Genomic DNA, 49,936 nt, shown 5'->3' with positions numbered 1-49,936 from the left:
CCGGAAGGTGTGGAAATGGTGATGCCGGGCGACAACGTGAAGATGGTTGTCACCCTGATCAACCCGGTCGCGATGGACGAAGGCCTGCGTTTCGCCATCCGTGAAGGCGGTCGTACCGTCGGCGCCGGCGTGGTCTCCAAGATCATCGCGTAATCTGCTAGAATCTGCGCCCCGATGTTGCCTGGGTAGGGCATCGGGGTGTAACCAAACGGGAAAAGAGGTGCAGGAAGCGCCTCGTGTTCCCCAGACCAGGAAGGGTCGCGCCATTCAGGCTTTGTCAACAGGACCCCTGTTGACTGCCAAGTTGTATGCGCGCTATACTTTTTGTCTGGGCAGATCGGGAGACCGGTCTGCCTCGATTTTTGAGGTCTATGGAAAGATCTTGTCGCCGCGCAGGAATGTGCGGCGTCCGCATTCAGGATATTCATGGGACAAGGCAACCCAGAGGCCTTGTCCGTCGCTCTTTTAACGAAGGAACCCACCGTCATGGCGGACCAAAAGATCCGGATTCGGCTGAAGGCGTTCGATCATCGTTTGATCGACCGTTCGGCCAGCGAGATCGTAGAAACGGCAAAGCGGACCGGCGCGCAAGTGCGTGGCCCGATCCCGCTGCCGACCAAGATCGAGCGTTACACCATTCTCGTTTCCCCGCACGTCGACAAGGACGCGCGTGACCAGTACGAGACCCGCACGCACAAGCGCGTGCTCGATATCGTCGACCCCAACGACAAGACCGTGGACGCGCTGATGAAGCTCGAACTGGCTGCCGGCGTCGACGTTCAGATCAAGCTGACCTGAGGACTACGACCATGACGAAGAAATATTCGTTGGGCTTCGTGGGCCGCAAGGCTGGCATGAGCCGCGTTTTCACTGAAGATGGCCAGGCCATCCCGGTGACCCTGATTGAAGCAACCCCGAACCGCATCGCGCAGATCAAGACCGTCGAAGCTGACGGCTACAGCGCCGTGCAGGTGACCGTCGGCGCGCGTCGCGCTGCCCTGGTCAACAAGCCGGAAGCCGGCCACTTCGCCAAGGCGAAGGTCGAAGCCGGTCGTGGCCTGTGGGAATTCCGCGTTGAAGACGCCCAGCTCGGCGATTTCGCCGTCGGTGGCGAAGTCAAGGCGGACATCTTTGAAGTCGGCCAGAAGGTCGACGTCCAGGGTGTCACCAAGGGTAAGGGCTTCCAGGGCACCATCAAGCGCTACAACTTCCGTATGGGCGATGCAACCCACGGTAACTCGCTGTCGCATCGCGCGCCGGGTTCCTTGGGCCAGCGCCAGACCCCGGGTCGCGTTTTCCCGGGCAAGAAGATGTCCGGCCACATGGGTTCGGTGCAGCAGAGCACCCAGGGCCTTGAAGTGGTGAAGGTCGATGTCGAGCGTGGTCTGATCGCTATTCGTGGTGCCGTTCCGGGCGCAGCGGGTGGTGACGTGATCGTTCGTCCGGCTAGCAAGGCATAAGGAGAGATGACGATGGAACTCGTTATCACGGGTAGCAACAACAAGGTCTCGGTTTCCGATGCCGTGTTCGGTCGCGATTTCAGCGAAGATCTGGTTCACCAGGTCGTCGTTGCTTACCGCAACGCCGGTCGCGCCGGCACCAAGGCACAGAAGACTCGCTCTGAAGTGGCTGGTACCACCAAGAAGTCGAAGAAGCAGAAGGGCGGCGGCGCGCGTCATGGCGCACTGACGGCTCCGATCTTCGTCGGCGGTGGTGTCACCTTCGCGGCCAAGCCGCGCAGCTTCGAGCAGAAGGTCAACCGCAAGCAGTACCGTGCAGCCATGTGCGCGATCCTGTCCGAGCTGAACCGTCAGGGCCGTTTGACGATCGTGGAGTCCTTCGATGTCGAAGCGACCAACACCAAGTCGTTGATCGCCAAGCTGGCCGGCCTGGAAGTGGGCAAGCGCCCGCTGATCGTCACCGAAGACGCTTCCGAGCACCTGTACCTGTCGGCGCGCAACATTCCCTACGTGGAAGTGCGTGACGTGCAGGGTCTGGACCCGGTGTCGCTGGTCGGTGCCGACACGGTCGTCATCACCGCTGACGCGGTCAAGAAGGTCGAGGAGTGGCTGGCATGAGCAGCAACGAAAAAGTCTTCAGCGTGCTGCGCGCTCCGCGAGTCTCCGAAAAGACCGCGCGCCTGCAGGAACATTCCAACCAGTATGTCTTCGAAGTTTCGAACGAAGCCACCAAGGCCGATGTAAAGGCCGCGGTTGAGCAGCTGTTCGACGTCAAGGTCGAATCGGTCAACGTGCTGAACGTGAAGGGCAAGAACAAGTCCTTCCGTAACCGCACCGGCCGCCGCGGCGATTGGCGCAAGGCGTACGTGCGTCTCGCCGATGGCCAGTCCATCGATGTAACGGCCAAGGCCTGAGGTACATCCCATGCCATTGATGAAATTCAAGCCCACTTCCCCCGGCCGCCGTTCGGCCGTGCGCGTGGTTACGCCCGATCTGCACAAGGGCGCACCGCACGCAGCGTTGCTGGAGCCGCAGAGCAAGTCCGGTGGTCGTAACCACCACGGCCGCATCACCACCCGTCACGTTGGTGGTGGCCACAAGCAGCACTACCGTGTCATCGACTTCAAGCGCAACAAGGAAGGCATTCCGGCGCGCGTGGAACGCATCGAATACGATCCGAACCGCACCGCCCATATCGCCCTGCTGTGCTACGTCGACGGCGAACGCCGCTACATCATCGCACCGAAGGGCCTCAAGGCCGGTGACCAGGTGATCGCGGGTTCGGATGCGCCGATCAAGACCGGCAACACGCTGCCGCTGCGCAACATCCCGGTCGGTACCACTGTCCACGGCATCGAACTGAAGCCGGGCAAGGGCGCCCAGATCGCGCGTGCCGCCGGCGCTGCCGTGCAGCTCGTCGCTCGTGAGGGCATCTACGCCACCCTGCGCCTGCGCTCGGGTGAAATGCGTAAGGTTCCGGTCGAGTGCCGTGCCACCATCGGTGAAGTCGGCAACGACGAACACAACCTGGAAAAGCTGGGCAAGGCTGGCGCCAAGCGCTGGCGTGGTGTCCGCCCGACCGTTCGTGGTGCTGCCATGAACCCGGTTGACCATCCGCACGGTGGTGGTGAGGCGAAGGCCGGCCAGGGTAATCCGCATCCGGTCACCCCGTGGGGTGTTCCGACCAAGGGTTACAAGACGCGCAAGAACAAGCGCACCCAGCAATTCATCGTCCGCGATCGTAGGGGCTAATCGACCATGGCACGTTCACTCAAGAAGGGCCCGTTCGTCGATCACCACCTCGTCAAGAAGGTGGAGGCCGCTGCGGGTAGCAAGAAGCCGATCAAGACCTGGTCGCGCCGTTCGATGATCCTGCCGGAAATGGTAGGCATCACCATCGCCGTTCATAACGGCAAGAACCACGTTCCGGTGCTCGTCAACGAGAACATGGTCGGCCACAAGCTCGGCGAATTTGCCATCACCCGGACCTTCAAGGGTCACGGTGGTGACAAGAAGTCGGGCAAGTAAGGAGAGATGACAATGGAAGCGAAAGCAATCCTGCGCTCCGCGCGCATCTCTGCGCAGAAAGCCCGCCTGGTCGCAGACCAGGTGCGCGGCCTGCCGGCCGAGCGTGCGGTCAACCTGTTGAAGTTTTCGGATAAGAAGGCTGCCCACCTGATCAAGAAGGTGGTGGAGTCGGCTATCGCAAATGCCGAAAACAACCAGGGCGCCGACGTCGACGAGCTGAAGGTTCAGACCATCATGGTAGATGAAGGTCCGACCCTGAAGCGTTTCATGGCGCGGGCGAAAGGCCGCGGCACCCGCATCCTCAAGCGCACCAGCCACATCACTGTGGTTGTGGGCGCCGGCAAGTAAGCGGAAAGGAAAACACCATGGGTCATAAAGTTCATCCGATTGGTATCCGCCTCGGCATTTCCAAGGACTGGAACTCCAAGTGGTACGCCAACAAGGCCGAGTTCGCTGGTTATCTGGCGGCCGACCTGAAGGTGCGGGAAATGCTGCGCAAGAAGCTCGCGCAGGCCGGCATCAGCAAGATCCTGATCGAGCGTCCGGCAAAGACCGCTCGCGTGACGATCCACACCGCCCGTCCGGGCGTGGTGATCGGCAAGCGTGGCGAGGACATCGAAAAGCTGCGTAAGGAAGTGAGCGAAATGATGGGCGTCCCGGCGCACATCAACGTCACCGAAGTGCGCAAGCCCGAGCTGGACGCCCAGCTGGTTGCCGAGTCCATCGCGCAGCAGCTTGAGCGTCGCATCATGTTCCGCCGCGCGATGAAGCGTTCGGTCGGCAACGCGATGCGCCTCGGTGCCCTGGGCATCAAGGTCAACGTCGGTGGCCGCTTGAACGGCGCAGAAATCGCCCGTTCGGAGTGGTACCGCGAAGGCCGCGTGCCGCTGCATACGCTGCGTGCCGACATCGACTATGGTTTCGCTGAAGCCAAGACGACCTACGGCATCATCGGCATCAAGGTCTGGATCTACAAGGGCGAAGTCTTCGATTTCTCCCAGGTTGGCCAGGAAAAGCAGGACGACTCCCCGCGCAACGATCGTCATGATCGCGGCGACCGCGGTGACCGCCCGTCGCGCCCGGCTCGTGAAGCGAGGTAACGACAATGTTGCAACCCAAGCGAACCAAATACCGCAAGGTACACAAGGGCCGTAACGATGGTCTGAGCTGGAGCGGCAACGCCGTCAGCTTTGGCGAATACGGCCTCAAGGCAACCGCTCATGGTCAGCTGACCGCGCGTCAGATCGAAGCGGCCCGCCGCTCGATCAGCCGCTACGTCAAGCGCGGCGGCAAGATGTGGATCCGAGTGTTCCCCGACAAGCCGATCACCAAGAAGCCCATCGAAGTGCGAATGGGCTCTGGTAAGGGCAACGTGGAATACTGGGTAGCCCAGATCCAGCCCGGCCGCATGATCTATGAAATCGAAGGCGTCGCAGAGGACGTGGCACGTGAGGCGTTCCGCCTGGCAGCCGCCAAGCTCTCCGTGACCACCACTTTCGTGACCCGGACGGTGCTCTGATGGATATCAAACAACTTCGCGAAAAGTCGGCTGACGACCTGAAGAGCCACCTGATCGACCTGCGTAAGGAGCAGTTCTCGCTCCGTATGCAGCAGGTCACTGGCCAGCTGCCGAAGACCCACGAAACCCGCCGGGTTCGCCGCGAGATTGCTCGCGTCAAGACCCTGCTCGGCAGCACCAAGTAAGGATGGCCGCGATGAGCGAAAATACTGAAAACAAAACGCTGCGTACGGTCGAAGGCCGTGTCGTCAGCAACAAGATGGACAAGACGGTCACCGTGTTGGTGGAGCGCCTGGTCAAGCACGCCCTGTACGGCAAGTACATCAAGCGTTCGACCAAGCTGCACGCACACGACGCCGACAACGCCTGCAACGAAGGCGATGTCGTCCGCGTGACCGAAATTGCTCCGATGTCCAAGACCAAGAACTGGCGCGTGGTGGAAGTCATCACGCGTGCGGCTGAATAAGGAGATCTGAATCATGATCCAGATGCAGAGCTACCTCGAGGTCGCGGACAATTCCGGTGCCAAGGAAGTGATGTGCATCAAGGTGCTGGGCGGCTCCAAGCGTCGCTACGCCCACATCGGTGACATCATCAAGGTCACCGTGAAGGATGCGATCCCGCGCGGCAAGGTAAAGAAGGGTGAAGTGTTCGACGCCGTCGTGGTGCGTACCCGCAAGGGTGTGCGTCGCGCCGACGGTTCGCTGATCCGTTTCGACGCCAACGCCGCCGTCCTGCTCAACAACAAGCAAGAGCCGATCGGCACCCGCATCTTCGGACCGGTGACGCGTGAACTTCGTACCGAGAAGTTCATGAAGATCGTCTCGCTCGCTCCCGAAGTGCTGTGAGCGACAGGAGATAATCATGGCTAACCGTATCAAGAAGGGCGACCAGGTTGTCGTCAACACCGGCAAGGACAAGGGCAAGCAGGGCGAAATCGTCCGCGTCGACGGCGATCGTGTGATCGTCGCCAACGTGAACATCGTCAAGCGCCACACCAAGCCGAATCCGCAGGCAGGCGTTGCCGGCGGCGTGGTCGAGCGTGAAGCTTCGATCCATATCTCCAACGTGAATGTGCTGAACCCGGCTTCGGGCAAGGGCGAGCGCGTTGGCTTCAAGGTGCTGGAGGATGGACGCAAACTGCGTGTGTTCCGCTCCAGCGGTGAGGCGCTGGACGCCTGAGGAATGCGCTGATGAATACCCGTCTCGAAAAGTTCTACAAGGAAGAAGTGGTGCCGGCGCTGATGAAGCAGTTCGGCTACACCAATCCGATGCAGGTTCCGAAGCTGGTCAAGGTCACCCTGAACATGGGTGTCGGCGAAGCGGCCACGAACAAGAAGATCCTGGAAAATGCCGTCGCCGACATGGCCAAGGTCTCCGGTCAGAAGCCGATCGTGACCAAGTCCCGCGTCTCGGTGGCATCGTTCAAGATCCGCGATGGTTGGCCGATCGGCTGCAAGACCACGCTGCGTCGTGAAAAGATGTATGAGTTCATGGATCGCCTGATCAACATCTCGCTGCCGCGCGTGCGCGACTTCCGTGGTGTCTCCGGTCGCTCCTTCGACGGTCGTGGCAACTTCAACATGGGTGTGAAGGAACAGATCATCTTCCCGGAAATCGACTTCGACGCTGTCGACGCGATTCGCGGCATGGATATCGCCATCACCACCACCGCCAAGACCGATGCGGAAGCGAAGGCGCTGCTTGCAGCGTTCAAGTTCCCGTTCCGTAACTGATACGTCGAGGAAACCGAAATGGCAAAGACCTCCATGGTCAACCGCGACCTGAAGCGGGCCAAGCTCGCTGTCAAGTACGCCGGCAAGCGTGACGCGCTGAAGAAGATCATCGCAAGCACCACCGCTTCGTACGACGAAAAGGCCGAGGCCGTCATCAAGTTGCAGAAGCTGCCGCGCGATTCGTCGCCGAGCCGCCACCGCAACCGCTGCGAACTGTCCGGCCGCCCGCGTGGCGTGTACAGCAAGTTCGGCCTGGGCCGCAACAAGCTGCGCGAAGCCACCATGCGCGGCGACGTGCCGGGCCTGCGCAAGGCCAGCTGGTAAGGGATCGCTCCCACAACCTGGCCCGCGCTTCACGGCGCGGGGCAGGGGGAAGGGGCCGGTTGTTCAGGTTTCTTCCCGATTAAGAGAGTCCGGCGCAAGTCGGGCTCTTTTTGCCGTATACTCCCGCGTCTTGCCTTTTCACAAGGGCGGGGTATGGCGCCGGCTGCTGGCCGGCCCACCATCGTTCCAGGGGCCCTGGCCCATCCCAGGAAGACACAAGATTTTCGCGAAAGCGGATATCGGTGCACTCAAAGGTATCGACTATGAGCATGACTGATCCCATCGCCGACCTGCTGGTACGCATCAAGAATGCGGCCGCGGTTGGCAAACAGACGGTGAAGGCACCGTCGTCCAAGATCAAGGTGGCAATCGCCCAGGTCCTGAAGGACGAGGGTTACATCACCGATCTGCGCGTGACCCCGCTCGAGAACAACAAGTCCGAGCTGGAAATCGTGCTGAAGTATTTCGAGGGCAAGCCGGTCATCGAGACCCTGAAGCGTTTCTCGCGTTCGGGCCTTCGCCAGTACCGTGGCAAGTCCGAGCTGCCGAAGGTCCTCAACGGCCTGGGCATCTCCATCATCTCCACCTCCAAGGGCATCATGACTGATGCGCAGGCGCGCCAGTTGGGCGTCGGCGGCGAAGTCCTGTGCTTCGTGGCCTAAGGCGAGAAGGAAACTACTATGTCCCGCGTAGCCAAGAAGCCAATCAACCTGCCCAAGGGCGTTGAACTGACCATCCAGCCGGAATCCGTGAGCGTGAAGGGCCCCAAGGGCACCCTGTCGCTTGCCAAGGTTGCCGGTGTCGAAATCACCGTTGACAACGGCGTTGCCAGCCTGGCCGCCAACGATGCTTCGCTGGTCGCCCTCACCGGCACCGTGCGCGCCATCCTGGCCAACATGGTCCACGGCGTGACCGAAGGCTTCGAGCGCAAGCTCGAGCTGGTCGGCGTGGGTTACCGTGCCGCCATGCAGGGCAAGGACCTGAACCTGTCGCTGGGCTTCTCGCACCCGGTCGTGTTCGTGGCGCCGGAAGGCATCACCATCTCGACCCCGACCCAGACCGAAGTTCTGGTCCAGGGCAACGACAAGCAGCGCGTCGGTGAAGTTGCCGCCAAGATTCGTGGCTTCCGTCCGCCGGAGCCCTACAAGGGCAAGGGTGTGAAGTACGCCGGCGAAGTCATCATTCGTAAGGAAGCCAAGAAGGCCTAATCAGGCGCGGGAACTTCCACGGAGGCCTGGCCGTCAGCGGCCGGGTTTCTCAAAGCAAAAGCCCGCTTTACTTCAGCTTTCAAGGAACTCAAATCATGAGCATCAACAAGAACATCGCCCGCCTGCGTCGCGCCAAGTCGACCCGTGCACACATCCGCGTTCTCGGCGTGCCGCGTCTGTCGGTGCTGCGCACCGGTCAGCACCTGTACGCCCAGGTCTTCACCGCCGATGGCTCCAAGGTGCTGGCTGCTGCCAACACCACCCAGGCCGACGTCAAGGAAGGCCTGAAGAACGGCAAGAACAGCGACGCCGCCGCCAAGGTCGGCAAGCTGGTCGCCGAGCGCGCCAAGGCTGCGGGCATCGAGAAGGTCGCTTTCGACCGCTCGGGCTACCGCTACCACGGCCGCATCAAGGCGCTGGCCGACGCAGCCCGCGAAGGCGGCCTGCAGTTCTAAGCGACAAGGAAACGGGGCATCGCCCCGTTTCCGCCTGCCTGCCGGCGTGGGTTACGCCGGACGACGTCCTTCTTCTGCAGGGGCGATCGGTCCACCGCACCATTCCACAGCTATAAGCGGCCTCGAGCCGTACATACTCAATCAATCAAGGAATCAACATGGCAGAAGAACGTCAGCAGCGGGGTCGCGATCGCGACCGTAACCGCGAAGAGAAAGTCGACGACGGCATGATCGAAAAGCTGGTCGCGGTCAACCGCGTCAGCAAGACCGTCAAGGGTGGCCGTCAGTTCACCTTCACCGCACTGACCGTGGTCGGTGACGGCGCAGGCAAGGTCGGTTTCGGTTACGGCAAGGCGCGTGAAGTGCCGGTCGCGATCCAGAAGTCGATGGAGCAGGCCCGCAAGAACCTGGCCGACGTCGATCTGAACAACGGCACCCTGTGGCACCCGGTGAAGTCCGGCCACGGCGCAGCCCGCGTGTTCATGATGCCGGCCTCCGAAGGTACCGGTGTGATCGCCGGTGGTGCCATGCGCGCCGTGCTGGAAGCGGTTGGCGTCAAGAACGTGCTGGCCAAGGCCGTCGGTTCGCGCAACCCGATCAACCTGGTTCGCGCCACGCTGAAGGGCCTGTCGGAAATGCAGTCGCCGGTCCGCATCGCGGCCAAGCGCGGCAAGAAGGTGGAGGATCTCAACCATGGCTAATGACACCGTCAAGACCGTCAAGGTCCGCCTCGTCGGTGGCCTGCGTGGCACCCAGTCGCGTCACCGCCTGTCGGTGCGTGCCCTGGGCCTGAACAAGCTCAACGATGTGCGTGAACTGAAGGACAGCCCGCAGGTTCGCGGCCTGATCAACAAGGTCCACTACCTCGTCAAGGTTGAGGAATAATCCAATGACCATGCATCTGAATGAATTGAGCCCGGCACCGGGCGCGCGCAAAGAGCGCACCCGCGTCGGCCGTGGTATCGGCTCGGGCCTGGGCAAGACCTGCGGCCGCGGCCACAAGGGTTCGTTCGCCCGTAAGGGTGGCGGCAAGATCAAGGCCGGCTTCGAAGGCGGCCAGACCCCCATGCAGCGTCGTCTGCCGAAGGTCGGTTTCCGTTCCAAGATCGCCAAGGACACCGCTGAAGTGCTGTCCTACCATCTGGATCGCCTGGAAGCTGGCGAGATCGACTTTGCCGCGCTGCGCGCTGCCAAGCTGGTCCCGAGCAGCGCCAAGCGCGCCAAGATCGTGCTGAAGGGTGAGCTGACCAAGGCTTTCGTCCTGAAGGGCATTGCTGCAACGGCCGGTGCTAAGGCTGTGATCGAAGCTGCCGGCGGCAGCGTACAGGAGTAAGACATGGCGCAAGCTGGCATTGGTAACCTCGGCGGCGGGCTCGGCAAGTTCACGGAACTTCGCCAGCGACTGCTGTTTGTTGTCGGGGCTTTGATCGTCTACCGCATTGGCTGTTATGTGCCGGTGCCGGGCGTCAATCCCGATGCCATGCTTGCGCTCATGCAGGCGCAGGGCGGCGGCATCGTGGACATGTTCAACATGTTCTCGGGCGGCGCCCTGCACCGTTTCAGCATTTTCGCGCTGAACGTGATGCCGTACATTTCGGCATCCATCGTGATGCAGCTGGCGGTGCACATCTTCCCGGCATTGAAGGCAATGCAGAAGGAAGGTGAATCCGGCCGCCGCAAGATCACCCAATATTCCCGCATCGGCGCCGTGTTGCTGGCGGTGGTGCAGGGCGGCAGCATCGCGCTGGCGCTGCAGAACCAGTTGTCCCCCAGTGGCGCGCCGGTGGTATATGCGCCGGGCATGGGCTTTGTGCTCACCGCCATCATCGCGCTGACCGCCGGTACCATCTTCCTGATGTGGGTCGGCGAGCAGGTCACCGAGCGCGGCATCGGCAACGGTGTTTCGCTGATCATCTTCGCCGGCATCGTCGCCGGCCTGCCGGGCGCGGTCATCCAGACCGTGGAGGCCTACCGCGACGGCAACATGAGCTTCATCGCGCTGCTGATGATCGTGCTGGTGGTGCTGGCCTTCACCTACTTCGTGGTGTTCGTCGAACGCGGCCAGCGCCGGATCACGGTCAACTACGCACGCCGCCAGGGCGGCCGCAACGCGTACATGAACCAGACCTCGTTCCTGCCGCTGAAGCTGAACATGGCGGGCGTGATCCCGGCCATCTTCGCCTCGTCGATCCTCGCGTTCCCGACCACCCTGGCCATGTGGTCCGGCCAGGCCAGCTCGGCTACCTGGCTGCAGAAGGTAGCCAATGCGCTGGGCCCGGGCGAACCGCTGCACATGATCGTGTTCGCGGCGTTGATCACCGGTTTCGCGTTCTTCTATACCGCGCTGGTGTTCAACTCGCAGGAAACCGCCGACAACCTGAAGAAGTCCGGCGCGCTGATTCCGGGCATCCGTCCGGGCAAGGCCACCGCCGACTACGTGGATGCCGTGCTGACCCGCCTGACCGCAGCCGGCTCGCTGTACCTGGTGATCGTGTGCCTGCTGCCTGAGATCATGCGTACCCAGCTGGGCGCGTCCTTCTACTTCGGCGGCACCTCGCTGCTGATCGTGGTGGTGGTGGTGATGGACTTCATCGCCCAGATCCAGGCGCACCTGATGTCGCACCAGTACGAGAGCCTGTTGAAGAAGGCCAACCTGAAGGGCGGCAACCGCGGCGGTTTTGCCCGCGGCTGATAAGCCTGTTACACTTTCGTCTTCCTGACGTGATGGTCCTCCGCTTCGCGGACCTGGCCACACAAACGAAGGGCGGCCCCCGCAGCGGTTCCGGGTGGGGGTGAGATCGGGTCGTCCCGCGCGGGAGTAGCGCGGGCGGTTCCGGGAAAGGGCACGAAAGCGCCTTTTCTCCGGGGTCAACCTGATCCGGCGCCGGAGCCTGGGCACACTCCCTGGGCCGGGTTCGTGAAACCTTGTGTTTCACGGGCTTCCAAGTAGACCGGAACCTTGTTAGTATCGCTAGTTCACTTTTTGATCCATCCTGCCGGATTGGCGCGCCGTTGGTGCGCTGTCGGCCATCACTCAGCTGGAGAACCGCGTCATGGCGCGTATTGCAGGCGTCAACCTGCCAGCCCAGAAGCACGTCTGGGTCGGGTTGCAAAGCATTTACGGCATCGGCCGTACCCGTTCGAAGAAGGTCTGCGACGCCGCAGGCGTGACCTCGACCACCAAGATCCGCGATCTGTCGGAGCCGGAAATCGAGCGTCTGCGTCTCGAAGTCGGCAAGTACATCGTGGAAGGCGATCTGCGCCGTGAAATCGGTATCGCGATCAAGCGCCTGATGGATCTGGGCTGCTACCGCGGTCTGCGTCACCGTCGCGGCCTGCCGCTTCGTGGCCAGCGCACCCGTACCAACGCCCGCACCCGCAAGGGCCCGCGCAAGGCGATCAGGAAGTAAGGGACCTAAGAAATGGCTAAGCCCGTCGCTAAGACCAAGAAGAAGATCAAGCGCGTCGTCACTGACGGCGTCGCCCACGTCCACGCTTCTTTCAACAACACCATCGTGACCATCACCGACCGCCAGGGCAATGCACTGTCGTGGGCGACGTCCGGTGGCGCTGGCTTCCGCGGTTCGCGTAAGTCCACCCCGTTCGCTGCCCAGGTGGCTGCCGAGAAGGCCGGCCGCGCCGCGCTCGACTACGGCGTCAAGTCCCTGGAAGTCCGCATCAAGGGCCCGGGTCCGGGTCGTGAGTCGGCCGTGCGCTCGCTGAACAACGTGGGCTACAAGATCACCAACATCATCGACGTGACGCCAATCCCGCACAACGGGTGCCGTCCGCCGAAGAAGCGTCGCGTCTAAAGGAGCGATAAGAAATGGCTCGTTATATCGGTCCTACCTGTAAGCTCGCCCGCCGCGAAGGCGCCGACCTTTCCCTCAAGAGCCCGGCGCGCGCGCTGGATTCCAAGTGCAAGCTGGAGCAGAAGCCCGGCCAGCACGGCGCCACCGCCCGCAAGGGCAAGCTGTCCGACTACGCTACCCAGCTGCGTGAAAAGCAGAAGGTCAAGCGTATCTACGGTCTGCTGGAGCGTCAGTTCCGCAACTACTACAAGAAGGCCTCGACCAAGAAGGGCAACACCGGCGAGAACCTGCTGCAGCTGTTGGAAACCCGTCTGGACAACGTCGTCTATCGCATGGGCTTCGCTGTGACCCGTCCGGCTGCTCGTCAGCTGGTCTCGCACCGCGGCGTCACCGTCAACGGCAAGTCCGTCAACCTGGCTTCGTACCAGGTCAAGGCTGGCGATGCCGTGGCGCTGTCCGAAAAGGCTGCCAAGCAGTTGCGCGTTCAGGAAGCCCTGACCGTATCTGCCACGCACGACCTGCGTCCGTCGTGGGTTGAAGTGGATTCCGGCAAGTTCGCCGGCATCTTCAAGGCCGTGCCGGATCGTTCGGACCTGCCTGCGGATATCAACGAAGCGCTGATCGTCGAGTTGTATTCGAAGTAATTCACATTGGAGAATCCCCGGCGACGGCCGGGGATTCACTAGGAGAACCCGCAACATGACGGTTACCGCCAACCAGGTTCTGCGTCCTCGTGGTCCGCAGATCGAACGCCTTACCGATACCCGCGCCAAGGTCGTTATCGAGCCCTTGGAGCGTGGTTACGGGCATACGCTGGGCAATGCCCTGCGTCGCGTGCTGCTGTCGTCCATCCCGGGCTTCGCCATCACGGAAGTGGAAATCGACGGCGTGCTGCACGAGTACACCACACTTGAAGGTCTGCAGGAGGACGTACTTGAAGTCCTGCTCAACCTGAAGGATGTGGCCATCCGCATGCATACCGGCGACAACGCAACCCTGTCGCTGTCCAAGCAGGGTCCGGGTGTCGTGACCGCTGCCGATATCAAGATCGACCATAACACCGAGATCCTCAATCCGGCTCATGTGATCTGCCATCTCACCAAGGATGTGGCGATCAACATGCGTCTGAAGGTCGAGCGCGGTTTCGGCTACCAGCCTGCTGCTGCCCGTCGTCGTCCTGATGAAGAAACCCGTGCCATCGGCCGTCTGGTCCTGGATGCGTCGTTCTCGCCGGTCCGTCGCGTCGCCTATTCGGTGGAAGCGGCCCGCGTTGAACAGCGTACCGATCTGGACAAGCTGGTGCTGGACATCGAAACCAACGCCACGATCGATGCCGAGGAAGCCGTGCGCACCGCCGCCGACATCCTCAGCGATCAGCTGTCGGTGTTCGGTGACTTCACCCACCGCGACCGCGGTGCGGCCAAGCCGGCCAACAACGGCGTGGATCCGGTGCTGCTGCGCCCGATCGACGACCTGGAACTGACCGTGCGTTCGGCCAACTGCCTCAAGGCAGAGAGCATCTATTACATCGGCGATCTGATCCAGAAGACCGAAGTGGAACTGCTCAAGACCCCGAACCTCGGCAAGAAGTCGCTGACCGAGATCAAGGAAGTCCTCGCGCAGCGCGGCCTTTCGCTTGGCATGAAGCTGGAGAACTGGCCGCCGGCCGGTGTCGCCCAGCACGGCATGCTCGGCTGATCCAGCGTTACGCAAGATGCTTGACCCCGCACCTTCGGGTGCGGGGGCTTCACCGGCAACATTTCGCATCGACAGGCCCATAGCCTGCGGTGACGGTCGGCCAGGAGGGCCGACGACGGACCATCCGCAGTCCAAGCAGCAACGCCAGGAAGGCGACAGCGATACCCAACCGATTCAATATTCAATCAAGGAACCATTCCCATGCGTCATATGAAGTCCGGCCGCAAGTTCAACCGCACCAGCGCCCACCGCGAGGCGATGTTCAAGAACATGGCGGCGTCGCTGTTCAAGCACGAACTGATCAAGACCACTCTGCCCAAGGCCAAGGAACTGCGCCGCGTCGCCGAGCCGCTGATCACCCTGGCCAAGGTTGATTCGGTTGCCAACCGTCGTCTGGCCTTCGCCCGCCTGCGCGACAACGAAGCCGTCGGCAACCTGTTCACCACCCTGGGCCCGCGTTACGCGACCCGTCCGGGCGGCTACCTGCGTCTGCTGAAGTGCGGTTTCCGCGCCGGCGACAATGCGCCGATGGCTTACGTGGAGCTGGTCGACCGTCCGGCTGCCGTGGCTGAAGCCGTCGAAGAGTAATCTTCGAGCACCACCCGTAATTCGGTGAAGAACCCGGCCTTGTGCCGGGTTTTTCCGTTTCTGGGCCTGAGAAAAGGCAAGGGCGGCAGTGCAGTACGTCGGTTCCTGCGATGGCCCTAGTGGGGGTGGGTTTACGGGACACGCTGCAAGTACGTCCATGTAAGCTCCGTCGCCGCATCCATGCGGCTCAGGGTCCCGTAAACCCACCCCCACCAGCGCCTGGACAGTTGGTCGTTGCGCATGGGAGGGGGCGAGCTGTGCAGCTCACTCCCGGCGCGCTTTTGCGCCAGCTGACGTGCAGCCAATCACGTCGCTCGATAGCTTGCTGTTCAATGCCACGGCACCAGCCAACTGTCCAGGCGGCGGTACGGGTGGGTTGGCGGGACCCTGAGCGCCATGGATGGCGCGACGGAGCCTCCAGGGATGGATTCACGGCGTGTCCCGCCAACCCGCCCTTACCGACGCCCTACTGGGAAGCTCGGCGTGGGTGTGGATCTTGGAACACGCTGTCTGGTCCAGCGGGCCGATAGCCGGTAGGTCGGCATGGGCCGGGGCCTGCGGCGTCCTGTTAATCTTGGCGCCTTGCACGTTCACGAGTGTTGGCAATGAACCCATTGCGCTGGACTTTCCGCGCCCAGTTCCTGCTGGGGTTTTTGATCTGCGCCGGGCTGCTCGGCTATGCGATCTTCCTGCAGCTGAAGATCGGCCTGGAACCGTGCCCGCTGTGCATCTTCCAGCGGCTGGCGTTCGCCGCGCTGGGCCTGCTGTTCCTGATCGGTGCGCTGCATGGCCCGCGCGAGCGCGCCGGGCGGGGCACCTATGGGGTGCTGGCGTTCATCGCGGCCGCCGTGGGTATCGGCATCGCCGGCCGCCATGTGTACGTGCAGCTGCTGCCCAAGGACATGGGCTCCAGCTGTGGCCCGCCGCTGGCCTTCCTCAGCGAGACCATGGGCCCGCTGGAGGTGTTCCGCACCGTGCTGACCGGTACCGGCGACTGCGGCAACATCGATTGGCAGTTCCTGGGCCTGACCATGCCGATGTGGAGCCTGGTCTGGTTCGCGCTGCTGGCCGGTTGGGCGTTGTTCGCCGCCCTGCGCAAGCGCAGTACCCGCCAGTAATGCCCGGCCCGCCGGCGGTTGCCGGCGGGCCGGCTGCTCAGAAGTCCTGCTGCAGGCTGAGGTAGGCGCCGCGGCGCGGGCCCCATTGCGGGGCGAACACGCCGATGCCGCCACCATCGCGCAGCTGGTAGCTGCGGTCCAGCGCGTTGATCACCGCCAGCTGTGCATGCAGCGGGTGGCCGCCGCCGGCATTGAAGTCATGCCCCGCGCTGAGGTTGACCTGCAGATAGGCGGGCAGCTCGCCGCCGTTGGGCACCCCGTCGGCGTCCGAGCGCAGGCCGCTGCCGAACACGTAGTTGGCCCCGATCCGGTTGTGCCCGGCAAAGGTGTAGTTGACGCCGCCCGAGGAGGTCAATTTCTGGTCGTGGTCCAGGTGGATCCAGTTGTCCTGCACGTAGGCCAGTGCCTGCGGATCCAGGTTGTACTGGCCGGTGAGTACCTGCTTGCCCATCGCCTTGTTGTAGGCGGCGTTGATGTACGCACTGAGCGGGCCGTGGCTGTAGTCGGCACTGAACTCCACGCCGTGGATGTGGCCTTGGCGGTAGTTGAAGGTGGAGTAGATGTAGGCCGCGCCGAACTGGCCTTCGTCCTGCAGGCGGTCGACCTTGCGGTCATAGGCGTCCAGGCCCAGGGTCAGGTGCTCGCCGACCTGCTGGGAGACGCCCACGTCGAAGTAGTCGCTGCGCTCTGACAGCGGCGTGGTGCTGCCCGTGCCGGGCTGCTGGTTGCTGGTGCCGTCGTACAGCGCGATGTCGCTGCCGGCGACCAGCTCGCTGGCCGGCGGCGTGAAGTAGCGCGAATAGCCGGCATGCACGGTGGTGCTGTCGCCGGCGTTCCAGACCACGCCCAGGCGCGGGCTGAGCTGCCCTTCGCTGCCACCGAACGCCTTGAAACGGTCGCCGCGCAGGCCGTAGTTGAGCGTCCAGTCCTCGGCGAGGCGCCACTGGTCCTGCACGTACAGCGCCGTGGTGCTGGCATGGAAGGCGCTGGCGTCGGGGATCACGATCGGGGTGGTGCCGGCTTGGTTGCCGTCGGCATCGACCGGGAACACCCAGGCCGTGCTGGCCGCGCGCGCCTGCTCGTTGTTGCTGTACAGGCCGTAGCGCAGAGTGTGGTTGTCGCCCAGCGGGGTGGAGAAATCGGCCTGCACGGTGTTGGCGCGGTTGCTGCGCTGCACCTGTGAGGCGACCCCGTTGAACACCAGGTCGCCGGCAACGTCAGGATTGAACCCCAGGTCGCTGTAGCGTTGCCCGGCCGAGACCTGGTAGGCGGTGGCGCCCAGCGTGCCCTGCAGGACCAGCATGCCGAAGCGGGTGTTCTCGCGTTGGGTCTCATCGAGCCGGGCCGAGTCGTAGCCGGCCGTGTCCAGGTAGCCGAACTGCGGTGGCTGGCCCGGATTGGTCGGAATCTGGAAGCGATTGTTGGCAAAGCCGGCGAACAGGCTCAGGCGGGTGCTGTCGTTGAGCAGGTAGGTCAGGTCGGCGAACGCCTTGCCCTGGTGGGTATCGTCATGGTCGGGCCGGCGCGCGGCGGTGGGGTTCTCCAGGCCGACTTGGTTCTGGTTGTAGTTGCCGGTGAAGAACCAGCTCCAGCGGCCCTGGCTGCCCCACCAGGAGGCGTTCGGGTTGAGCGTGCCGTAGGCGCCGGTGATGAGGCCGGCGCTGCCCCCGTTGCCCAGCTCGGCGCCGCTGCGGGTGGTGATGTCGACCACCGCGGCGGTGCGCTCGCCGAACTGGGCCGGCAGCGCGCCGTCCATCAGGCGGATGCTCTTGATGGTGCGCGCATCCAGGGTCTGGCCGAAGCCGGAGATCGACTCGGGCAGCAGCACGCCGTTGAGGCGGTACTGCAGGTTGGCGTGGTCGCCGCGTACGTGCACGCCGCCGTAGCTGTCCTGGACCACCCCGGGCGCCTGCAGCAGCACCTGGCTGAGCGGGGCCGAAGCGCCCAGCGGCTGCTTCTGGATGTCCTCGGCGGTGATCTGGTACTGGCTGCTGCCGATGTCCGGCGACAGGGCGTTGCGGGCCTGGTCGAGCCGGGCACTGACGGTGACCGCATCGAGATCGGTCACCGCCGGGGGCGGGGCATCGGGCGCGGCGGCCAGAACGGGCAGGCTGGCCAGGGCCAGGGCGAAAGCGATGCTGCTGGCAAGCAGGGACGGCTTCATGGGGATGGCCTCAAGGGCTGGACGGAGAGAGGGACGCCGGCCTGGCAAGTGTTACTCCGTAACAAATCATGCGCCTGGCCAGCGGCCGACGACCATGCCGTTCGTGGCCGATCGCACGCGCCGTTTTCCACCGTTCAGCCAGTGCCGGCCGGCCCCCGGCCCTTTGCGCGGCGGCCGCGCTCTGCGACCATGGCCGGTCCCCCATGCCCCCGGAAGTCCGTGATGAGCCCGTCCGCCCCGCCCGTAGCCGATCCCGCCGTGACCGCCGCCAACGCCGCCTGGTCGCCGGACAGCTGGCGCGGCAAGCCCGCGCTGCAGATGCCGGCCTACCCCGATCCGCTGGCACTGGATGCGGCCCTGCACGAGCTCAAGCGGCTGCCGCCGCTGGTGACCTCCTGGGAGATCCTGTCGCTCAAGCAGCAGCTGGCCGATGCCCAGGAGGGCAAGCGGTTCCTGCTGCAGGGCGGCGACTGCGCCGAGAACTTCAGCGACTGCGAATCGACCACGATCTCCAACCGGCTCAAGGTGCTGCTGCAGATGAGCCTGGTGATGGTGCATGGCATGCACAAGCCGGTGATCCGGGTGGGCCGCTTTGCCGGCCAGTACGCCAAGCCGCGCTCGGCCGACACCGAGACCCGCGACGGGGTGACCCTGCCCAGCTACCGCGGCGATGTGATCAATGCCCCGGAGTTCACCCAGGCCGCGCGCCAGCCCGATCCGCGCCGGATGCTGCAGGCCCATGCGCATTCGGCGATGACCATGAACTTCGTGCGCGCCCTGATCGACGGCGGCTTCGCCGACCTGCACCACCCCGAGTACTGGAACCTGGACTGGGTACAGCATTCGCCGATGGCCGCCGACTACCAGAAGATGGTGGCCTCGATCGGCGATGCGGTGCACTTCATGGAGACCCTGGCCGGGGTGCGCGTGCACAACCTCAACCGGATCGATTTCTACACCTCCCACGAAGCCCTGCTGCTGCCCTACGAGCAGGCGCTGACCCGCCAGGTGCCGCGCCAGCAGGGCTGGTTGAACCTGAGCACGCATTACCCGTGGATCGGCATGCGCACCGCCGCGCTGGAGGGCGCGCACGTGGAGTATCTGCGCGGGGTGCGCAACCCGATCGCGATCAAGGTCGGTCCGTCGGTGCAGCCGGACCAGCTGCTGCGCCTGATCGACGTGCTCAACCCCGACGACGAACCCGGCCGCCTGAGTTTCATCCATCGCATGGGCGCGGCACAGATCGCCGACAAGCTGCCGCCGCTGCTGGAGGCGGTCAAGCGCGACGGCCGCCGCGTGCTGTGGGTGTGCGATGCGATGCACGGCAACACCGAGAGCACCAGCAACGGCTACAAGACCCGTCGCTTCGACAACGTGCGCGGCGAGGTGGAGATGTCCTTCGACCTGCACGCCGCCGCCGGCACCCGCCTGGGCGGCGTGCACCTGGAGCTGACCGGCGAGGACGTGACCGAATGCACCGGCGGCGCCCGCGAACTGACCGAGCGCGACCTGGAGCGTGCCTACCGCTCCTCGGTGGACCCGCGCCTGAACTACGACCAGTCGCTGGAGATCGCCATGGCGATCGTGCGCAAACAGCAGCACTACGCGGCATAAGCCCGGCCGCCGCCGCGCCTGGCGTGGCGGCACCGCGTCCACGCGCGGCTTACATCCGGCTGACGTGCCGGTCATGGTAGCGCTGGCATGCTGCGGTCTTTGCGGATCAATGCAGGAGTGTGCAGTGACGGTGGATTGGCAGCAGGCGGCGCTGTATCTGTGGCCGATCGGCATTGCGCTGGCGGTGGGGCTCACCGGCTGGTGGTTGCTGATGGCGCTGACCCGGCGGCTCAAGGGCCGCGACTACCGGCGCGCGCGGATCGCGCGGGTGATCAGCCGGCCCTTGGCGTTCGCGCTGCCGTTGCTGCTGCTGATCCCTGCGCTGGAGGCCACGCCGCTGCAGGGGCGCTGGCTGGACCAGTCGCTGCGGCTGCTGCATATCGGCCTGACCGTCTGCGTGATCTGGCTGCTGGTCCGCGCGGTGGCTGCTGGCGAACGGGCGATCCTGCGCGAGCACCCGATGGAGGTGGCGGACAACCTCGCCGCCCGCCGCGTGCAAACCCAGACCCGGGTGCTCAGCCGGGTGCTGATGGGCGCGATCATCCTGGTCGGCGTCTCGCTGATCCTGCTGACCTTCCCGATGGTGCGTCAGATCGGGACCGCGCTGCTGGCCTCGGCCGGCATCATCGGGCTGGTGGCGGGCATCGCGGCCAAGCCGGTGTTCGGCAACCTGATCGCGGGCCTGCAGATCGCCTTGACCCAGCCGATCCGGCTGGACGATGTGGTGATCGTCGAGGGCGAGTGGGGCCGCGTGGAGGAAATCGGCAGCAGTTACGTGGTGGTGCGGATCTGGGACGAACGGCGCATGGTGGTGCCGTTGACCTGGTTCATCGAACACCCGTTCCAGAACTGGACCCGGCGCAGCGCCGACCTGCTGGGCACCGCCTTCCTGTGGCTGGACTACCGGGCCCCGATCGCGGCGATCCGGGCCGAACTGGAACGCATCTGCGCCGATCAAGCGTTGTGGGACGGCCGGGTCTGCGTGACCCAGGTCACCGAGACCACCGAACACACTCTGCAGGTGCGGCTGCTGGTGAGTGCGCGCAATTCCGGCGATGCCTTCGACCTGCGCTGCATCGTGCGCGAACGGATGCTGGATTTCCTGGCGCGCGAACATCCCCAGGCGCTGCCGCGGACCCGTGCCGAGCTGCTGCAGCAGCCCGATCCCGGCCTGCGGCGGCAGGGGCCGCAACCGGTTGAAGACGTGCGTTCGCCCGGTGCCGAGGACGGTGCGCCGGCGACCCCGCCGGAACCAGCCAACAGCTAATGCGGGTTGCGTCCGGTAGTGCCGGCCGCTGGCCGGCAACCTCATGATCTCGTCCAGGTACGCCTGGTTGCCGGCCAGCGGCCGGCACTACCGGGGTGGGCTGGGGTGCGGCAGCAGGCTGTCGGTCCTGAAACGCGGCGGGCGCCGCGCGCGGGTGCGCTGCTCGTAGGCGTAGCCCAGTTCGATCAGGCGCGGTTCGCTCCAGGCCGTACCCATGAACAGCAGGCCCAGCGGCAGCCCGTTCACATGCGCCATCGGCACGCTCAGGCTGGGGTAGCCGGCAACCGCGGCGGCGCTGTAACTGCCGCCGGGAAAGTCATCGCCGGCACCGGCCCGGATCGGCCAGGCCACCCCGGTGGTCGGGGCGATCAGCGCATCCAGGTGCTGGGCCCGCAGCACCGCATCGATGCCTTCCGGGCCGGCCAGCCGGCGTGCCCGGCTGCGCGCGGCGATGTACTCCGGCGTGCCCAGGCCCCCGACGGCGGCGGCGGTCTCCATCAGGTCCTGGCCGAACAGCGCCAGCTCCTTGCCGGCATGCGCGCGGTTCCAGGCAATCACCTGGTCCAGATCGCGCAGCGGGGCATTGTGGGTGCCCAGGTAGCGTTGCAGGCCGGCCTTGAACTCGTGCAGCAGCACGATCCGTTCGGCATCCTGCCATTGGCCCTGGGTCGGCAGTTCCACCGGCACCACCACCGCGCCGGCCTCGGTGAGGATGGCGATGGCGTGCCGCAGCGCCGGGGCGATGCCCGGCTGTTGCTCCAGCGGCCCGTGCAGGACGCCGATGCGGGCCCCGCGCAGGCCGTCCGGGTTCAGCCGGGAGGTGTAGTCGTAGACCGCGCGCCCGGGCATGGTGGCGGTGGCCGGGTCGGCGTCGTCGCGCCCGGCCATGGCGGTCAGCAGTGCCGCCGCATCGGCCACGCTGCGCGCCATCGGGCCGGCGGTGTCCTGGCTGAAGGAGATCGGGATGATGCCTTCGCGGCTGACCAGGCCGACCGTGGGTTTGAGCCCGACCACGCCATTGACCGCTGCCGGGCAGACGATGCTGCCGTCGGTTTCGGTGCCAACCGCCGCGGCGGCCAGATTGGCCGACACCGCCACCGCGCTGCCGCTGCTGGAACCGCAGGGGTTGTGGCTGAGGCGGTACGGATTGCGGGTCTGCCCGCCTCGCGCGCTCCAGCCGGAGATCGACTGGCTGGAGCGGAAGTTGGCCCATTCGCTGAGGTTGGTCTTGCCCAGGATCAGCGCCCCGGCCGCACGCAGGCGGGTGACCAGGAAGGCATCGTCCGGGCCGAACCCGGCCAGTGCCAGCGAGCCGGCGCTGTTGCGCATCGGGCGCGCGCCGATGTTGTCCTTGAGCAGCAGCGGGATGCCGTGCAGGGGCCCGCGCAGCTGGCCGCGGCGGCGCTCGGCATCCAGCGCGGCGGCCTCCTTGAGGGCATCGGGATTGAGTTCGATCACCGCGTTCAGGCGTGGCCCGGCGCGGTCCAGCCGCGCGATGCGGTCCAGGTAGGCGCCGGTCAGGGTGACGCTGTCCAGCGCGCCGGCGGCCATCTGCGCCTGCAGGTCGGCGATGTCGGTCTCGGCATAGGCGAACGGGATATCGATCGGCACGGCTGCCGGTGCTTCGCTGGCCTGTACCGGCGCAGGCGATGGCGCGCAGCCGCACAGCGCGACGGCGAGCAGCAGCGATGTCAACGACAGGCGCATGGGGGTGTTCCGGAAACCGGCGCTCAGGCTAACCAGCCGGTGCCACGCTTGGCAACTCAGCCGGCCGGGTGGGGCGGCGTGCCGTGGCGCTTGCGGATATCGCGGGCGAGCACGCCGACCACGATCAGGTTGATCACCAGCACCGACCACGCGGCCCAGCCGGGGTGACGGGTGATGGCATAGATATCGAAGGGCAGGTAGATGCCCGCGGTGACGCAGCCCAGCCAGGAGGCCCAGGCCTTGGCCCGCCAGAGGCCCCAGGCCTCGAACAGGTGCAGCACGCCGTAGGCGACCATTGCAGCAGCCGCCAGATGCACCGCATCGGGGCTGATCATGTTGAGCAGCGAGGGCAGGGTGCCGTGATCCGGGTCCAGACTGAACCGGCGGATCAGGGCATTGACCGCATCGCGCAGGGGCTGCGGGCCGAGCATTTCCAGCCCGGTCGCAGCCAACAGCGCCAGGACCGCCTTGCTGGCTTCCAGCAAGGCGATCAGGTGAAGCCCCGGATGCTTGTGAGGATCCGGGTTGTAGGGCTTGTCGATCACGACAATGGGTCCGATCAGCCGCCGCGCGATGCCTTCTTGCGGTCGCTCTCGGTCAGGCCCTTCTTGCGCAGGCGGATTTCCTTCGGGGTGATCTCGACCAGCTCGTCGTCTTCGATGAAGTCCAGGGCCTGTTCCAGCGAGTACTTGATCGCCGGGGTCAGCTGGATCGCATCGTCCTTGCCCGAGGCGCGCATGTTGGTCAGCGGCTTGGTCTTGATCGCGTTGACGGTCAGGTCGTTGTCCTTGGAGTGGATACCGACCAGCTGGCCTTCATACACGTTGTCGCCTTCGGCAGCGAACAGCTTGCCGCGTTCCTGCAGCGGGCCCAGCGAGTACGCGGGGGTGGCGCCGGGAGCATTGGCGATCATCACGCCGTTCTGGCGCTTGGCGATCGAACCCTGTTCCTTCGGGCCGTAATGGTCGAACACGTGGAACAGCAGGCCCGAACCCTGGGTCAGGGTCTTGAACTCGTTCTGGAAACCGATCAGGCCGCGGGCCGGGATCTGGTATTCCAGGCGCACGCGGCCCTTGCCGTCGGGTTCCATGTTCTTCAGCTGGCCCTTGCGGGTGCCCAGCTTTTCCATCACGCCGCCCTGGTGCTGTTCTTCGATGTCCACCACCAGCTGCTCGATCGGCTCCATGGCCTGGCCGTCGATCTGCTTGATGATCACTTCCGGGCGCGACACGGCCAGCTCGTAGCCTTCACGACGCATGTTCTCGATCAGCACCGACAGGTGCAGCTCGCCACGGCCGGAGACCAGGAACTTGTCGGCGTCTTCCAGCTGTTCCACCTTCAGGGCCACGTTGTGGACCTGCTCGCGGTCAAGGCGGTCCTTGATCTGGCGGCTGGTCAGGAACTTGCCACCGGACAGGTCCTTGTTGCCGGCGAACGGCGAGTTGTTGACCTGGAAGGTCATCGAGATGGTCGGCTCGTCGACGGTCAGCGGCGGCAGCGCTTCGGGGGTATCGGGGTGGCACAGGGTGTCGGAGATGGTCAGTTCCGGAATACCCGAGATGGCGACGATGTCGCCGGCCTCGGCGGTGTCCTGCTCGATCCGCTCCAGGCCCAGGAAGCCCAGCACCTGCGCGACCTTGCCGTTGCGCTTCTTGCCTTCACGGTCGATCACCGCGACCTGCATGTTCTTCTTCAGGGTGCCGCGCTGGACGCGGCCGATGCCGATCACGCCCACGAAGTTGTTGTAGTCCAGCTGGCTGATGCGCATCTGGAACGGGCCGTCCGGGTCCACTTCCGGCATCGGCGCGTGCTGCATGATCGCTTCGTAGAGCGGGGTCATGTCGCCATCGCGCACGCTGTCTTCCAGGCCGGCGTAGCCGTTCAGGGCCGAGGCGTAGACGATCGGGAAGTCGAGCTGCTCATTGGTGGCGCCGAGCTTGTCGAACAGGTCGAAGACCTGGTCGATCACCCAATCCGGACGCGAGCCGGGGCGGTCGACCTTGTTGACCACCACGATCGGCTTGAAGCCCATCGCGAAGGCCTTCTGGGTGACGAAGCGGGTCTGCGGCATCGGACCGTCCATCGCATCGACCAGGATCAGCACGGTGTCCACCATCGACAGCACGCGCTCGACCTCACCGCCGAAGTCGGCGTGTCCCGGGGTGTCGACGATGTTGATCCGGTTCTTGACACCGGTCTTCTTGTCTTCCCAGGTGATGGCCGTGTTCTTGGCCAGGATGGTGATGCCGCGTTCCTTTTCCTGGTCATTGCTGTCCATCACGCGCTCGGCGAGCACGGTGCGCTCGGAGAGGGTGCCGGACTGCTTGAGCAGCTGGTCGACGAGGGTGGTCTTACCGTGGTCGACGTGGGCGACGATGGCGATGTTGCGAAGATTTTCGATAGACATGCGAAAGGGGGCCAGTCGGCGCCGGATTTGGAAAAATGAGTCCAATATTATACGGCCTGCGCGGCCAATCGCGAAAACTGCGTTTCAGGTTCCCCCTGGTGCCCATTCAGGTAGTGCCGGATGGCGGGGAACGCCAACCGCGTGGCCCGGTAGCCGGCACCGGGCCCCACCGCGTCGCGACCGCCCCGGACCCCGGCGCCCGGGTGGGTGTTCGCCCATGGTCGAAGGCGCTCGGCACCCCCTCGGGTGTATCCTATGGGGCTAACGACAAACCCCCGTACCCCAAGGATTTGCATGTCCCTCATCGCCACTTTCGACACCACCCAGGGCCCGATCAAGGTCGAGCTGTTCGCCGACAAGGCCCCGCTGACGGTCGCCAACTTCGTCAACCTGGTCAAGCACGGCTTCTATGACGGCCTGGTCTTCCACCGCGTGATCCCCGACTTCATGATCCAGGGCGGCTGCCCCAAGGGCCAGGGTACCGGCGGCCCGGGCTACAAGTTCGAAGACGAGAAGAACGGCGTCAAGCACCAGATCGGCTCGCTGTCGATGGCCAATGCCGGCCCGAACACCAACGGCAGCCAGTTCTTCATCACCCACATCAAGACCGACTGGCTGGACGGCAAGCACACCGTGTTCGGCCAGGTGCTCGATGGCCAGGCCATCGTCGATTCGGTCAAGCAGGGCGACGTGATCCACTCGATCACCCTGGAAGGCGACACCGACGCCGTGCTGGCCGCCCAGGCCGAGCGCGTGGCGGAGTGGAACAAGCTCATCCCCAGCGCCTGATCCGATCCCGACGGCCCCCTGTGAAGGGGGCCGTTTCTGCGTTGCGGCCGCCCCGCCAGGCCAGTCCCCGCCCGCGCGGCCATCTCCCACACAGCTACCTAGCTTCTTAGCAGAGGAAATCCCCATGAAAGCACCTGTTCGTGTTGCCGTGACCGGCGCCGCCGGCCAGATCGGCTACGCCCTGCTGTTCCGCATCGCCTCCGGCGAAATGCTCGGCAAGGACCAGCCGGTCATCCTGCAGCTGCTCGAGCTGCCCATCGACAAGGCCCAGGCCGCGCTGCGCGGGGTGATGATGGAACTGGAAGACTGCGCCTTCCCGCTGCTGGCCGGCATGGTCGGTACCGACGACGCCGAAGTGGCCTTCAAGGATGCCGATATCGCCCTGCTGGTCGGCGCGCGTCCGCGCGGCCCGGGCATGGAGCGCAAGGACCTGCTGCTGGAAAACGCCAAGATCTTCACCGCCCAAGGCGCGGCGCTGAACAAGGTCGCCAGCCGCAACGTGAAGGTGCTGGTGGTCGGCAACCCGGCCAATACCAACGCCTACATCGCCATGAAGTCGGCGCCGGACCTGAACCCGCGCAACTTCACCGCCATGCTGCGCCTGGACCACAACCGTGCGCTGAGCCAGCTGTCGTCCAAGCTGGGCAAGTCGGTCGGTGGCATCGAGAAGCTGGTGGTGTGGGGCAACCACAGCCCGACCATGTACCCGGACTACCGTTTTGCCACCGCCGATGGCGCCTCCATCGCCGATGCGATCAACGACCAGGAATGGAATGCCGGCACCTTCATCCCGACCGTGGGCAAGCGCGGCGCGGCGATCATCGAAGCCCGTGGTTCGTCCTCGGCTGCCTCGGCCGCCAATGCCGCCATCGACCACGTGCGCGACTGGGTGCTGGGCAGCAATGGCAAGTGGGTGACCATGGGCGTGCCGTCCGACGGTTCCTACGGCATCCCGGAAGGGGTGATCTTCGGCTTCGCGGTGACCACCGAAAACGGTGAGTACACCCTGGTCAAGGATCTGCCGGTGGACGACTTCAGCCAGAAGTACATCGACAAGACCCTGGCCGAGCTGGAAGAAGAGCGCGCCGGCGTGGCCCACCTGCTGGGTTGATCGCGGCTGGCCGGCCTTTGGTTGGCACTCGATGAAAAAACGCCGGGCTTGCCCGGCGTTTTTTTTCTTCGATCACTTTCATCGCGGGCGTTGAGGGCCCCGCCGCAGCCGGCAGGCCCCTGTGCAAATGTCCCCCGGCCGACGCCTGGCGGCGACGGCCTCCTCCTTTACTTTGCCAGGAGCCTGTCGGCCGCGACGGGGCCAGGCTTGCGGTTCGCGATGGAAAAACGGAAGCCAGGGGCGACGCCGGTGGATCGAGTGCCGGGGCGCCATACCCTTGGAGGCGAAGTAAAGGAGGAGGTGTCGGCCGCAGGCCGACGCCGGGGGACATTCGCCGGAAAGGGTGTGGCGCCCCGGCGCTCGATTCACCGGCAGCCGCGTCCAATTCAGGCCGCGCGCACGCGCTCCGTACGACCAAGGTCGGACAGTTCAGTCGCCGCCATCGGGCTATGCTCGATCCCATGACTTTGTCTGGGAGGGCTGTCATGCGTTACGAAGATGTCTACCGGCGATCGGTGGAGGAACCTGAGGCGTTCTGGGCCGAGGAAGCCCACCGGATCTACTGGCATGTACCGCCGCAGCAGATCCTGGATTACAGCAATCCCCCGTTCCGCCGCTGGTACGTGGGCGGCCAGACCAACCTCTGCTACAACGCGGTGGACCGGCACCTGGCCGAACGCCCCGACCAGCTGGCGCTGGTGGCCATTTCCACCGAGACCAACGTCACCCGCGAAATCACCTACCGGCAGTTATACCGCGAGGTAAATGCCTTCGCCGCCGTGCTGCAGCGGCTGGATGTGCAGCGCGGCGACCGCGTGGTGATCTACATGCCCAACATGGCCGAAGCGGTGTTCGCCATGCTGGCCTGCGCGCGCATCGGCGCGATCCACTCGGTGGTGTTCGGCGGTTTCGCCGCGCACAACCTGGCATTGCGCATCGACGATGCGCAGCCCAAGCTGCTGATCGCCGCCGACGCCGGCAAGCGCGGCGGCAAGGTGATTCCGTACAAGGCGATGGTCGATGCCGCCTGCGCCGAAGCGGCATCGCCACCGCCGCATGTGCTGATCGTCTCGCGCGGGCTGGACCCGGCCGAACCGAAGCTGCCCGGCCGCGACGTCGACTACGCCACCCTGCGTGCCGAAGTCGGCGACCAGGACGTGCCGGTGGTGTGGCTGGAATCCAGCGAGCCCAGCTACCTGCTCTACACCTCCGGCACCACCGGCAAGCCCAAGGGCGTGCAGCGCGATGTCGGCGGCTATGCGGTGGCGATGGCGCAGTCGATGCAGACCGTGTTCGACTGCAAACCCGGCCAGGTGATGTTCTCCACCTCGGACGTGGGCTGGGCGGTGGGGCATTCCTACAACGTGTACGGCCCGCTGATCGGCGGCTGCACCTCGCTGCTGTACGAAGGGCTGCCGACCAATCCGGACCCGGGCATCTGGTGGGCGCTGTGCGAGCAGTACAACGTGCGCACGCTGTTCTCCTCGCCCACCGCGGTCCGCGTGCTGAAGAAGCACGATGTCGACTTCATCGCCCGCCACGACCTGGATGCGCTCAAGTACGTGTTCCTGGCCGGCGAACCGCTGGACGAACCCACCGCGCACTGGATCAACGACGCGCTCGGCAAGCCGATCATCGACAACTACTGGCAGACCGAAACCGGCTGGCCGGCGTTGACCCTGCTGCCCGGCGTGGACATGAAACCGGTCCGCTTCGGCTCGCCGGGCTTCCCCAATCTTGGCTACAGGATGAAGGTGATCGACGAGAACACCGGCGAGGAAGTCGCGGCCGGGCAGAAGGGCGTACTGGTGATGACCCCGCCGCTGCCGCCGGGCTGCATGAGCACGGTGTGGCGGGATGACGACCGCTTCATCCAGAGCTACTTCAGCCATTTCAAGGAGCTGCTGTACAGCTCGCTGGACTGGGCGATCCGCGACGAGGATGGGTACACCTTCATCCTCGGCCGCACCGACGATGTGATCAACGTCGCCGGCCACCGCCTGGGCACCCGCGAGATCGAAGAGTGCATCGCCGGCCATCCGCTGGTGGCCGAGGCGGCGGTGATCGGGGTCAAGGACGAGCTCAAGGGCCAGGTGCCGCTGGTGTTCGTCACCCTGCGCCAGGCAGTGCAGGGCGACCCGGGCACGGTGATCACCGAAATGATGCAGCGGGTGACCCAGTCGCTGGGCGCGCTGGCACGGCCGGCGCATATCCATATCGTCAATGCCCTGCCCAAGACCCGCTCGGGCAAGCTGTTGCGCCGCTCGCTGCAGGCCCTGGCCGAAGAGCGCGACCCGGGCGACCTGTCCACGCTGGACGACCCGGCGGCACTGGATGAAATCCGTCGCGCGCTGAGCCAGTAAAGGTAGGGGCTATCGGCCCGACTTCGCTTCCCAGGGCAGGGTCAGGGCCGCCCTGGGAGCACGAGTTGCCGAGCTTGGCCTGATTGTTCCTGGGTTTGGCCGCAGCAGTCAGCACGCCATACAGCGGTGAACCTGCGGGAGATTACCAGGGCCGCAGGGGAGGCTGCGCTCCGAGTCTCCCAATCAGGTCGAAAGTCCAGCGTTTATCGGTAGACGAGCCCTGCCGTGCCCCGACTGGCGTCCGGCATACGGATGAGTTTCTCGGGACCAAGTAAGTCAGGGCAAGATCAGTCAGGTGCGAACTTCAACTCTCGGCGATATTTCAGTGGATCTCCCACGCGGGAAGGATCGGGTGGGAACAAGGACATATTTCCTGCGGCAATTGCACGGCCCTTAATCCGCTCACCGATGCCCTCAGCTGCCTCCACCTCTACGTTAGTGACCTCTCCATTTTCATTAACGGTCATCACCCAGACCAAACGTCCACTCCACTCCTTCGGCGGAATGCTGGCGTCATAGTTTGGGCGGCCCAATACATATGGAATTCCTGATGGCTGATAGAAGGGAGCCTCCGCGAGTGTCTTGGCGACTTGTATCGTCTTGGTTGCACTGGGTTCGCCATTCAGGAATATCTCAAATTTCCACTTGCCCGGCATGCCATTCCTCCCCAAATGCGCGTCGTAGCAGCGCTTCGGGCCTTTGAAATAATCATAAGTATTGGACGAGACCATCTTGTCATCTGCGTCACGCACATCGATCCGCAGCGACTTGTTCTCTGCTGCTGTATTCATGGCTGCAAGACACACCTGATGGCGGATACCACCATCCATTACAAATCCCAATGTCTGCTGCCGTGCCAGGGCACCTGGGGTCCGTGGCTTCCAAAGAAATTCGACAAAGACATTGGGCTCAGCCGCATAGGCAATCCCAAATATGTCGGAACACAACATCGCCACCACCGCAGCTACAGTTATGGTTTTCATTGGAATGTACTCGGGCGAAATTCTCGGTCAGGTATTATCAATCAGTGAATCTGAGCATATGAAGGAGCTGTGCTCGGCCAAGCGCGATCCGGTCGAGCACAGCGAACTAAAAGTCCAATGCGACAGCGCATTGAACATCAGGCAGCACGAACTTAGCCGCCGCAGTTACCGGCAACGTCGTCCGATTGCAGGGTGCACGTACCGGTATCCACCCAAGAGTCGGTTTCCTGGCTGGGCGTGTTGACGCCACCGCTTACGCGCGACAGTTCCTCGCGCGAAAGCAGATGGCCCAGCACACGACCGTTGCCCTGGACGTTCTGGTTCTTCATAAACTACACTCCATGAGAGGTGCGGAGAATACCGCACTTTTTGCACAGATCATCTGCACAAAGCTTCAACCCGAGCAATTGACCAGGCCGAGGCTTGCGACCTGGGATGTAACAGGACGGATGTCCCTACGGAATTTCACGGAACAATCCCAGCCTTCTTGGCTGCCAGATACGCTTCTTTCAGAGTCAAGCGTCTGCGAGGTGGGCGATACACGAAATTCTCGTCCTTCGACTCGATGAATTGACAGAAGGCATCTACGACCGGCAGTTCTTGACACCATCCTTCTACAAAGAAAAACTGCCCCGCCTCGTTGACTTCCAGGAAGATCCATTCGTCTTTCTTGTTGATGATGAAGTCGAAACCACCACTGACGATGCCAAGGTCATTCATTAGCTGCCGGCATTTGGTGTAAACGTCAGGTGGTAGCGTCACTGGCTTGCATGCGCCAATCGCAGATTGACCGATACGCCAATCGAGGTGGCCTTCTTCCAGTTTGGACGAATCGATCCTGACCCCGGCATAGAAATTCCCGAAGAACTGGACGCGCGCCTCATATGCCTTGTCTACAAATTTCTGGAAGATGCCTGGAGCCGCACGCAGAAGATCATCCGCCGGCAGTTGCTTGTGGCTGATAAAGGACGTATAGGTCTTCCGAAGCCGTCCTGCTTCGTTCCACACGTGCCCGATTAATGGCTTGTAGATGCATTTCCGGGTCCTGCCAAGGAATTCCTTGATGTCATCAGGATCGTTGCTGATCAATGTTATTGGAATTGAGAGGCCGCGCTCCTGCGCTAGAAGGAACTGTCTTGGCTTCAAATCACAGAAATCAGCCGTCTCGAATCGATTTATCCAGAATGCATGATTGAAGAATGCGTTGTGGGCTTGTGTCGCGACACGCAACTCGTTGGTTACGAAAGCACGATCTCGCGCATCAATCGTCTGCGGCGCAACGGGTAGTTGTCTCCTCCTGAACCAGACGACGTCAATGTCACTCGGCGAGAACTTCAGCTCTCTGTTTCGGAATGTGGCGATGTAACTCCCGCCCTCGTAAGCGATACTGACGGCCGCATCTTCCGGGTACCTTCCGGTATGCCATTGAAAAACGCGATTTCCTCGTTGTTCGAGCGCATAAGCAATAGATGCTGCATGTACATCATTCTCGATCCTATGGATTAGGACGTTACGCCTGCCTTCTACCTGTCGCGGCGACGTTGGCCGCCTCTTGGAACTCTTGACTCCGCCCTTTTCCTCCCGAACTGTGCTCATCTGCATTGATCCCGTCAATTCCAGGACTCCTAATCCTGAATCTGCGAAAAATGGAGTTATTCTCCGAATTCTGCGGAGGCCTGACCAAGTACGCTTCCATTTTGCGTTGATCGACGACCGGATGGGCCCGGGATATATGGGCGTCAATGTCTATGATATTTTCTACGCCTGAAGTGCGTTTGGATCAAGGTCGGAAAACGACATTTAGCTTTATTACTTTTTATTGTTCCGTATTTGGTGATTGTGTGCACCTATAGATTGGATGGCCTTAATCTGGCGGTCAGCACGCCATACAGCAGTGAGCCCATCACGGCACCACCGAGGACGACTGGCAGTGAGCGCTCACTGCCCAACAGCATCCACGCGATGAAGATCAGCCCCCAGCTCAGCAGGAAGCTGAGCGTGTTGGCCAGCAGCTTCAGTGAGAAGGACGGCTGGCCATGCTTGGTTGAAAAGCGCCTGCCAAGCTGGTCAAGCAGCCAGTCTGCAAAGGTCGGGGCCAGTAGCTTCATTGGGTCTATCCTCCAGCGTTACGGTGTCTTGTGTCTGAGCAAGCGGGCTGTTCGAATGGCGCGCTGCGTATCAGGAACCGGACATAGGCGATGTCGCCACAAGCCCTGGAATCCGCGCATTGGGCCGACGCTGTCATCCCGGCACCTGCCACTTGATCAGGAAGTGGAGCACAACCAGCGCGCTGCCCATGCCGGCGGCGAGGCGTGAAGCAACGCCGAACGATCGTACGGCGCCTGTCATCGACCCGGAACGCTGCAGGTCGGCGGCCATTGCAAGCAACAGAAGCGCGAAGCCAACAGCAGCCAGAAGATCATTCCAGCGGCCGCCGTAGAAGAGGAAGTCGACCAGCTTCAGCAGGGCAACCAGCGCCATCACATTGATCTGCAGTTTTTTTCATGCTTGCGCTTGGTCGATCGCTGCTCGGCGCCGGTAAGGTGGTTGCCGCTGTAGCGGCCGGTTGGCACACGATGCCGGCCTGTTCCGGGTGGCCTACTTGAAAAGGCCCTTGATCAGAAGGAGCAGGCTCGCGATCTCGTTCCGTTGGCTCCATACGAACCAGAAGGCCAGTACGACGAGCGTTCGATTGAGTTCCTTTCTCGCCACTGTGAAGATGTAGAAATTGCCATCTGTCGACGTCCTGAAAAGACAAGAACGGGAGCGGCGGCCTTCCTTCTCTTTCATCTTTCGCTTCCTGAGCGCTTGAGACCGAACGGCCGCAGTCTTCTTTGGCACGTGCCCTGCGGTGTATCGCTGAGGTTGCCGGCCAGAATCACGCTCAGGCCGGCTCGTTCTGATCCGTGAATCTACTGGCGTCGAGTCCGGTAGACCTGTCGGCACGCACGCTCGAATCTACCTCCTCCTGAGGCGATTGAACACCGTCCCTCCCGCCAAGGCCCCCGCCGCAGCCAGAATGCCGAGCTTCAACGGGCTGTTTACGGCGAAAATCCCGGCGGCAGTGGCGGTTGCGGCGCAGATCAGGAATAGTGCGCCAAATGGGGCTAGTGACTTCACATCGGCACCTGGCAGTGTTGTGTGTAGGCGAGTCCGCGTCGACGATCAGGCGCTTGGAGGCTATTGCGCCAACGCATAGCCTGTCCCGATTGCTGTGCCCAGCATGAAGCCGGCAGCCGCGCCGACTACGGTTCCTGCGCCTGGAACGATACTTCCTACGGCTGCACCGGTAACTGCGCTGGCCCATGCGCCGGCGGCTACCATCGCGACGTCGCCTGCCTTGGTGCCGCCGGAGGCGGTGTCAATTTCGGCCTTGTTCAACTCGCGCATGTTGCTTCTCCCTTCTTGTCGCACAGTCAAACCGTGCTCTGGGGCCGGATGGTTATCAGCGTCAGGGCGCTCTCGAATGAGCAGCTGTCGCCAAGCTGACCGTGGAGTCGGCCTCGGCTCTGCACAGTTCGCTGGACGACGATGGTGAACGCCGTGCTAAAGCGGAGGACAGGTGGATGCCGCTGGCGATCAAGTGTGTGGCGTCCAGCTGTGTTCGGCCCGTTATAGTCTCGGGATACCGGCCAATCAATGGTCGAATGCGACATCTTGATCCTGCCATTGTTCATTGTGAGAAATGACGCAAGAGGTATGCACTGCCTAATTTTCGATATCTATCTGAATCGAGATTTCGGTTCGACAAATCTAGTACGAATCACCAATGGTTACTTCACCGTTGGCGTTGGATGACGCCCGCTCAAAAGTTGAGGGTGGCGCTTGTACGGCACGTTGTTGTTGCTTTATTTGAGGTCAAGGCTATCCGCAGAATCGTGTTGACCTTGGTGGTGTGCGCGTGCAGTTGACGTCTTGAATCCTGGGTGGATATGTACTGCATATTAGGATCGTAATAATTGATTTGAAATTTCCATCGGACGCGCATCGTATTTGTCGCAATCGCCACTTGTGCGTTAATTCTGATCGTGACTGAATTTTCGGTGCCCACTCCGGGGTTTGCGAGGAGATTCGGCATACGTCAATTGACCATCAATGAGATCGACCAAGTGAGCGGTTGGTTTTCTGCAGGCGGTATCGCCATGGGCCTGGCTGGCGGCTGGGCCGGTGCCGTAACGGGTGCCGGTGTTGGGCTTGTTGTTGAAGGCCCGTTGGTGGAGTCGTAGGAGGCGGAGTTGGTGTTGCGATCGGCGGCCTAATCACGGTCGGATACGCGCTGTCGCAGCGATGACTGACGCCGTGCCGCCTCCCCTTTGCCTTAACAGGGGCGGCCTATAGGCGGGTTGTGGATGAGGCACATTTTACCGCTGCTTGCGGCACTAACTGTCTGCGCGGTTACGGCTATCGTGGGCGGATTCTTCGTTGAGGGGATCTTTATGCGCGGGCTGGTCACCGGTATTGGTACGTTGATCGCGCTCTTCGTTTCCCGCCATGTGTCGAGAAGGATGAGCACCGGCGATCATTGATCTTTTCGAGTGCTTGTACAGGCATCTGGATTGAGCTTCCATCAGCCTTGTTGAACTGACCGCCATGTGGGTGGCGACGCAGATAGAGTGCATGAGCGGCTGCTGGTTCATACGGGAGAAGGCGCATGGAGGCGATCCTCCAGACGGAAGCCTCGGAATGTGGCCTGGCCTGCCTGGCCATGATCGCTACCCATCACGGCTGTGTTACCGACCTGCGCGCAATGCGGCGGCTCCATCCGCTTTCCCTGAAGGGCGCAACGCTTTCCCAGCTGCTGGATATCGCCGGCAAGATGGGCTTCATGTGCCGGCCGTTGCGGCTGGACCTGGAGGACCTTGGGAAGCTGCAGTTGCCGTGCATCCTGCATTGGGACCTCAATCACTTCGTGGTACTCACTGGAGTACGCAAACGCGGCGTCACCGTTGTTGATCCTGCAATCGGCAAACGTACGCTGCCGTTGAGCGAGTTCTCGCGGCATTTCACCGGTGTTGCGCTGGAACTCAGCCGCACTGCGGAGCTGCGTGTCTCCCCGGCGGTACCGGCGATCTCGGTTGCGCAGTTGACCGGCAAGGTAAGCGGCCTATGGCGTGCGCTTGGCATGATCTTGCTGTTGTCGCTGGCACTTCAGGTTTTCGTGCTGTTGGCGCCGTTCTTCATGCAATGGATTGTCGATCACGTACTGATTGCTGCCGATCGCGATCTTCTGACCGTACTGGGACTTGGGTTCGCGCTGGCACTGCTGCTGCAGGTGGGAATCGGGCTGGTGCGTGGTTGGGCCATCATCCACTTGTCCGGCCGATTGGGGTTGCAGTGGATGGGTAACGTCTTCAGCCATCTGGTTCGCCTGCCGCTGGACTTTTTCCAGAAGCGGCATCTGGGCGACATCACCTCGCGGATGGGCAGCGTGCAGGCCATCCAGCGCACGTTGACCACCAGTTTCGTTGAGGCGTTGATCGATGGGCTGATGGCGATCATTACCTTGGGCATGATGCTGCTTTACAGCTGGAAGCTGGCGCTGGTCACGCTGCTGGCGGTGGGGCTCTATCTGGCCGCTCGTGCCATCGCCTTTGGCTCGCTGCGCAATGGCACCGAGCGACAGCTCGTTGCTGCAGCCCACCAACAAAGCCATCTGCTGGAATCCATTCGCGGCATGCAGTCGGTCAAGGTGGCGGGGCGTGAGACCGTGCGGCGCTCGCGCTACTACAATCTGATGAGCGAGACGATCAATCGGGATGTATGGCTGGCGCGCTTCGGCCTGGCCTTTGGAAGCGCCAATCAGCTGATTTTCGGCGGCGAGCGCATCGCGGTGATCTGGATCGGCGCGGGCTTGGCGATGCAGAACGTGTTCTCTGTCGGCATGCTCATCGCCTATCTGGCCTACAAGGACCAGTTCGCGCTGCGCATTGGTGGCCTGATCGACAAATGGATCGAGTTCCGGATGCTGCGCCTGCACGGCGAACGCCTCGCCGACATCGTACTGGCAGATCCCGAGTTGACGGACGGCGACTCGATGAGCGAGGGCGTTCCGGCCAATCTTCGCATCGAAATGGACGGGGCCGGGTTTCGCTATGCGCCCGGCGAGCCGTGGGTGCTGCGCAACTGCAGTTTGACCATCGAACCGGGTGAAGCGGTCGCGATCGTGGGCGCCTCCGGCTGCGGGAAGACCACCTTGGTGAAGTGTTTGCTCGGACTGTTGCCGTTGACCGAGGGGCAGATACGGATAGGTGGCGTGCCGCTGTCCAGGATCGGTATCGAACACTACCGGCGTGTCGTTGGTGTGGTGATGCAGGATGACCAGCTTTTCGCCGGCAGCATCAGTGACAACATCGCCTTCGAAGACGAGGGTCTGGATGAGGCGCGCGTGCGGGAGGCAGCTGGACTGGCTGCGGTGCACGATGACATCGCCATGATGCCGATGGGGTACAACAGCTTGATTGGCGACATGGGCACAACCTTGTCCGGTGGCCAGAAGCAACGGGTTATCCTGGCGCGGGCGCTGTATCGGCAGCCACGGCTGCTGTTTCTGGACGAAGCGACCAGTCACCTGGATGTGGAACGCGAGCGTCTGGTCAATGATGCGGTGCGCCGCTTGGATCTGACGCGGGTGATCATTGCGCATCGGCCTGAGACGATCGCCAGCACCGATCGTGTGCTGGTGATGCATGCGGGCGCGATCGTGCAGGAGTTCCGTCCGTCAGCACCGTCGCAGGGCGGGGTTGGGCGATGAACGGACTGTTCCGTCGGGAGGTGCTCGAGGCAAGGCGTGGAAGCTGGTTGGGGAGTATTTCACTGGCACAACCGGTGCGGCTGTGGGTATTGACGATGGGCAGCGTGGTATCGGCGGCGGTGGTGTTGGGATTTCTGTTGTTTGGTGAGTACACCCGTCGCTCCCGGGTGGTGGGGGAGCTGGTGCCCGATCTGGGGCTGTCGACGGTGATGGCGCCTTCCGCCGGCGTTGTCGCCATGTTGCATGCGGACGAAGGCGACCAGGTGCAACGGCAGGCGGCCTTGCTGCTTATCGACGTGCCGCGTGTTACGGCAGCGGGCGACGATGCGCTGAACGTGCTGCGCGAGGGCCAGCAGGCACGGATCGCCAGCGTCAATGAACTGCAGGACGCACAGGCGATGCAGTTGCGGACCCAGGCGCAGGGCCTGCAACTGCAACGTGATGCATTGCGTCGGGAATTGACCCAGATTGAAGGCGAAATCCAGACGCGTAGCGAGCAGGTTCGGATCGGCCGCGAGACCGTCCAGCGTTATCGCCAGGTCGCTGATCAACGCTATGTCAGCCTGGTCCAGCTCAACCAGCAGGAGCAGTCGATGCTGGACGTGCTCAACGCCCAGCAAGCGCTGCAGCGGCAGGCGACTTCCCTGCGCCGCAACCTGGCACAGTTGGAGCAGGCGCTGGCTGAAGTGCCGCAGCAGTTGCGGGCCGCCCTGGCCACGTCCAGCCGCGACCTGGCTGCGCTCGGCCAGGAAGCCGTTCAGATGGAGGCCGATGGTGAACTGCTGCTGCGTGCCCCGGTCGGTGGCCTGGTTGCCAGCCGTCTGGTCGAAGCCGGGCAGATGGTGCAGGCCGGGCAGCCGATCCTCAGTCTGTTGCCGGACGGATCCACCCTGCGCGCACAACTGCTGGTACCCAGTGCCGCCATCGGTTTTGTGAAGGCCGGTGACCGCGTCCTGCTGCGCTACCACGCCTACCCCTACCAGAAGTTTGGCAGCCATCAGGGAACCGTGGTTCGGGTGTCGCGCAGCGCGGTACCGGTCAGCGGCACCCAGCCGGAGCCGGGGGAGCCGATGTACCGGGTGCTGGTTGCCCTGGACCGGCAAAGTGTCCTCGCCTATGGGCATCCCGAGCCGCTGCGGCCCGGCATGCGGCTGGAGGCCGACATCATGGGCGAGCGTCGCCGTTTGTACGAATGGCTGCTCGAACCGTTGTACTCGGTGACCGGCAAGGTGGGCGGCTGAGCATGGCACGCACGTGCTGCAGCGCATTATCGAGGGCCGGCCGTGTCGGGGTAAGCTGCCGAGGCGGTCGGGGGCGGGGATACGGGTGGTGCGCCGGGGGATACGGCGCGCGCCGGGGCGGGCACCCGCAGCGGCCGCAAGGGGGCGCGCATGCAACGGCCAAGCGCCGCTGCCGCGTGTGGCAAGGCACCGGGTGACAGGGGGAACACATGGCGTATATCCATGCCAAGACGGCCGCTGGCCGTCAGGAAATCGAAGACCGCGCGCGGCGGCTGCCGCCGGCATTGCGCTCCATTCTGCTGATGGTCGATGGTCAGCGCGATGACGATGCGTTGACCGCATTGTTGCCGGGCCTGCGCGCGCCCGACGACGCGTTGGCGCAGTTGGCGCAGATGGGCCTGATCGAGGTGATCGGCGGGGCGGTGGCGCCACCGGCGGCACGCGCGCTGACCGCCGGCCGCGAACAGGACCCGGAGCTGTACAAGCAGCTGTACGACTGGATGAGCGAATCGGTGCGCAGGCACCTGGGCCTGAAGGGCTATTTCCTGCAGTTGAAGATCGAACGCTGCACCGATGCCGGTGCGCTGGAGAAGCTGTGGCCGGACATGGCCACGGCGGTGTCCAAGGCGCGCAGCCCGGCATTGGCCAGCCGCTGGCTCAGCGATACCCATGCGCTGTTGGCGGTACAAGCGCCGCCGCAGCCTGTTGCCGTGCCCGGCTGAGCGGGTACGACGCCCCGGCTGGCCGGATCCGGCCGGCGGGGTTACCTTGCCCGCCTACGCAGGCCAGGAACCGCACCGATGGACAACACACCGAGCAGCAACACCGGCACGCCCGGCTGGGATGCCCTCAATGCGGCGCTGGGCGCGCTGTACCCGGGGCAGGCGCCCAAGCACTTCGGTACCGCCGTTCCGCACACGCTGGGCGGGCAGGATCCGCTGGACGGCATCAGCGTGTACTGGGCGCCGTCGCCGCGCCCGCACTGGCATTACGTCACCTACGGCTTTTCGGAGCTGTATGACAAGCAGAGCGATGACCCGGCCGACAGCGGCTATGGCTTCGAGCTGACCTTCCGCGCGGCCGCCACGCCGAGGCAGGGCGCCGACGATGCGCCGCCGGTGTGGCCGATGCACCTGCTGCAGAACCTGGCGCGCTATGTGTTCGGCACCGGCAACGTGCTGGAGGCTGGCCATCATCTCGACGCCAATGGCCCGATCGCGCTGGAGACCGACACCGTGCTGCGCCACCTGGCGCTGGTCGAAGACCCGCAGTTGCCCGCGCGCGATACCGCCAACGGCCGGGTGCGCTTTCTGCAGGTGGTCGGTCTGGGCGAGCAGGAGATGGCCGCGGTGCGGCGCTGGTCCACGCAGGGGGTGTTGGCGGTGCTGGAACCGGCCATGCCGCTGTGGGTCACCGACCTGGGGCGTGGCGACCTGCTGGACGATCCGGCACTGGCCGCGCAGGTGGAGGCCGGCAGTGCCCGCGAGGGTTCCACCACCGGCACCCTGTTCGTCGAGACCCTGGGCTGGGAGCAGGACGGGGACGTGGTCGAGCTGGTGCTGGGGGCCGGGCAGGTGCCCGGGCTGCTGGAGCTGCTGCCGCTGCGCCTGGGCCACGGGCGCACGCTGACCCTGATGGACCGGGAGCGCGCCTGGCGCTTCGAGACGGGCGCGGCCGATGCGGTGCAGGTCGGGCCGGAGCAGGCGCACTGCAGGTTGGCCCCGGCCAGCCTGCGCGCGCTGCTGGACCATCTACGCGCCCAGCGCGGTGTCTACCCGCTGCCCGGCGGCTGGCTGCGGGTGCGGGTCGAACCCACCGAGCTGCGCGATGCCCAGGGCCAGGTCATCCGCACCCTGGGCTGAAACGCACAACGCCCGGCACTGCCGGGCGTTGTCCTTATATAAGCCTGTGCAGCGCCAGCCGGCTCAGCTCAGCCCTTCGGCCTGCAGTGTTGCCTGTACGCCCGGGTCGGCGTCCAGGCGCTGCTTGTAGGCGGCCAGGTTGTCCAGGCCGCCCAGGTCGACCTTGGCCCCGGCCGCCCAGCGCAGGGTGATGTAGAAGTACGGGTCGGCGAAGCTGCGGAAACCGGCCAGCCACTGGCGACCGTCCAGCTGCGCGTTGGCGCGTTCGAACAGGCCGCGCAGGCGCTTGTGCGCGGCGGCGCGGACCGCATCGAACTGGCTCTGGTCACCGATGAACTTGCCCGGCCCGAACAGCGGCGAGAACGCCGGGTGCAGGTCCGAGTTGACGAAGGACAGCCAGCGGGTGGCTTCGGCACGCTGGCGGGCACTGCCGTCACCGGCCAGGCCCGCCTGCGGGTAGGTGTCGGCGATGTAGCCCATGATGGCCGCGTTCTGGGTCAGGGTGAAATCGCCGTCGACCACCGCCGGCACCGAGCCGGCCGGGTTGATCGCCAGGAACGCCGGCGCCTTCAGGGTGTCCTTGTCGAGCAGTTCCACCTCGAACGGCTGGCCGGTCCACTGCAGGGCGATGTGGTCGGCGGTGGAGCAGGCTCCGGGCTTGCTGTACAGCTTCATGGGAACTCCGTTGCGGATCGGTGGAAGGTCAGCCGCCTACTATTCCAGAGCGGGCCCCGCATCCTCAACGGTATGGCCGTAACAGACCGTTACGACGCGCGCGGCTTGAGTTTCTGCACGCGATAGAAGGTGTGGTCGCCGATGGTGGCCACCTGGTAGGCATTGCGCCAGCTCGGGCTGGCGATGGCCAGCGCGGCGAAGTGGCTGGCGCCGGGCACGATTTCTTTGCGCTCGCCGGCCGGCAGGGCCCAGTTGCGCTCGGCATCGAAGGCCACGGTCATCGCTTCCTGCCAGGCGTCGGCATTGCCCAGCTGGGTGCCGGGGGCGACGATGGTCGGGGCGAACTGCTTGCGCGCGGTGACCACCTTGCACATCGAATCGCCCCACAGCCCGCTGTCCAGGCGGCGCAAGGCCACCTCGGCGACGGCTTGCTGGCCGCGCAGGGTCTGGTCACGCGCTTCGAGGTAGACCGTGGTGCTCAGGCACAGCGAATCGGCGGCAGGCTGCGGCAACAACTGGGACAGCCAGAGAATCCAGGCCAGTTTCATAAATCTCCTTGCTCCGTATGGGCCGCACCTGGCTGTCCATCCGATCATCCGGACGGGGCGAGGGTACGACTTGGCGTCATGGGGAGGCGGCCATCGGGGCCGCCCGTGGGCGGACCCGAACTGAAGATGGGGTCCGCACGCTCACTCGAACTGGGTGGTGAGCGGGAAAGTTGGCGCACGATAGGCGGCCATTTCCCAATGCATCCTGAACCTGGAGGCTTGACATTCAGGTTCAGGGCGCGGCCGGGAACACGGTTCCCGGCCCGTATTCAGGTCGGCATCGACCTGTTTCAGAAGTCGGCGGCGAGGTGGCTGCCCTGGTGAATGGCGCGCTTGGCGTCCAGCTCGGCGGCCACGTCGGCGCCGCCGATCAGGTGCGAGTTGATGCCGGCGGCCTGCAGCGCGGCGTGCAGGTCGCGGCGCGGTTCCTGGCCGGCGCAGACCACCACGTGGCTGACCGCCAGGGTCTGTTCCTGGCCGTCGATGCGGATGCGCAGGCCGGCATCATCCACGCCCAGGTATTCCACGCCGCCCAGCATTTTCACGCCCTTGGCCTTGAGCGTGGCGCGGTGGATCCAGCCGGTGGTCTTGCCCAGCCGGGCGCCGGGCTTGCCCGGGCTGCGCTGCAACAGCCAGACCTGGCGCGCCGGTGCTTCCGGGGCCGCCCTGGTCAGCGCGCCACGGCCTTCGAAGGTGGCATCCACGCCCCATTCAGCCATCCAGCGCGCCGGGTCCAGCGCCGGCGAGGGGCCGTCGTGGACCAGGAACTCGCCTACGTCGAAGCCGATGCCGCCGGCGCCGATGATGGCGACCTGGTCGCCCACCTGCACCCGGCCCAGCAGCACGTCCAGGTAGCTGACCACCTTGGCGTGGTCCGCACCCGGGAAATCGACCCGGCGCGGGGTGATGCCGGTGGCCACCACCACCTCGTCGAACCCGGCCAGGCTGGCCACGTCGGCCACCGTGTCCAGCCGCACTTCCACGCCGGTCTGCGCCAGCAGGTGGCCGAAGTAGCGCAGGGTCTCGTGGAATTCTTCCTTGCCCGGGATGCGCTTGGCCACGTTGAACTGGCCGCCGATCTCGCTGCCGGCATCGAACAGGGTGACCCGGTGGCCGCGCTGGGCGGCGACGGTGGCGCAGGCCAGCCCGGCCGGGCCGGCGCCGACCACCGCCACGCGCTTGGCCAGCGCCGCCGGGTGGTAGACCAGTTCGGTCTCGTGCACGGCGCGCGGGTTGACCAGGCAGCTGGCGGTCTTGTTCTCGAACACGTGGTCCAGGCATGCCTGGTTGCAGGCGATGCAGGTGTTGATCGCTTCGGGGCGGCCGGCGCGCGCCTTGTTGGCCCACTCCGGGTCGGCCAGCAGCGGCCGCGCCAGCGACACCATGTCCGCACCGCCGCCGGCCAGGATGCGTTCGGCCACGTCGGGCATGTTGATCCGGTTGGTGGCGATCACCGGCACCTGGACGTGCGGCTTGAGCTTGGCGGTGACCCCGGCAAAGGCCGCGCGCGGCACCGAGGTGGCGATGGTGGGGATGCGTGCTTCATGCCAGCCGATGCCGGAGTTGATCAGGGTGGCGCCGGCGGCTTCGATCGCCTTGGCCTGCTGCACGATTTCCTCCCAGTTGCTGCCGTCCTCGACCAGGTCCACCAGCGACAACCGGTAGATGATGATGAAGTCCGGGCCGCAGGCCTCGCGGATGCGGCGCACGATCTCCACCGCAAAGCGCATCCGCTGGGCCGCATCGCCGCCCCAGCGATCGGTGCGCTTGTTGCTGCGCGGGGCGATGAATTCATTGATCAGATAACCTTCCGAGCCCATCACCTCGACGCCGTCATAGCCGGCTTCGCGGGCCAGCCGCGCGCTGCGCGCGTAATCGGCGATATGCCGTTCGACCCCGCTGGCCGACAGCGCGCGCGGGGTGAACGGGTTGATCGGTGCCTTCAGTCTGGACGGGGCCACCGACAGGGGGTGGTAGGCATAGCGGCCGGCGTGCAGCAGCTGCAGGCAGATCTTGCTGCCGTTGTCGTGCACCGCGGCGGTCAGCTGGCGGTGCGGGCGCACTTCCCAGGGCCAGGACAGCTTGCCGCCGAACGGCTTGAGCCAGCCGACCACGTTCGGCGCGAAACCGCCGGTGACGATCAGCCCGACCCCGCCGGCGGCGCGCTCGGCGAAATAGGCGGCCAGCCGCGGGAAATCGCGGGCGCGGTCTTCCAACCCGGTATGCATCGAGCCCATCAGGATGCGGTTGCGCAACTGGGTGAAGCCCAGGTCCAGCGGCGTGAACAGATGGGGATAGGCGGTGGATTCGGCGGCTGGCGACATGTCGATACGCTTGCGTACGGAAGCGTGAAGCGTGCCGCGAAATGGTCCTGACAGCAAGGACCATTTCGCGGCACGGCTTCACGCTTGCCCAAGGTTTGCTGCGCAAACCTCGGGCCCCGGGGCATGCCACCAGACCCCCGCCGCTTCGCGGCGCGCCCCCTGACTCAGGGGGCTCCTTTCTCCAGATGGATTGCGGTAGGTAGCGACCGTTGGTCGCTACGCCCGGTAGTGCCGGCCGCTGGCCGGCTCCTCGTGTCGCCGGCAACGTGCAGTGCCGGCCAGCGGCCGGCATTACCGGGTGGTGATGGATTCCGGAGGAGCCGGCCAGCGGCCGGCACTACCAGGTGGTGATGGGTTCCGGAGGAGCCGGCCAGCGGCCGGCACTACCGGGTGGCGGTTGCGGGTGCGGCCTTGCCGATTCCGAACAGGGGCAGGGTGACCCCGCACAGCGGGCCGATCAGCAGCGCGAAAGCGAGGGTGCCGACGCCGACGTTGCCGCCCAGCCACCAGCCGACCAGCAGCACGCTGCCCTCGATCAGGCTGCGCACGATCCAGATCGGCCAGCCGCTGCGGGCATGCAGGCCGGTCATCAGGCCGTCGCGCGGGCCGGGCCCGAAACGTGCGCCGATATACAGGCCGGTGGCCAGCGCCACCAGCAGCAGGCCGCACACGAACATCGGCACCTGCAGCAGCAGGCCGTGCACTTCCGGCAGCACCCACAGGCCCAGCTGCGCGCTGGGGCCGATCAGCATCACGTTGAGCACCGTGCCCAGCCCGGGCTTCTGCCGGATCGGCCACCACAGCAGCAGCACCAGCGCGCCGATCACATTGGTGGCCACCCCGAACGACAACGGCGTGTGCAGGGCGATGCCCTGCGACAGCACGTCCCACGGCGCCACCCCGATCGCGGCGCGGATCATCACCGCCGCGCCGATTCCGTACAGGAACAGACCAAGCAAGAGTTGCAGCAGACGCAGGGGCAGTGAGGTGGGCATGACGGTGTCACCGGGAGGGCGTTTTAATGTAGGGCTACTCACTACATGCCGACAGATACAGATGGGCGCCAATCCGCGTCTACACATAGGCCCCGGGCACATGATTGCCCGGGACATGTACCGACCAACGGTCGGTACCTACAGGCCAGGTATCGCCGCGGTAGGTATCGGCCTTTGGCCGATAAGGCGCGCCCGCCCGCTCATTCCCAGCCGGACAGCACCAGCTTGCCGATTACCCCGCCGGTTTCCAGCCGGCGGTGGGCCTCGCGCAGGTTGGCTGCATTGATCGGGCCCAGGTGGGTGTGCGCGGTGCTGCGCAGTTCACCGGCATCGACCAGGCTGGCGGCGCGGTTGAGGATGCGGTGCTGCTCGACCATGTCGGCCGTGCCGAAGCGCGCCCGGGCGAACATGAATTCCCAGTGGATGCCGATGCATTTGGCCTTGTACGGGTCGCCGATGCGCAGCGCGCCGCGCGGTTCGACGATCAGCCCGAGGTGACCCTGCGGGGCCAGCAGTTCGCCGAGCACGTCCCAGTAGTGGTCGGTGTCGGCCAGGTTCAGCGCCACCTGCACTTCGCCGATGCCCAGCGCATGCAGCTGCGGCGGCAGCGGTTGGCGGTGGTCGATGACATGGTCGGCGCCCAGCTGGCGGCACCATTGCGCCGAGGCCTCGCGCGAAGCGGTGGCGACCACGCTGAAGCCGGCGTGCCGGGCCAGCTGGATGGCAATCGAACCCACCCCGCCGGCGCCGCCGATCACCAGCAGGGTCTGCCCGGCATGGCGGCGGTCGTCGAACTGCAGCGGCATGCGCTGGAACAGCAGCTCCCAGGCGGTCAGCGTAGTCAACGGCAGCGCAGCGGCGTCGGCGAAATCCAGGGTGGCCGGTTTGCGCCCGACCAGCCGCGCGTCCACGTGCTGCCATTGCGCGTTGCAGCCGGGGCGGGTGACATCGCCGGCGTAGTAGACCTCGTCACCGGGGGCGAAGGCGGTGACCTGCGGACCCACCGCTTCGACGATACCGGCCGCGTCATAGCCAAGGATGCGCGGTGGTTGCGCCTGCTGGTCGCGCGGAGCGCGCAGCTTGGTGTCCACCGGGTTGACCGAGATGGCCTGGACGCGGACCAGCAGGTCCGCCCCGGCTGGCGGACCGGGTTCGGGCAGGACCAGGTCGAGCAGGCTGTCGGGATCGTCGATCGGCAGGTAGTGCGTCAGTCCCACGGCTTTCATGGCAGCTCCGGCGGAGGGGAGGGTTTCATCATACGGCTGCTGACAAAGCTGTTTCCGCGCTGAATCGAATGCCGGGCGGCGATTGGTGCCGAATACGGCAGTGCACCGCTGAAAACCCGAGGGAAATGGCAAAACCCTTGTCATTGCTGGGTCTTGCGGAATTTCATCAACCTGTATAGGGTGCCACCAGCTGGACCGGGTAGAGGTCTGGCGGTCGTCTTCACATGTTACGGGACTGTTAACATCACCTTCACTCGCCTGAGCATAATGTTCGCGGCGGTGGCGTGCTGAATCGGCAGTCTGAAAACGACGCAGGTGCTGGCCCATGCCTCTACCGGTTTCATACCCCCGAAATAGGAGCTGTACTCAATGAACAAGAAGATCCTTACTGCCGCGCTGCTGGGCGGTCTGGCTTTCGCCCAGGCTGCATCGGCGCAGGATTTTGACGACCGCTGGTACCTGACCGGTTCGGCCGGCTTCAACTTCCAGGATAGCGACCGTCTGACCAACGACGCTCCGTTCGTTACCCTGGGCCTCGGTAAGTTCATCAGCCCCAACTGGTCGCTGGACGGCGAGCTGAACTACCAGAACCCGAACTTCGATGCCAACCAGGATCTGAACTGGAGCCAGTACGGCGTCTCGGTAGACCTGCGTCGCCACTTCATCTCCGAAGGCCGTGGCTGGAACCCGTACGTGCTGATGGGTCTGGGCTACCAGAAGTCGGAAGAAGAGTCCGTGTTCAACGCAGCTGGCCCGCGTGACCGCGAAGACGGCAACCTGGCCGCCAAGGTCGGCGTCGGCCTGCAGACCACCTTCGAAAAGCGCGTTGCTGTCCGCGCCGAAGTGGCCTACCGCGCTGACTTCGACGACCAGAGCGTCGCTGCACGTGACGAAAGCTGGTTCGGCGACGTGCTGGCTTCGGTCGGCGTCGTGATCCCGCTGGGCCCGGCTCCGACCGCTGCCACCGTTGCTCCGGCTCCGGTTGCACCGAGCTGCGCCGACCTGGATGACGACGGTGACGGCGTCAACAACTGCGACGACAAGTGCCCGGATTCGCAGCCGGGTCAGACCATCGGTCCGGACGGTTGCCCGGTGCCGGTCTCGATCGATCTGAAGGGCGTGAACTTCGACTTCGACAAGGCTACCCTGCGTCCGGACGCTGTTGCGATCCTGAGCGAAGCCACCGAGATCCTGAAGCGTTACCCGGATCTGCGCGTTGAAGTTGCCGGTCACACCGACTCGAAGGGTACCGACGCTTACAACCAGAAGCTGTCCGAGCGTCGTGCCACCACCGTGTATGACTACCTGACCAAGAACGGCGTGTCCGCTTCGCGTCTGGTGGGCCCGATCGGCTACGGCGAGAGCCGTCCGATTGCGCCGAACACCAACCCGGATGGTTCGGACAACCCGGAAGGTCGTGCAAAGAACCGTCGTACCGAGCTGAACGTCCAGAACTAATTCTTCTGGTAGTACAGTCTCAGCAGAGGGCCCGGCATTGCCGGGCCCTTTTTTTGTTCTTTTTCCGCCCGCGTGGCAAGCACGTGGCGTGCTTTGACCCTTTCCAGGCGCGGCGGTCGGTGGGTCGGGCGCTGGGCCCCCATGCCCTTTCCGGCGACGCCCCCGGCGTCGGCCTGCGGCCGCCACCTCCTCCTTACTTCGCCTCCAAGGGCATGGGAACCCAGCGCCCTACCCACCGACTGCCGTCAAAAAGCTTCGCGTCCACCTGCGTACCGCAAGCCGAGCCCCGTAGCAGCCGGTAGGCTCCTGGGCAAAGTAAAGGAGGAGGCCGCCCCGCGGCCGGGGGACATTTGCGCCAGGGGCCTACCGGCTGCTACGGGGCCCTCACGCTCGCGGATGACCGGACGAAGCTGGCTTTTCTAAAAGGCTTGGACAAGAAATCAACAATAAATCCAATAAGTTGCCGTATTCATTGAATGTGGGATCTTGAAAGCCGTTGTGGCACTGTTAAACTCGCCGCGTCACCCTATCCTTGGATGCATCCCATGCTGCGTATTGCACTGGCCGCCACGCTTGGCCTGGCCCTGGTTCCCACCGCCTACGCAGCCGTGGATTGCTCGGCCCACGCCATCAGCGCCGCGCCGCTGCCGTTGCCGGCCACCGCGATCGCGCCGGTGGCCGAAGAGCTGTATATCCGCAACGTGCAGCTGGGCATGCCGGCCGGTGTGCTCACCTCCAATTTCGATCAGCAGCAGTCGCTGGACCGCGTGCTGCAGCGCCTGCGCATCGATGGCTGCCAGAACATCGCCAAGGCGATGCCCGGCGCCCCGGCGATCAAACCCAACGATCCGGCTGCCTACAAGCCGGCGACCGAGTTCGACAACACGCCGTGGCGCTTCGACATGAGCCAGAACGGCAAGCGCATGACCGCCGAGGAATTCGACGCCTGGATGAAGGCGCGCGGCGTGCGCGTGGTCAAGGCGCGTCCGGTTCCGGCCGCTGCGCCGGCTGCCGCTGAAGCTCCGGCGGCGACCAAGCCGGGCGAGAAGAAGTAGGCCGCCGCGCGCGGAGCCCGATGAGTTCACGCCGGCCCCCTGCCGCGCCTGCCGCCCGACCACGCCGCCCGCAGCGGCGTGCGGCAGCGGCAAGTACCACCACTGGCGATGGCGCTCCGCGCCACGGCCTGGCCCGGGTGTTGTCCAAGGCCGGGCTGTGTTCGCGCACCGAGGCCGCGCGCTGGGTCGCCGGGGGCCGGGTGACGGTCGATGGCCGGGTCATCAACAACCCCGAATTCCCGATCGTCGAGGGGCGCCACCAGGTGCGCGTCGATGGCCAGCGGCTGGATGCGCCGCAGCGCATCCACTTGATGCTCAACAAGCCGCGCGGGCTGCTGACCACCGCCCAGGACGAGCAGGGCCGCGACACCGTCTACCGCTGCCTGGATGGCGCCGGGCTGCCCTGGCTGGCGCCGGTCGGGCGCCTGGACAAGGCCAGCGAAGGCCTGCTGTTGTTCAGCAACGACCCCGAATGGGCCGCGCGCCTGACCGACCCGGCCACCGGGCCGGACAAGACCTACCACGTGCAGATCGACGCCATACCCGATGCCGCGCAGCTGCAGGCGTTGTGCACCGGCATCGATGACGACGGCCAGCACCTGCGCGCGCGCCGCGCGGTGCTGCTGCGCAGTGGCGGCAAGACCGCCTGGCTGGAAGTGGTGCTGGAGGAAGGGCGCAACCGGCACATCCGCCGCCTGCTGGCCGCCTTCGGCATCAACGTGCTGCGCCTGGTGCGCGTGGCCATCGGCGGGCTGCCGCTGGGCACGCTGGGCAAGGGCCAATGGCGCGCGCTGAGCCAAACCGATCTGGACCTGCTGTATGCCGCGGCCGATGGCGCCGTGGCGGCACCGTGACTTCGTGGTCTGCCCGCCGGGCAGGCCGACCGACCCGGGCAAAGGATGGCCTTGCACCCCACGTTCCATTGACTACCGGGAGTATCCCCATGCATGCCAGCCTCACCCGTTCCCTGTTCCGCGGCGCCTGCCTGTTGTTGCCGGCCGCGCTGCTGACCGCCTGCGGTGGCCACATACAGGCGTCCAGGACCCCGCCGGTGACCGACAAGGTAGTGGAAGTGAAGACCCCCGAGCTGGACGGGCGCGGCAGCTATCGATTCCTGATGAGCGATGGCGACAAGCGCATGAGCGCCGATGAGTTCGACGCCTGGATGAAGGCCAACGGCATCCGCGTGGCCAAGGGCAATGGCCAGGACCGGGCAGCCGCCGCACCGGTGGTGGTGGCCAGCAAGGAATCGGCCAAGGACAAGAAGAAAAAGAAGAAATGACGCGCAAGGCGCGTCATTGCGTAGCGCCGGGCTCTGCCCGGCGATGTGAGCGGGGCAGAGCCCCGCTCTACGTCTGATCGCACGCGATGTCAGCGGGGCAGAGCCCCGCTCTACGTCTGATCGCACGCGATGTCAGCGGGGCAGAGCCCCGCTCTACGTCTGATCGCA

General features: G+C 64.6%; 57 protein-coding genes and 1 pseudogene. 42 read left to right on the top strand and 16 right to left on the bottom strand.

What is annotated here, in order from left to right:
• From IC535_RS16990 to IC535_RS16850, 29 genes and pseudogenes are all read left to right on the top strand, one after another.
• A pseudogene (locus IC535_RS16990) lies at nt 1-153 on the top strand (elongation factor Tu); the annotation flags it as partial.
• A gap of 333 nt (nt 154-486) precedes the next feature.
• Nucleotides 487-798 carry a 30S ribosomal protein S10 gene (gene rpsJ, locus IC535_RS16985; protein WP_010341589.1) on the top strand — a complete coding sequence of 104 codons (312 nt, stop codon included), beginning with the start codon at nt 487-489 and terminating at the stop codon, nt 796-798.
• A gap of 11 nt (nt 799-809) precedes the next feature.
• A complete protein-coding gene (gene rplC, locus IC535_RS16980) occupies nt 810-1,460 on the top strand; it encodes a 50S ribosomal protein L3 (RefSeq protein ID WP_228886384.1) in 651 nt (216 codons plus the stop codon).
• Between the two features lie 12 nt (nt 1,461-1,472).
• Nucleotides 1,473-2,078: a 50S ribosomal protein L4 gene (gene rplD / locus IC535_RS16975; RefSeq protein WP_128095571.1), complete on the top strand. Its 606-nt coding sequence runs from the start codon at nt 1,473-1,475 to the stop codon at nt 2,076-2,078.
• Nucleotides 2,075-2,374 (top strand): 50S ribosomal protein L23, encoded by a 300-nt coding sequence (gene rplW, locus IC535_RS16970; RefSeq protein ID WP_019186147.1) that lies wholly within the window; start codon nt 2,075-2,077, stop codon nt 2,372-2,374. The genes rplD and rplW overlap by 4 nt, the downstream gene beginning before the upstream one ends.
• Before the next feature lie 10 nt (nt 2,375-2,384).
• The gene (gene rplB, locus IC535_RS16965) at nt 2,385-3,212 is read left to right on the top strand and encodes a 50S ribosomal protein L2 (RefSeq protein WP_038690292.1); all 828 of its coding nucleotides are present in this window, start codon (nt 2,385-2,387) and stop codon (nt 3,210-3,212) included.
• A 6-nt stretch (nt 3,213-3,218) separates the two neighbouring features.
• The gene (rpsS, locus tag IC535_RS16960; RefSeq protein ID WP_017355409.1) at nt 3,219-3,488 is read left to right on the top strand and encodes a 30S ribosomal protein S19; all 270 of its coding nucleotides are present in this window, start codon (nt 3,219-3,221) and stop codon (nt 3,486-3,488) included.
• Nucleotides 3,489-3,500: 12 nt separating this feature from the next.
• Entirely contained in the window at nt 3,501-3,836 is a 336-nt protein-coding gene (gene rplV, locus IC535_RS16955; RefSeq protein ID WP_017355410.1) for a 50S ribosomal protein L22, read from the top strand.
• Nucleotides 3,837-3,853: 17 nt separating this feature from the next.
• The gene (rpsC, locus tag IC535_RS16950; RefSeq protein ID WP_228886385.1) at nt 3,854-4,588 is read left to right on the top strand and encodes a 30S ribosomal protein S3; all 735 of its coding nucleotides are present in this window, start codon (nt 3,854-3,856) and stop codon (nt 4,586-4,588) included.
• Between the two features lie 5 nt (nt 4,589-4,593).
• Nucleotides 4,594-5,007, top strand: a complete 414-nt coding sequence (rplP, locus tag IC535_RS16945) for a 50S ribosomal protein L16 (protein ID WP_019186150.1) — start codon at nt 4,594-4,596, stop codon at nt 5,005-5,007.
• The gene (rpmC, locus tag IC535_RS16940; RefSeq protein WP_019186151.1) at nt 5,007-5,192 is read left to right on the top strand and encodes a 50S ribosomal protein L29; all 186 of its coding nucleotides are present in this window, start codon (nt 5,007-5,009) and stop codon (nt 5,190-5,192) included. Before rplP ends, rpmC begins: the two co-directional genes overlap by 1 nt.
• 11 nt (nt 5,193-5,203) lie before the next feature.
• Nucleotides 5,204-5,473 carry a 30S ribosomal protein S17 gene (gene rpsQ / locus IC535_RS16935; protein WP_228886386.1) on the top strand — a complete coding sequence of 90 codons (270 nt, stop codon included), beginning with the start codon at nt 5,204-5,206 and terminating at the stop codon, nt 5,471-5,473.
• A 13-nt stretch (nt 5,474-5,486) separates the two neighbouring features.
• Nucleotides 5,487-5,855, top strand: a complete 369-nt coding sequence (rplN, locus tag IC535_RS16930; protein ID WP_038690286.1) for a 50S ribosomal protein L14 — start codon at nt 5,487-5,489, stop codon at nt 5,853-5,855.
• A gap of 16 nt (nt 5,856-5,871) precedes the next feature.
• On the top strand, nt 5,872-6,189 hold the full coding sequence (gene rplX / locus IC535_RS16925; RefSeq protein WP_228886387.1) for a 50S ribosomal protein L24: 318 nt from the start codon (nt 5,872-5,874) through the stop codon (nt 6,187-6,189).
• 11 nt (nt 6,190-6,200) lie between these two features.
• Nucleotides 6,201-6,743 (top strand): 50S ribosomal protein L5, encoded by a 543-nt coding sequence (rplE, locus tag IC535_RS16920; protein WP_176990876.1) that lies wholly within the window; start codon nt 6,201-6,203, stop codon nt 6,741-6,743.
• An 18-nt stretch (nt 6,744-6,761) separates the two neighbouring features.
• Nucleotides 6,762-7,067 (top strand): 30S ribosomal protein S14, encoded by a 306-nt coding sequence (rpsN, locus tag IC535_RS16915; RefSeq protein WP_228886388.1) that lies wholly within the window; start codon nt 6,762-6,764, stop codon nt 7,065-7,067.
• Between the two features lie 263 nt (nt 7,068-7,330).
• On the top strand, nt 7,331-7,729 hold the full coding sequence (rpsH, locus tag IC535_RS16910; RefSeq protein ID WP_228886389.1) for a 30S ribosomal protein S8: 399 nt from the start codon (nt 7,331-7,333) through the stop codon (nt 7,727-7,729).
• Between the two features lie 18 nt (nt 7,730-7,747).
• Nucleotides 7,748-8,275: a 50S ribosomal protein L6 gene (gene rplF / locus IC535_RS16905; RefSeq protein WP_228886390.1), complete on the top strand. Its 528-nt coding sequence runs from the start codon at nt 7,748-7,750 to the stop codon at nt 8,273-8,275.
• A gap of 95 nt (nt 8,276-8,370) precedes the next feature.
• Nucleotides 8,371-8,730 (top strand): 50S ribosomal protein L18, encoded by a 360-nt coding sequence (rplR, locus tag IC535_RS16900; RefSeq protein ID WP_038690277.1) that lies wholly within the window; start codon nt 8,371-8,373, stop codon nt 8,728-8,730.
• Between the two features lie 158 nt (nt 8,731-8,888).
• Nucleotides 8,889-9,431 (top strand): 30S ribosomal protein S5, encoded by a 543-nt coding sequence (rpsE, locus tag IC535_RS16895; protein WP_070209003.1) that lies wholly within the window; start codon nt 8,889-8,891, stop codon nt 9,429-9,431.
• A complete protein-coding gene (gene rpmD / locus IC535_RS16890; RefSeq protein ID WP_228886391.1) occupies nt 9,424-9,615 on the top strand; it encodes a 50S ribosomal protein L30 in 192 nt (63 codons plus the stop codon). The genes rpsE and rpmD overlap by 8 nt, the downstream gene beginning before the upstream one ends.
• A gap of 4 nt (nt 9,616-9,619) precedes the next feature.
• The gene (rplO, locus tag IC535_RS16885; RefSeq protein ID WP_228886392.1) at nt 9,620-10,063 is read left to right on the top strand and encodes a 50S ribosomal protein L15; all 444 of its coding nucleotides are present in this window, start codon (nt 9,620-9,622) and stop codon (nt 10,061-10,063) included.
• Nucleotides 10,064-10,066: 3 nt separating this feature from the next.
• Nucleotides 10,067-11,422: a preprotein translocase subunit SecY gene (gene secY / locus IC535_RS16880; protein ID WP_228886393.1), complete on the top strand. Its 1,356-nt coding sequence runs from the start codon at nt 10,067-10,069 to the stop codon at nt 11,420-11,422.
• A gap of 361 nt (nt 11,423-11,783) precedes the next feature.
• Nucleotides 11,784-12,140 (top strand): 30S ribosomal protein S13, encoded by a 357-nt coding sequence (gene rpsM / locus IC535_RS16875; protein ID WP_019186163.1) that lies wholly within the window; start codon nt 11,784-11,786, stop codon nt 12,138-12,140.
• Nucleotides 12,141-12,152: 12 nt separating this feature from the next.
• A complete protein-coding gene (gene rpsK / locus IC535_RS16870) occupies nt 12,153-12,542 on the top strand; it encodes a 30S ribosomal protein S11 (protein WP_017355427.1) in 390 nt (129 codons plus the stop codon).
• A gap of 14 nt (nt 12,543-12,556) precedes the next feature.
• Complete coding sequence (gene rpsD / locus IC535_RS16865; protein WP_019186164.1) at nt 12,557-13,186, top strand: 30S ribosomal protein S4; 630 nt, start codon at nt 12,557-12,559, stop codon at nt 13,184-13,186.
• A 55-nt stretch (nt 13,187-13,241) separates the two neighbouring features.
• Complete coding sequence (locus IC535_RS16860; RefSeq protein ID WP_121042890.1) at nt 13,242-14,240, top strand: DNA-directed RNA polymerase subunit alpha; 999 nt, start codon at nt 13,242-13,244, stop codon at nt 14,238-14,240.
• A 201-nt stretch (nt 14,241-14,441) separates the two neighbouring features.
• The gene (rplQ, locus tag IC535_RS16855) at nt 14,442-14,828 is read left to right on the top strand and encodes a 50S ribosomal protein L17 (protein WP_123728453.1); all 387 of its coding nucleotides are present in this window, start codon (nt 14,442-14,444) and stop codon (nt 14,826-14,828) included.
• Between the two features lie 605 nt (nt 14,829-15,433).
• Nucleotides 15,434-15,946 carry a disulfide bond formation protein B gene (locus tag IC535_RS16850; RefSeq protein ID WP_228886394.1) on the top strand — a complete coding sequence of 171 codons (513 nt, stop codon included), beginning with the start codon at nt 15,434-15,436 and terminating at the stop codon, nt 15,944-15,946.
• Between the two features lie 37 nt (nt 15,947-15,983).
• Here the strand turns inward: IC535_RS16850 and IC535_RS16845 are convergent, their stop codons facing one another.
• Complete coding sequence (locus IC535_RS16845) at nt 15,984-18,110, bottom strand: TonB-dependent receptor (RefSeq protein ID WP_228886395.1); 2,127 nt, start codon at nt 18,108-18,110, stop codon at nt 15,984-15,986.
• Nucleotides 18,111-18,332: 222 nt separating this feature from the next.
• On the opposite strand from IC535_RS16845, the gene IC535_RS16840 reads away from it, so the two are divergent.
• Both IC535_RS16840 and IC535_RS16835 read left to right on the top strand, forming a co-directional pair.
• Nucleotides 18,333-19,724, top strand: a complete 1,392-nt coding sequence (locus IC535_RS16840) for a class II 3-deoxy-7-phosphoheptulonate synthase (protein ID WP_228886396.1) — start codon at nt 18,333-18,335, stop codon at nt 19,722-19,724.
• A 109-nt stretch (nt 19,725-19,833) separates the two neighbouring features.
• Nucleotides 19,834-20,991, top strand: coding sequence for a mechanosensitive ion channel family protein (locus IC535_RS16835; RefSeq protein WP_267474748.1), 1,158 nt, complete (start codon nt 19,834-19,836; stop codon nt 20,989-20,991).
• 87 nt (nt 20,992-21,078) lie between these two features.
• On the opposite strand, the gene IC535_RS16830 is transcribed toward IC535_RS16835, so the two are convergent.
• From IC535_RS16830 to typA, 3 genes are read right to left on the bottom strand one after another with little or no spacing between them, the layout of a single operon-like run.
• Nucleotides 21,079-22,698: an amidase gene (locus IC535_RS16830; RefSeq protein WP_228886397.1), complete on the bottom strand. Its 1,620-nt coding sequence runs from the start codon at nt 22,696-22,698 to the stop codon at nt 21,079-21,081.
• A gap of 56 nt (nt 22,699-22,754) precedes the next feature.
• Entirely contained in the window at nt 22,755-23,243 is a 489-nt protein-coding gene (locus IC535_RS16825) for a DUF2127 domain-containing protein (RefSeq protein WP_228886398.1), read from the bottom strand.
• Between the two features lie 14 nt (nt 23,244-23,257).
• On the bottom strand, nt 23,258-25,105 hold the full coding sequence (gene typA, locus IC535_RS16820; protein WP_228886399.1) for a translational GTPase TypA: 1,848 nt from the start codon (nt 25,103-25,105) through the stop codon (nt 23,258-23,260).
• Nucleotides 25,106-25,399: 294 nt separating this feature from the next.
• On the opposite strand from typA, the gene IC535_RS16815 reads away from it, so the two are divergent.
• The 3 genes from IC535_RS16815 (at nt 25,400) to prpE (ending at nt 29,368) form a co-directional block, all read left to right on the top strand.
• Nucleotides 25,400-25,894, top strand: coding sequence for a peptidylprolyl isomerase (locus tag IC535_RS16815; protein WP_228886400.1), 495 nt, complete (start codon nt 25,400-25,402; stop codon nt 25,892-25,894).
• A gap of 124 nt (nt 25,895-26,018) precedes the next feature.
• A complete protein-coding gene (locus IC535_RS16810) occupies nt 26,019-27,005 on the top strand; it encodes a malate dehydrogenase (RefSeq protein WP_228886401.1) in 987 nt (328 codons plus the stop codon).
• 485 nt (nt 27,006-27,490) lie between these two features.
• Nucleotides 27,491-29,368 (top strand): propionate--CoA ligase, encoded by a 1,878-nt coding sequence (gene prpE / locus IC535_RS16805; RefSeq protein ID WP_228886402.1) that lies wholly within the window; start codon nt 27,491-27,493, stop codon nt 29,366-29,368.
• Nucleotides 29,369-29,655: 287 nt separating this feature from the next.
• Here prpE and IC535_RS16800 read toward each other — a convergent pair whose 3' ends face one another.
• The 7 genes from IC535_RS16800 to IC535_RS16770 form a co-directional block, all read right to left on the bottom strand.
• Nucleotides 29,656-30,351 carry a hypothetical protein gene (locus IC535_RS16800; protein WP_228886403.1) on the bottom strand — a complete coding sequence of 232 codons (696 nt, stop codon included), beginning with the start codon at nt 30,349-30,351 and terminating at the stop codon, nt 29,656-29,658.
• A 152-nt stretch (nt 30,352-30,503) separates the two neighbouring features.
• On the bottom strand, nt 30,504-30,680 hold the full coding sequence (locus tag IC535_RS16795) for a hypothetical protein (protein WP_228886404.1): 177 nt from the start codon (nt 30,678-30,680) through the stop codon (nt 30,504-30,506).
• A 136-nt stretch (nt 30,681-30,816) separates the two neighbouring features.
• The gene (locus IC535_RS16790; protein WP_228886405.1) at nt 30,817-31,947 is read right to left on the bottom strand and encodes an MvdC/MvdD family ATP grasp protein; all 1,131 of its coding nucleotides are present in this window, start codon (nt 31,945-31,947) and stop codon (nt 30,817-30,819) included.
• Between the two features lie 251 nt (nt 31,948-32,198).
• Nucleotides 32,199-32,459, bottom strand: a complete 261-nt coding sequence (locus tag IC535_RS16785) for a hypothetical protein (RefSeq protein ID WP_228886406.1) — start codon at nt 32,457-32,459, stop codon at nt 32,199-32,201.
• Between the two features lie 133 nt (nt 32,460-32,592).
• The gene (locus IC535_RS16780) at nt 32,593-32,832 is read right to left on the bottom strand and encodes a hypothetical protein (RefSeq protein ID WP_228886407.1); all 240 of its coding nucleotides are present in this window, start codon (nt 32,830-32,832) and stop codon (nt 32,593-32,595) included.
• Nucleotides 32,833-32,949: 117 nt separating this feature from the next.
• Nucleotides 32,950-33,141, bottom strand: coding sequence for a hypothetical protein (locus tag IC535_RS16775; RefSeq protein ID WP_228886408.1), 192 nt, complete (start codon nt 33,139-33,141; stop codon nt 32,950-32,952).
• Between the two features lie 390 nt (nt 33,142-33,531).
• On the bottom strand, nt 33,532-33,741 hold the full coding sequence (locus tag IC535_RS16770; RefSeq protein WP_228886409.1) for a hypothetical protein: 210 nt from the start codon (nt 33,739-33,741) through the stop codon (nt 33,532-33,534).
• A gap of 1,261 nt (nt 33,742-35,002) precedes the next feature.
• Between IC535_RS16770 and IC535_RS16765 the strand changes: the two genes are divergently transcribed.
• The 4 genes from IC535_RS16765 to IC535_RS16750 all read left to right on the top strand — a co-directional run bounded on the left by IC535_RS16765 (nt 35,003) and on the right by IC535_RS16750 (nt 40,205).
• A complete protein-coding gene (locus tag IC535_RS16765; protein WP_228886410.1) occupies nt 35,003-37,102 on the top strand; it encodes a peptidase domain-containing ABC transporter in 2,100 nt (699 codons plus the stop codon).
• A complete protein-coding gene (locus tag IC535_RS16760) occupies nt 37,099-38,343 on the top strand; it encodes an HlyD family secretion protein (RefSeq protein WP_228886411.1) in 1,245 nt (414 codons plus the stop codon). Before IC535_RS16765 ends, IC535_RS16760 begins: the two co-directional genes overlap by 4 nt.
• Nucleotides 38,344-38,552: 209 nt before the next feature.
• On the top strand, nt 38,553-39,065 hold the full coding sequence (locus IC535_RS16755) for a hypothetical protein (RefSeq protein ID WP_228886412.1): 513 nt from the start codon (nt 38,553-38,555) through the stop codon (nt 39,063-39,065).
• A 78-nt stretch (nt 39,066-39,143) separates the two neighbouring features.
• Nucleotides 39,144-40,205, top strand: coding sequence for a suppressor of fused domain protein (locus IC535_RS16750; protein ID WP_228886413.1), 1,062 nt, complete (start codon nt 39,144-39,146; stop codon nt 40,203-40,205).
• Nucleotides 40,206-40,268: 63 nt separating this feature from the next.
• On the opposite strand, the gene IC535_RS16745 is transcribed toward IC535_RS16750, so the two are convergent.
• The 5 genes from IC535_RS16745 to IC535_RS16725 form a co-directional block, all read right to left on the bottom strand.
• Entirely contained in the window at nt 40,269-40,880 is a 612-nt protein-coding gene (locus IC535_RS16745; protein WP_228886414.1) for a glutathione S-transferase N-terminal domain-containing protein, read from the bottom strand.
• Between the two features lie 89 nt (nt 40,881-40,969).
• Nucleotides 40,970-41,428 carry a cell wall hydrolase gene (locus IC535_RS16740; RefSeq protein ID WP_228886415.1) on the bottom strand — a complete coding sequence of 153 codons (459 nt, stop codon included), beginning with the start codon at nt 41,426-41,428 and terminating at the stop codon, nt 40,970-40,972.
• A 290-nt stretch (nt 41,429-41,718) separates the two neighbouring features.
• The gene (locus IC535_RS16735; protein ID WP_228886416.1) at nt 41,719-43,752 is read right to left on the bottom strand and encodes an FAD-dependent oxidoreductase; all 2,034 of its coding nucleotides are present in this window, start codon (nt 43,750-43,752) and stop codon (nt 41,719-41,721) included.
• Between the two features lie 383 nt (nt 43,753-44,135).
• Nucleotides 44,136-44,747: a YczE/YyaS/YitT family protein gene (locus IC535_RS16730; protein ID WP_228886417.1), complete on the bottom strand. Its 612-nt coding sequence runs from the start codon at nt 44,745-44,747 to the stop codon at nt 44,136-44,138.
• A gap of 200 nt (nt 44,748-44,947) precedes the next feature.
• Complete coding sequence (locus tag IC535_RS16725) at nt 44,948-45,973, bottom strand: zinc-binding alcohol dehydrogenase family protein (protein ID WP_228886418.1); 1,026 nt, start codon at nt 45,971-45,973, stop codon at nt 44,948-44,950.
• Between the two features lie 369 nt (nt 45,974-46,342).
• Between IC535_RS16725 and IC535_RS16720 the strand changes: the two genes are divergently transcribed.
• The 4 genes from IC535_RS16720 (at nt 46,343) to IC535_RS16705 (ending at nt 49,768) form a co-directional block, all read left to right on the top strand.
• Nucleotides 46,343-47,431, top strand: coding sequence for an OmpA family protein (locus IC535_RS16720; RefSeq protein ID WP_228886419.1), 1,089 nt, complete (start codon nt 46,343-46,345; stop codon nt 47,429-47,431).
• Nucleotides 47,432-47,976: 545 nt separating this feature from the next.
• On the top strand, nt 47,977-48,486 hold the full coding sequence (locus IC535_RS16715; protein ID WP_228886420.1) for a hypothetical protein: 510 nt from the start codon (nt 47,977-47,979) through the stop codon (nt 48,484-48,486).
• A 20-nt stretch (nt 48,487-48,506) separates the two neighbouring features.
• Nucleotides 48,507-49,340: a pseudouridine synthase gene (locus IC535_RS16710; protein ID WP_228886421.1), complete on the top strand. Its 834-nt coding sequence runs from the start codon at nt 48,507-48,509 to the stop codon at nt 49,338-49,340.
• Between the two features lie 89 nt (nt 49,341-49,429).
• On the top strand, nt 49,430-49,768 hold the full coding sequence (locus tag IC535_RS16705; protein WP_228886422.1) for a hypothetical protein: 339 nt from the start codon (nt 49,430-49,432) through the stop codon (nt 49,766-49,768).
• The last annotated feature ends 168 nt before the right edge of the window (nt 49,769-49,936 follow it).

It is taken from the genome of Stenotrophomonas rhizophila (genome assembly GCF_020857975.1).
GTDB classification, from domain to species: Bacteria; Pseudomonadota; Gammaproteobacteria; order Xanthomonadales; family Xanthomonadaceae; genus Stenotrophomonas; species Stenotrophomonas rhizophila_C.
The sequence above is the reverse complement of the archived record's forward strand: the minus strand, read 5'-3'. Positions and strand labels throughout refer to the sequence as shown.

Excerpts from the sequence above, each read along its gene's own strand:
- rpsJ (WP_010341589.1), top strand. The coding sequence starts at position 487 with ATGGCGGACCAAAAGATCCGGATTCGGCTGAAGGCGTTCGATCATCGT.
- rplC (WP_228886384.1), top strand. The coding sequence starts at position 810 with ATGACGAAGAAATATTCGTTGGGCTTCGTGGGCCGCAAGGCTGGCATG.
- rplD (WP_128095571.1), top strand. The coding sequence starts at position 1,473 with ATGGAACTCGTTATCACGGGTAGCAACAACAAGGTCTCGGTTTCCGAT.
- rplW (WP_019186147.1), top strand. The coding sequence starts at position 2,075 with ATGAGCAGCAACGAAAAAGTCTTCAGCGTGCTGCGCGCTCCGCGAGTC.
- rplB (WP_038690292.1), top strand. The coding sequence starts at position 2,385 with ATGCCATTGATGAAATTCAAGCCCACTTCCCCCGGCCGCCGTTCGGCC.
- rpsS (WP_017355409.1), top strand. The coding sequence starts at position 3,219 with ATGGCACGTTCACTCAAGAAGGGCCCGTTCGTCGATCACCACCTCGTC.
- rplV (WP_017355410.1), top strand. The coding sequence starts at position 3,501 with ATGGAAGCGAAAGCAATCCTGCGCTCCGCGCGCATCTCTGCGCAGAAA.
- rpsC (WP_228886385.1), top strand. The coding sequence starts at position 3,854 with ATGGGTCATAAAGTTCATCCGATTGGTATCCGCCTCGGCATTTCCAAG.
- rplP (WP_019186150.1), top strand. The coding sequence starts at position 4,594 with ATGTTGCAACCCAAGCGAACCAAATACCGCAAGGTACACAAGGGCCGT.
- rpmC (WP_019186151.1), top strand. The coding sequence starts at position 5,007 with ATGGATATCAAACAACTTCGCGAAAAGTCGGCTGACGACCTGAAGAGC.
- rpsQ (WP_228886386.1), top strand. The coding sequence starts at position 5,204 with ATGAGCGAAAATACTGAAAACAAAACGCTGCGTACGGTCGAAGGCCGT.
- rplN (WP_038690286.1), top strand. The coding sequence starts at position 5,487 with ATGATCCAGATGCAGAGCTACCTCGAGGTCGCGGACAATTCCGGTGCC.
- rplX (WP_228886387.1), top strand. The coding sequence starts at position 5,872 with ATGGCTAACCGTATCAAGAAGGGCGACCAGGTTGTCGTCAACACCGGC.
- rplE (WP_176990876.1), top strand. The coding sequence starts at position 6,201 with ATGAATACCCGTCTCGAAAAGTTCTACAAGGAAGAAGTGGTGCCGGCG.
- rpsN (WP_228886388.1), top strand. The coding sequence starts at position 6,762 with ATGGCAAAGACCTCCATGGTCAACCGCGACCTGAAGCGGGCCAAGCTC.
- rpsH (WP_228886389.1), top strand. The coding sequence starts at position 7,331 with ATGAGCATGACTGATCCCATCGCCGACCTGCTGGTACGCATCAAGAAT.
- rplF (WP_228886390.1), top strand. The coding sequence starts at position 7,748 with ATGTCCCGCGTAGCCAAGAAGCCAATCAACCTGCCCAAGGGCGTTGAA.
- rplR (WP_038690277.1), top strand. The coding sequence starts at position 8,371 with ATGAGCATCAACAAGAACATCGCCCGCCTGCGTCGCGCCAAGTCGACC.
- rpsE (WP_070209003.1), top strand. The coding sequence starts at position 8,889 with ATGGCAGAAGAACGTCAGCAGCGGGGTCGCGATCGCGACCGTAACCGC.
- rpmD (WP_228886391.1), top strand. The coding sequence starts at position 9,424 with ATGGCTAATGACACCGTCAAGACCGTCAAGGTCCGCCTCGTCGGTGGC.
- rplO (WP_228886392.1), top strand. The coding sequence starts at position 9,620 with ATGACCATGCATCTGAATGAATTGAGCCCGGCACCGGGCGCGCGCAAA.
- secY (WP_228886393.1), top strand. The coding sequence starts at position 10,067 with ATGGCGCAAGCTGGCATTGGTAACCTCGGCGGCGGGCTCGGCAAGTTC.
- rpsM (WP_019186163.1), top strand. The coding sequence starts at position 11,784 with ATGGCGCGTATTGCAGGCGTCAACCTGCCAGCCCAGAAGCACGTCTGG.
- rpsK (WP_017355427.1), top strand. The coding sequence starts at position 12,153 with ATGGCTAAGCCCGTCGCTAAGACCAAGAAGAAGATCAAGCGCGTCGTC.
- rpsD (WP_019186164.1), top strand. The coding sequence starts at position 12,557 with ATGGCTCGTTATATCGGTCCTACCTGTAAGCTCGCCCGCCGCGAAGGC.
- IC535_RS16860 (WP_121042890.1), top strand. The coding sequence starts at position 13,242 with ATGACGGTTACCGCCAACCAGGTTCTGCGTCCTCGTGGTCCGCAGATC.
- rplQ (WP_123728453.1), top strand. The coding sequence starts at position 14,442 with ATGCGTCATATGAAGTCCGGCCGCAAGTTCAACCGCACCAGCGCCCAC.
- IC535_RS16850 (WP_228886394.1), top strand. The coding sequence starts at position 15,434 with ATGAACCCATTGCGCTGGACTTTCCGCGCCCAGTTCCTGCTGGGGTTT.
- IC535_RS16845 (WP_228886395.1), bottom strand. The coding sequence starts at position 18,110 with ATGAAGCCGTCCCTGCTTGCCAGCAGCATCGCTTTCGCCCTGGCCCTG.
- IC535_RS16840 (WP_228886396.1), top strand. The coding sequence starts at position 18,333 with ATGAGCCCGTCCGCCCCGCCCGTAGCCGATCCCGCCGTGACCGCCGCC.
- IC535_RS16835 (WP_267474748.1), top strand. The coding sequence starts at position 19,834 with ATGCAGGAGTGTGCAGTGACGGTGGATTGGCAGCAGGCGGCGCTGTAT.
- IC535_RS16830 (WP_228886397.1), bottom strand. The coding sequence starts at position 22,698 with ATGCGCCTGTCGTTGACATCGCTGCTGCTCGCCGTCGCGCTGTGCGGC.
- typA (WP_228886399.1), bottom strand. The coding sequence starts at position 25,105 with ATGTCTATCGAAAATCTTCGCAACATCGCCATCGTCGCCCACGTCGAC.
- IC535_RS16815 (WP_228886400.1), top strand. The coding sequence starts at position 25,400 with ATGTCCCTCATCGCCACTTTCGACACCACCCAGGGCCCGATCAAGGTC.
- IC535_RS16810 (WP_228886401.1), top strand. The coding sequence starts at position 26,019 with ATGAAAGCACCTGTTCGTGTTGCCGTGACCGGCGCCGCCGGCCAGATC.
- prpE (WP_228886402.1), top strand. The coding sequence starts at position 27,491 with ATGCGTTACGAAGATGTCTACCGGCGATCGGTGGAGGAACCTGAGGCG.
- IC535_RS16800 (WP_228886403.1), bottom strand. The coding sequence starts at position 30,351 with ATGAAAACCATAACTGTAGCTGCGGTGGTGGCGATGTTGTGTTCCGAC.
- IC535_RS16795 (WP_228886404.1), bottom strand. The coding sequence starts at position 30,680 with ATGAAGAACCAGAACGTCCAGGGCAACGGTCGTGTGCTGGGCCATCTG.
- IC535_RS16790 (WP_228886405.1), bottom strand. The coding sequence starts at position 31,947 with ATGAGCACAGTTCGGGAGGAAAAGGGCGGAGTCAAGAGTTCCAAGAGG.
- IC535_RS16785 (WP_228886406.1), bottom strand. The coding sequence starts at position 32,459 with ATGAAGCTACTGGCCCCGACCTTTGCAGACTGGCTGCTTGACCAGCTT.
- IC535_RS16780 (WP_228886407.1), bottom strand. The coding sequence starts at position 32,832 with ATGGCGCTGGTTGCCCTGCTGAAGCTGGTCGACTTCCTCTTCTACGGC.
- IC535_RS16775 (WP_228886408.1), bottom strand. The coding sequence starts at position 33,141 with ATGAAAGAGAAGGAAGGCCGCCGCTCCCGTTCTTGTCTTTTCAGGACG.
- IC535_RS16770 (WP_228886409.1), bottom strand. The coding sequence starts at position 33,741 with ATGCGCGAGTTGAACAAGGCCGAAATTGACACCGCCTCCGGCGGCACC.
- IC535_RS16765 (WP_228886410.1), top strand. The coding sequence starts at position 35,003 with ATGGAGGCGATCCTCCAGACGGAAGCCTCGGAATGTGGCCTGGCCTGC.
- IC535_RS16760 (WP_228886411.1), top strand. The coding sequence starts at position 37,099 with ATGAACGGACTGTTCCGTCGGGAGGTGCTCGAGGCAAGGCGTGGAAGC.
- IC535_RS16755 (WP_228886412.1), top strand. The coding sequence starts at position 38,553 with ATGGCGTATATCCATGCCAAGACGGCCGCTGGCCGTCAGGAAATCGAA.
- IC535_RS16750 (WP_228886413.1), top strand. The coding sequence starts at position 39,144 with ATGGACAACACACCGAGCAGCAACACCGGCACGCCCGGCTGGGATGCC.
- IC535_RS16745 (WP_228886414.1), bottom strand. The coding sequence starts at position 40,880 with ATGAAGCTGTACAGCAAGCCCGGAGCCTGCTCCACCGCCGACCACATC.
- IC535_RS16740 (WP_228886415.1), bottom strand. The coding sequence starts at position 41,428 with ATGAAACTGGCCTGGATTCTCTGGCTGTCCCAGTTGTTGCCGCAGCCT.
- IC535_RS16735 (WP_228886416.1), bottom strand. The coding sequence starts at position 43,752 with ATGTCGCCAGCCGCCGAATCCACCGCCTATCCCCATCTGTTCACGCCG.
- IC535_RS16730 (WP_228886417.1), bottom strand. The coding sequence starts at position 44,747 with ATGCCCACCTCACTGCCCCTGCGTCTGCTGCAACTCTTGCTTGGTCTG.
- IC535_RS16725 (WP_228886418.1), bottom strand. The coding sequence starts at position 45,973 with ATGAAAGCCGTGGGACTGACGCACTACCTGCCGATCGACGATCCCGAC.
- IC535_RS16720 (WP_228886419.1), top strand. The coding sequence starts at position 46,343 with ATGAACAAGAAGATCCTTACTGCCGCGCTGCTGGGCGGTCTGGCTTTC.
- IC535_RS16715 (WP_228886420.1), top strand. The coding sequence starts at position 47,977 with ATGCTGCGTATTGCACTGGCCGCCACGCTTGGCCTGGCCCTGGTTCCC.
- IC535_RS16710 (WP_228886421.1), top strand. The coding sequence starts at position 48,507 with ATGAGTTCACGCCGGCCCCCTGCCGCGCCTGCCGCCCGACCACGCCGC.
- IC535_RS16705 (WP_228886422.1), top strand. The coding sequence starts at position 49,430 with ATGCATGCCAGCCTCACCCGTTCCCTGTTCCGCGGCGCCTGCCTGTTG.